This is a genomic window from Nocardia brasiliensis, from assembly GCF_011801125.1.
Lineage (GTDB): Bacteria > Actinomycetota > Actinomycetes > Mycobacteriales > Mycobacteriaceae > Nocardia > Nocardia brasiliensis_C.
Map to the genome: position 1 here is coordinate 1 of NZ_CP046171.1, position 56,038 is coordinate 56,038.

The 56,038-nt window shown below is 66.8% G+C and carries 58 protein-coding genes and 3 tRNA genes (1 of these 61 cut by a window edge); 44 read left to right on the forward strand and 17 right to left on the reverse strand.

What is annotated here, in order from left to right:
- From dnaA to F5X71_RS00035, 7 genes are all read left to right on the forward strand, one after another.
- Entirely contained in the window at nt 1–1,983 is a 1,983-nt protein-coding gene (gene dnaA, locus F5X71_RS00005; protein ID WP_167460081.1) for a chromosomal replication initiator protein DnaA, read from the forward strand.
- A gap of 999 nt (nt 1,984–2,982) precedes the next feature.
- Entirely contained in the window at nt 2,983–4,158 is a 1,176-nt protein-coding gene (dnaN, locus tag F5X71_RS00010) for a DNA polymerase III subunit beta (RefSeq protein WP_167460082.1), read from the forward strand.
- Nucleotides 4,159–4,446: 288 nt separating this feature from the next.
- Nucleotides 4,447–5,628 (forward strand): DNA replication/repair protein RecF, encoded by a 1,182-nt coding sequence (gene recF / locus F5X71_RS00015; RefSeq protein ID WP_167460083.1) that lies wholly within the window; start codon nt 4,447–4,449, stop codon nt 5,626–5,628.
- A gap of 204 nt (nt 5,629–5,832) precedes the next feature.
- Nucleotides 5,833–6,396: a DUF721 family protein gene (locus F5X71_RS00020; protein WP_167460084.1), complete on the forward strand. Its 564-nt coding sequence runs from the start codon at nt 5,833–5,835 to the stop codon at nt 6,394–6,396.
- 549 nt (nt 6,397–6,945) lie between these two features.
- Nucleotides 6,946–9,000 carry a DNA topoisomerase (ATP-hydrolyzing) subunit B gene (gyrB, locus tag F5X71_RS00025; protein ID WP_167460085.1) on the forward strand — a complete coding sequence of 685 codons (2,055 nt, stop codon included), beginning with the start codon at nt 6,946–6,948 and terminating at the stop codon, nt 8,998–9,000.
- A 70-nt stretch (nt 9,001–9,070) separates the two neighbouring features.
- A complete protein-coding gene (gyrA, locus tag F5X71_RS00030) occupies nt 9,071–11,593 on the forward strand; it encodes a DNA gyrase subunit A (protein WP_167460086.1) in 2,523 nt (840 codons plus the stop codon).
- 39 nt (nt 11,594–11,632) lie between these two features.
- Nucleotides 11,633–12,826 (forward strand): DUF3566 domain-containing protein, encoded by a 1,194-nt coding sequence (locus F5X71_RS00035; RefSeq protein ID WP_167460087.1) that lies wholly within the window; start codon nt 11,633–11,635, stop codon nt 12,824–12,826.
- 578 nt (nt 12,827–13,404) lie between these two features.
- Here F5X71_RS00035 and F5X71_RS00040 read toward each other — a convergent pair.
- The 3 genes from F5X71_RS00040 to F5X71_RS00050 all read right to left on the reverse strand — a co-directional run bounded on the left by F5X71_RS00040 (nt 13,405) and on the right by F5X71_RS00050 (nt 16,107).
- Entirely contained in the window at nt 13,405–13,569 is a 165-nt protein-coding gene (locus F5X71_RS00040; RefSeq protein WP_167460088.1) for a hypothetical protein, read from the reverse strand.
- Nucleotides 13,570–14,552: 983 nt separating this feature from the next.
- Nucleotides 14,553–15,311 carry a glycosyltransferase family 2 protein gene (locus tag F5X71_RS00045; RefSeq protein WP_167460089.1) on the reverse strand — a complete coding sequence of 253 codons (759 nt, stop codon included), beginning with the start codon at nt 15,309–15,311 and terminating at the stop codon, nt 14,553–14,555.
- 1 nt (nt 15,312) lies between these two features.
- Nucleotides 15,313–16,107, reverse strand: coding sequence for a GntR family transcriptional regulator (locus F5X71_RS00050; protein ID WP_167460090.1), 795 nt, complete (start codon nt 16,105–16,107; stop codon nt 15,313–15,315).
- A 113-nt stretch (nt 16,108–16,220) separates the two neighbouring features.
- Between F5X71_RS00050 and F5X71_RS00055 the strand changes: the two genes are divergently transcribed.
- The 15 genes from F5X71_RS00055 to F5X71_RS00120 all read left to right on the forward strand — a co-directional run bounded on the left by F5X71_RS00055 (nt 16,221) and on the right by F5X71_RS00120 (nt 24,631).
- Nucleotides 16,221–16,694, forward strand: coding sequence for a hypothetical protein (locus F5X71_RS00055; protein ID WP_167460091.1), 474 nt, complete (start codon nt 16,221–16,223; stop codon nt 16,692–16,694).
- On the forward strand, nt 16,694–17,521 hold the full coding sequence (locus F5X71_RS00060; protein WP_238815642.1) for a DUF2637 domain-containing protein: 828 nt from the start codon (nt 16,694–16,696) through the stop codon (nt 17,519–17,521). Before F5X71_RS00055 ends, F5X71_RS00060 begins: the two co-directional genes overlap by 1 nt.
- A 17-nt stretch (nt 17,522–17,538) precedes the next feature.
- Entirely contained in the window at nt 17,539–17,832 is a 294-nt protein-coding gene (locus tag F5X71_RS00065; RefSeq protein WP_167460092.1) for a hypothetical protein, read from the forward strand.
- Entirely contained in the window at nt 17,829–19,154 is a 1,326-nt protein-coding gene (locus F5X71_RS00070) for an FtsK/SpoIIIE domain-containing protein (RefSeq protein WP_167460093.1), read from the forward strand. Before F5X71_RS00065 ends, F5X71_RS00070 begins: the two co-directional genes overlap by 4 nt.
- An 11-nt stretch (nt 19,155–19,165) precedes the next feature.
- Nucleotides 19,166–19,477: a hypothetical protein gene (locus F5X71_RS00075; protein ID WP_167460094.1), complete on the forward strand. Its 312-nt coding sequence runs from the start codon at nt 19,166–19,168 to the stop codon at nt 19,475–19,477.
- Nucleotides 19,474–19,617 carry a hypothetical protein gene (locus tag F5X71_RS00080; protein ID WP_167460095.1) on the forward strand — a complete coding sequence of 48 codons (144 nt, stop codon included), beginning with the start codon at nt 19,474–19,476 and terminating at the stop codon, nt 19,615–19,617. The genes F5X71_RS00075 and F5X71_RS00080 overlap by 4 nt, the downstream gene beginning before the upstream one ends.
- Complete coding sequence (locus F5X71_RS00085) at nt 19,614–19,847, forward strand: hypothetical protein (RefSeq protein WP_167460096.1); 234 nt, start codon at nt 19,614–19,616, stop codon at nt 19,845–19,847. The genes F5X71_RS00080 and F5X71_RS00085 overlap by 4 nt, the downstream gene beginning before the upstream one ends.
- Complete coding sequence (locus F5X71_RS00090) at nt 19,844–20,473, forward strand: hypothetical protein (RefSeq protein ID WP_167460097.1); 630 nt, start codon at nt 19,844–19,846, stop codon at nt 20,471–20,473. Before F5X71_RS00085 ends, F5X71_RS00090 begins: the two co-directional genes overlap by 4 nt.
- Nucleotides 20,473–22,164, forward strand: coding sequence for a replication initiator (locus F5X71_RS00095; protein WP_174816990.1), 1,692 nt, complete (start codon nt 20,473–20,475; stop codon nt 22,162–22,164). Before F5X71_RS00090 ends, F5X71_RS00095 begins: the two co-directional genes overlap by 1 nt.
- Before the next feature lie 18 nt (nt 22,165–22,182).
- Nucleotides 22,183–22,380 carry a helix-turn-helix domain-containing protein gene (locus F5X71_RS00100; RefSeq protein ID WP_167460098.1) on the forward strand — a complete coding sequence of 66 codons (198 nt, stop codon included), beginning with the start codon at nt 22,183–22,185 and terminating at the stop codon, nt 22,378–22,380.
- Nucleotides 22,381–22,382: 2 nt separating this feature from the next.
- Nucleotides 22,383–23,624, forward strand: a complete 1,242-nt coding sequence (locus F5X71_RS00105; protein ID WP_167460099.1) for a tyrosine-type recombinase/integrase — start codon at nt 22,383–22,385, stop codon at nt 23,622–23,624.
- A gap of 197 nt (nt 23,625–23,821) precedes the next feature.
- Nucleotides 23,822–23,895: transfer RNA gene (locus tag F5X71_RS00110), tRNA-Ile, on the forward strand.
- A gap of 142 nt (nt 23,896–24,037) precedes the next feature.
- Nucleotides 24,038–24,110 (forward strand) — tRNA-Ala (locus F5X71_RS00115).
- A gap of 191 nt (nt 24,111–24,301) precedes the next feature.
- Nucleotides 24,302–24,409: a DLW-39 family protein gene (locus F5X71_RS36755; RefSeq protein WP_238815644.1), complete on the forward strand. Its 108-nt coding sequence runs from the start codon at nt 24,302–24,304 to the stop codon at nt 24,407–24,409.
- Nucleotides 24,410–24,460: 51 nt separating this feature from the next.
- Nucleotides 24,461–24,631: a DUF6374 family protein gene (locus F5X71_RS00120; RefSeq protein WP_167460100.1), complete on the forward strand. Its 171-nt coding sequence runs from the start codon at nt 24,461–24,463 to the stop codon at nt 24,629–24,631.
- Here the strand turns inward: F5X71_RS00120 and F5X71_RS00125 are convergent.
- Both F5X71_RS00125 and F5X71_RS00130 read right to left on the reverse strand, forming a co-directional pair.
- Nucleotides 24,628–25,824: a hypothetical protein gene (locus tag F5X71_RS00125; protein WP_167460101.1), complete on the reverse strand. Its 1,197-nt coding sequence runs from the start codon at nt 25,822–25,824 to the stop codon at nt 24,628–24,630. The genes F5X71_RS00120 and F5X71_RS00125 overlap by 4 nt on opposite strands.
- A gap of 52 nt (nt 25,825–25,876) precedes the next feature.
- On the reverse strand, nt 25,877–26,581 hold the full coding sequence (locus F5X71_RS00130) for a YoaK family protein (protein WP_167460102.1): 705 nt from the start codon (nt 26,579–26,581) through the stop codon (nt 25,877–25,879).
- Nucleotides 26,582–26,825: 244 nt separating this feature from the next.
- Here F5X71_RS00130 and F5X71_RS00135 point away from each other — a divergent pair, with 244 nt between their 5' ends.
- From F5X71_RS00135 to F5X71_RS00145, 3 genes are all read left to right on the forward strand, one after another.
- Nucleotides 26,826–27,755 (forward strand): acyl-CoA dehydrogenase family protein, encoded by a 930-nt coding sequence (locus tag F5X71_RS00135; protein ID WP_167460103.1) that lies wholly within the window; start codon nt 26,826–26,828, stop codon nt 27,753–27,755.
- 927 nt (nt 27,756–28,682) lie between these two features.
- The gene (locus F5X71_RS00140; protein ID WP_167460104.1) at nt 28,683–29,681 is read left to right on the forward strand and encodes an ATP-binding cassette domain-containing protein; all 999 of its coding nucleotides are present in this window, start codon (nt 28,683–28,685) and stop codon (nt 29,679–29,681) included.
- The gene (locus F5X71_RS00145; protein WP_167460105.1) at nt 29,678–30,526 is read left to right on the forward strand and encodes an ABC transporter permease; all 849 of its coding nucleotides are present in this window, start codon (nt 29,678–29,680) and stop codon (nt 30,524–30,526) included. The genes F5X71_RS00140 and F5X71_RS00145 overlap by 4 nt, the downstream gene beginning before the upstream one ends.
- Here F5X71_RS00145 and F5X71_RS00150 read toward each other — a convergent pair whose 3' ends face one another.
- A complete protein-coding gene (locus tag F5X71_RS00150) occupies nt 30,527–30,739 on the reverse strand; it encodes a hypothetical protein (protein WP_167460106.1) in 213 nt (70 codons plus the stop codon). It lies immediately after the preceding gene.
- A gap of 127 nt (nt 30,740–30,866) precedes the next feature.
- Between F5X71_RS00150 and F5X71_RS00155 the strand changes: the two genes are divergently transcribed.
- Both F5X71_RS00155 and F5X71_RS00160 read left to right on the forward strand, forming a co-directional pair.
- Nucleotides 30,867–31,394, forward strand: coding sequence for a peptidylprolyl isomerase (locus F5X71_RS00155; RefSeq protein ID WP_167460107.1), 528 nt, complete (start codon nt 30,867–30,869; stop codon nt 31,392–31,394).
- 4 nt (nt 31,395–31,398) lie between these two features.
- Complete coding sequence (locus tag F5X71_RS00160; RefSeq protein ID WP_167460108.1) at nt 31,399–32,265, forward strand: rhomboid family intramembrane serine protease; 867 nt, start codon at nt 31,399–31,401, stop codon at nt 32,263–32,265.
- A 77-nt stretch (nt 32,266–32,342) separates the two neighbouring features.
- Here the strand turns inward: F5X71_RS00160 and F5X71_RS00165 are convergent, their stop codons facing one another.
- Nucleotides 32,343–32,825, reverse strand: a complete 483-nt coding sequence (locus F5X71_RS00165) for a PH domain-containing protein (RefSeq protein ID WP_167460109.1) — start codon at nt 32,823–32,825, stop codon at nt 32,343–32,345.
- A 119-nt stretch (nt 32,826–32,944) separates the two neighbouring features.
- Nucleotides 32,945–33,208: a cell division protein CrgA gene (gene crgA / locus F5X71_RS00170; protein ID WP_167460110.1), complete on the reverse strand. Its 264-nt coding sequence runs from the start codon at nt 33,206–33,208 to the stop codon at nt 32,945–32,947.
- Between the two features lie 178 nt (nt 33,209–33,386).
- On the opposite strand from crgA, the gene F5X71_RS00175 reads away from it, so the two are divergent.
- A complete protein-coding gene (locus F5X71_RS00175) occupies nt 33,387–34,031 on the forward strand; it encodes an aminodeoxychorismate/anthranilate synthase component II (protein ID WP_167460111.1) in 645 nt (214 codons plus the stop codon).
- Nucleotides 34,028–35,158, forward strand: coding sequence for a dihydrofolate reductase family protein (locus F5X71_RS00180; RefSeq protein WP_167460112.1), 1,131 nt, complete (start codon nt 34,028–34,030; stop codon nt 35,156–35,158). The genes F5X71_RS00175 and F5X71_RS00180 overlap by 4 nt, the downstream gene beginning before the upstream one ends.
- On the opposite strand, the gene F5X71_RS00185 is transcribed toward F5X71_RS00180, so the two are convergent.
- The 8 genes from F5X71_RS00185 to F5X71_RS00220 form a co-directional block, all read right to left on the reverse strand.
- Nucleotides 35,155–35,574, reverse strand: coding sequence for a CBS domain-containing protein (locus F5X71_RS00185; protein WP_167460113.1), 420 nt, complete (start codon nt 35,572–35,574; stop codon nt 35,155–35,157). The two genes, F5X71_RS00180 and F5X71_RS00185, sit on opposite strands and share 4 nt — an antisense overlap.
- 174 nt (nt 35,575–35,748) lie before the next feature.
- A complete protein-coding gene (gene pknB, locus F5X71_RS00190) occupies nt 35,749–37,653 on the reverse strand; it encodes a Stk1 family PASTA domain-containing Ser/Thr kinase (protein WP_167460114.1) in 1,905 nt (634 codons plus the stop codon).
- A complete protein-coding gene (locus F5X71_RS00195) occupies nt 37,650–39,170 on the reverse strand; it encodes a serine/threonine-protein kinase (protein WP_167460115.1) in 1,521 nt (506 codons plus the stop codon). Before F5X71_RS00195 ends, pknB begins: the two co-directional genes overlap by 4 nt.
- A gap of 31 nt (nt 39,171–39,201) precedes the next feature.
- Entirely contained in the window at nt 39,202–40,668 is a 1,467-nt protein-coding gene (locus tag F5X71_RS00200) for a peptidoglycan D,D-transpeptidase FtsI family protein (protein ID WP_167460116.1), read from the reverse strand.
- Nucleotides 40,665–42,155, reverse strand: coding sequence for an FtsW/RodA/SpoVE family cell cycle protein (locus tag F5X71_RS00205; protein ID WP_167460117.1), 1,491 nt, complete (start codon nt 42,153–42,155; stop codon nt 40,665–40,667). The genes F5X71_RS00200 and F5X71_RS00205 overlap by 4 nt, the downstream gene beginning before the upstream one ends.
- Nucleotides 42,155–43,639 (reverse strand): PP2C family protein-serine/threonine phosphatase, encoded by a 1,485-nt coding sequence (locus F5X71_RS00210; protein ID WP_167460118.1) that lies wholly within the window; start codon nt 43,637–43,639, stop codon nt 42,155–42,157. The genes F5X71_RS00205 and F5X71_RS00210 overlap by 1 nt, the downstream gene beginning before the upstream one ends.
- Nucleotides 43,636–44,103, reverse strand: a complete 468-nt coding sequence (locus F5X71_RS00215) for an FHA domain-containing protein FhaB/FipA (protein WP_014980860.1) — start codon at nt 44,101–44,103, stop codon at nt 43,636–43,638. Before F5X71_RS00215 ends, F5X71_RS00210 begins: the two co-directional genes overlap by 4 nt.
- A gap of 205 nt (nt 44,104–44,308) precedes the next feature.
- Nucleotides 44,309–45,712 carry a DUF3662 and FHA domain-containing protein gene (locus F5X71_RS00220; protein ID WP_167460119.1) on the reverse strand — a complete coding sequence of 468 codons (1,404 nt, stop codon included), beginning with the start codon at nt 45,710–45,712 and terminating at the stop codon, nt 44,309–44,311.
- A gap of 227 nt (nt 45,713–45,939) precedes the next feature.
- Here F5X71_RS00220 and F5X71_RS00225 point away from each other — a divergent pair.
- The 5 genes from F5X71_RS00225 to F5X71_RS00245 all read left to right on the forward strand — a co-directional run bounded on the left by F5X71_RS00225 (nt 45,940) and on the right by F5X71_RS00245 (nt 50,130).
- Nucleotides 45,940–46,025: transfer RNA gene (locus F5X71_RS00225), tRNA-Leu, on the forward strand.
- 112 nt (nt 46,026–46,137) lie between these two features.
- Nucleotides 46,138–47,616 (forward strand): tyrosine-type recombinase/integrase, encoded by a 1,479-nt coding sequence (locus tag F5X71_RS00230; RefSeq protein ID WP_167460120.1) that lies wholly within the window; start codon nt 46,138–46,140, stop codon nt 47,614–47,616.
- A gap of 39 nt (nt 47,617–47,655) precedes the next feature.
- Nucleotides 47,656–48,489, forward strand: a complete 834-nt coding sequence (locus F5X71_RS00235) for a hypothetical protein (protein WP_167460121.1) — start codon at nt 47,656–47,658, stop codon at nt 48,487–48,489.
- Between the two features lie 54 nt (nt 48,490–48,543).
- Nucleotides 48,544–49,557, forward strand: a complete 1,014-nt coding sequence (locus F5X71_RS00240; protein WP_167460122.1) for a GAF domain-containing protein — start codon at nt 48,544–48,546, stop codon at nt 49,555–49,557.
- A 216-nt stretch (nt 49,558–49,773) separates the two neighbouring features.
- Nucleotides 49,774–50,130 (forward strand): hypothetical protein, encoded by a 357-nt coding sequence (locus F5X71_RS00245; RefSeq protein ID WP_167460123.1) that lies wholly within the window; start codon nt 49,774–49,776, stop codon nt 50,128–50,130.
- Here F5X71_RS00245 and F5X71_RS00250 read toward each other — a convergent pair.
- Entirely contained in the window at nt 50,125–50,514 is a 390-nt protein-coding gene (locus F5X71_RS00250; RefSeq protein ID WP_167460124.1) for a helix-turn-helix domain-containing protein, read from the reverse strand. The two genes, F5X71_RS00245 and F5X71_RS00250, sit on opposite strands and share 6 nt — an antisense overlap.
- Before the next feature lie 96 nt (nt 50,515–50,610).
- Here F5X71_RS00250 and F5X71_RS00255 point away from each other — a divergent pair, with 96 nt between their 5' ends.
- The 10 genes from F5X71_RS00255 to F5X71_RS00300 form a co-directional block, all read left to right on the forward strand.
- On the forward strand, nt 50,611–50,856 hold the full coding sequence (locus F5X71_RS00255) for a helix-turn-helix domain-containing protein (protein WP_238815645.1): 246 nt from the start codon (nt 50,611–50,613) through the stop codon (nt 50,854–50,856).
- Nucleotides 50,853–51,146, forward strand: a complete 294-nt coding sequence (locus F5X71_RS00260) for a hypothetical protein (protein WP_167460125.1) — start codon at nt 50,853–50,855, stop codon at nt 51,144–51,146. The genes F5X71_RS00255 and F5X71_RS00260 overlap by 4 nt, the downstream gene beginning before the upstream one ends.
- A gap of 129 nt (nt 51,147–51,275) precedes the next feature.
- Complete coding sequence (locus tag F5X71_RS00265; protein ID WP_167460126.1) at nt 51,276–51,581, forward strand: hypothetical protein; 306 nt, start codon at nt 51,276–51,278, stop codon at nt 51,579–51,581.
- Between the two features lie 76 nt (nt 51,582–51,657).
- Nucleotides 51,658–52,476: a hypothetical protein gene (locus F5X71_RS00270; RefSeq protein WP_167460127.1), complete on the forward strand. Its 819-nt coding sequence runs from the start codon at nt 51,658–51,660 to the stop codon at nt 52,474–52,476.
- Nucleotides 52,433–53,536 (forward strand): hypothetical protein, encoded by a 1,104-nt coding sequence (locus tag F5X71_RS00275; protein ID WP_167460128.1) that lies wholly within the window; start codon nt 52,433–52,435, stop codon nt 53,534–53,536. The genes F5X71_RS00270 and F5X71_RS00275 overlap by 44 nt, the downstream gene beginning before the upstream one ends.
- A gap of 572 nt (nt 53,537–54,108) precedes the next feature.
- Nucleotides 54,109–54,495 carry a hypothetical protein gene (locus F5X71_RS00280; protein WP_167460129.1) on the forward strand — a complete coding sequence of 129 codons (387 nt, stop codon included), beginning with the start codon at nt 54,109–54,111 and terminating at the stop codon, nt 54,493–54,495.
- On the forward strand, nt 54,476–54,997 hold the full coding sequence (locus F5X71_RS00285; RefSeq protein WP_167460130.1) for a hypothetical protein: 522 nt from the start codon (nt 54,476–54,478) through the stop codon (nt 54,995–54,997). The genes F5X71_RS00280 and F5X71_RS00285 overlap by 20 nt, the downstream gene beginning before the upstream one ends.
- 26 nt (nt 54,998–55,023) lie before the next feature.
- A complete protein-coding gene (locus F5X71_RS00290) occupies nt 55,024–55,233 on the forward strand; it encodes a hypothetical protein (protein WP_174816991.1) in 210 nt (69 codons plus the stop codon).
- 41 nt (nt 55,234–55,274) lie between these two features.
- The gene (locus F5X71_RS00295) at nt 55,275–55,829 is read left to right on the forward strand and encodes a hypothetical protein (protein WP_167460131.1); all 555 of its coding nucleotides are present in this window, start codon (nt 55,275–55,277) and stop codon (nt 55,827–55,829) included.
- A 55-nt stretch (nt 55,830–55,884) separates the two neighbouring features.
- On the forward strand, nt 55,885–56,038 hold the 5' portion of the coding sequence (locus F5X71_RS00300) for a DUF3422 domain-containing protein (protein WP_167460132.1). 44 nt of this gene lie beyond the right edge of the window; only the first 154 of its 198 coding nucleotides appear in the window; its start codon is at nt 55,885–55,887; its stop codon lies beyond the right edge, outside the window.

A 56,038-nucleotide genomic window follows, 5' to 3' on the forward strand; every position in this document is an offset into this window, starting at 1 on the left:
ATGGACGACGAGCAGAACGTGTTGGCCACGGTGTGGCCCGAGGTTGTTGCCGAGCTGACCACCGGCTCACCGGACGGCGCCATCCCGCCGGTGACCCGTGCCCAGCAGGCCTGGCTGAAACTGGTCAAGCCGCTGACCGTGGCGCAGGGCTTCGCGCTGCTCTCGGTGCCTTCCTCGCTGGCCCAGGAGGCCATCGAACGCGATCTGCGCGAACCGATCCTGCGCTCCCTCGCTCGCCGCCTCGGTCCCCAGGTAGAAGGCCTCGGCGTGCGCATCGCCGCGCCGACGACGCCGAGCACCGACCGTTCGAGCAACAACCCCCGCCACGCCAGGATGACGAGCAGGCCGGAACGGAGCAGGGACAACGGTTCGCTCGACAACGGCCACCGGGACAACGGCTCCCGCGAGAACGGGCATCCACAGCCGGGCTACCCCGGCACCGAGTACCAGGGCCGCGACGACTACCCGGCGCCCCGCTACGCCCAATCCAACGATTACGGCTCCGAATACCAGGGCAACGCCGAGTACACCGACACCGACTACGCGCCGGAGTATCCGTCCGCTGGCGAGTACGACCGGCCGGACTATCCCCGGGACGAGTACCAGGGCCAGGGCGACTACCCGGCACCGGCCGAATTGCCCCAGTCCCGGCGCGAACCCGCGCCCGCCCCGCGCCGGGAGCCGGGCCTGCCGCCGCGGCGCGAATCCATCCCGCCGGGCCAGGAATCGTTGTTCACCCCCGACCCCGGCCCCGCCACGATGCGCGGACCGGTCCGGGCGCCGGTGCGCGAGGCCGCGCCCGCCGAGGATCCCGGTCTGGCGGCCGCGCACGAGTCGGTGCGCGAGTCCGAGGCCACCCGCGCCGAGCCCGACGACGAGCCCGTGGTCAACGTGCGCAACTCCTGGCCGACCTACTTCACCAAGTCCCAGGAGACCTCCGCGCCCGCCACCTCCTCGGCCAGCCTCAACGCGAAATACACCTTCGAGACGTTCGTCATCGGCGCGTCGAATCGCTTCGCGCACGCCGCGGCGGTCGCCATCGCCGAGGCGCCCGCCCGCGCTTACAACCCGCTGTTCGTCTGGGGCGCTTCAGGTTTGGGCAAGACGCATCTACTACACGCGGCGGGCCACTATGCCCAGCGGCTCTTTCCCGGCATGCGGGTGAAGTACGTCTCGACCGAAGAGTTCACCAACGACTTCATCAACAGCCTGCGCGACGACCGCAAGGTGGCCTTCAAGCGCCGCTACCGCGAGACCGACATCCTGCTGGTCGACGACATCCAGTTCATCGAGGGCAAGGAAGGCATCCAGGAGGAGTTCTTCCACACCTTCAATACCCTGCACAACGCCAACAAGCAGATCGTCGTCTCCTCAGACCGGCCGCCCAAGCAGCTGGCCACGCTGGAGGAACGGCTGCGGACCCGGTTCGAGTGGGGCCTGATCACCGATGTGCAGCCGCCCGAGCTGGAGACGCGCATCGCCATCCTGCGCAAGAAGGCCAGGATGGACCGGCTCGACGTGCCGCACGATGTGCTGGAACTCATCGCCAGCCGGGTCGAACGCAACATCCGTGAGCTGGAGGGCGCGCTCATCCGCGTGACCGCTTTCGCCTCGCTCAACGGTCAGCCGCTGGACCTGCCGCTGGCCGAGGTGGTGCTACGCGACCTGATGCCGGACACCACGGCACTCGAGATCAGCGCGGCCACGATCATGGCGGTCACCGCGGAGTACTTCAACACCACGCTCGAGGAGCTGACCGGGCCGGGCAAGGCACGTCCGCTCGCGCAGGCCCGCCAGATCGCCATGTACCTGTGCCGTGAGTTGACCGACCTCTCGCTGCCGAAGATCGGCCAGGCGTTCGGCCGCGACCACACCACGGTGATGTACGCGGAGAAGAAGGTCCGCAAGGAGATGACCGAGCGCCGCCGCGTCTACGACCACGTGCAGGAGCTGACCGCGCGGATCAAACAACGCTCCCGCTGAACTATCCCCAGGCCGATCCAGCCAACCGGCCCGCTGCGTTCTACTAACACCTGTGCACCGTCCCTGACCAGGGGCGGTGCACTTTTTGCCCTGTGGATTCCTCGAGGAATCCTTGTGGAGTCCTCGAGGAATCCACCGGTTTGTGCACCGATCCACTAACAGGTGTGGGGATGGCGGTCGCGGCGTCCGCTAACAGGGTTCGGTCCACAGTTTCCCCAACCGATCTTGCACACAGGGGCTGACCAGCCAGGAGGCCCGTACGGGGTTGTGGATTCCTCGAGGAGTCCATGTGGAGTCCTCGAGGAATCCTCGAGTTGTCCACGCGTCGGTACACACGTGTGAACAACTCGGTGAATTCGGTGGAACAACTCGAGGAGCACTCGAGGATGAATGTGGGACAACTTCGGAACTCCACAGACGCCGCTCGTTCATCCTCGAGACACTCCCCGGTCATCCCCATGGCACCACGCCCACTGACCAGCGAATACGGCGTCAGTACACAGATTCCACAGTGCCTACTACTACTTCAGTTCTTCTTCTAGAAGAACTCTCTTGAAAACAGGCTGTGTGGAAAGTCGGTTGGGGAGCTGCGGTTCGCGAGCGCTCTCGTCCCCAGGCAAGGAGAAGCCGCGAACCGATTCGTGGACAGTCCTACCCGCACCCACCGACAGGTTCCGGAATCAACGGACCAGAGGACCGGTTTCGCGAGCGCACCGCGGCCGCACCGAAACAGCGGTCCGCGCATTACCGGTGAAACCGGCTTTCTCGCGGCGCTATTCAGGTCCTGGCGCAACACTCGGATACGGGACTAGCGGGTCGGACTAGGCCACAGGCGCGGTCGCGGGTACGGTTTGGTGTCGGTCGCCTGTGCCACACTTTTGATGGCGGCCGATCCAGCACCCTTCGCGAACGCACGCTGATCGAGCCGCCAGGCTTGGAGGGACCAATGTCCGGCCACTGCACAACAGCTCACGGAACTGGGAGAGGACTGATCGGGCGATGGAGCTTGCAAGCATGAAGTTTCGGGTCGCCCGTGAGGACTTCGCGGAATCCGTTGCCTGGGTGGCACGTAGCCTCCCGTCCCGGCCGCCGGTCCCGGTGCTCGGTGGTGTGTTGCTCGTCGCCGACGACAGTGGGCTCACCGTCTCCGGCTTCGACTACGAGGTCTCCGCACAGATGCGTGTCTCGGCCGAGGTCGCCGGTCCCGGTGAGGTCCTGGTCTCCGGCAGGCTGCTCGCCGACATCACCAAGGCCCTGTCGAACAAGCCGGTCGACGTCTCCGTCGACGGCACCCGCGTGCTGATCTCCTGTGGCAGTGCGAAGTTCTCGCTGCCGACCATGCCGGTCGAGGACTATCCCCAGCTGCCCGAGGTGCCGCAGCAGACCGGCGAGCTCCCGGTGGACGTCTTCGCCAGCGCGGTGGGCCAGGTGGCCGTCGCCGCGGGCCGGGACGACACCCTCCCCATGCTCACCGGCATCCGCGTCGAGATCGAGGGCGACAAGGTGGTGCTCGCGGCCACCGACCGCTTCCGCCTCGCCGTGCGCCACATCGAGTGGAAGCCGGCCAACGCCGATATCGAGACCGCGGTGCTCATCCCGGCCAGGACGCTGTCGGAGGCCGCCAAGACGCTCGGTGCGTCCGATGCCCCGGTCCAGCTGTCGCTGGGCACCGGTACCGGCTCGGACGGCCTGCTCGGCATCGTGAACGCGGGCAGGCGCACCACCACGCGGCTGCTCGACGCCGAATTCCCCAAGTTCCGTCAGCTGCTGCCGAAGGAACACACCTCGATCGCGACCCTGCAGGTGTCCGTGCTGACCGAGGCGATCAAGCGTGTCGCCCTGGTCGCCGAGCGCGGGGCACAGGTGCGCCTGGAGTTCTCCACAGAGGGTCTGCAACTGTCCGCCGGTGGTGACGACGCGGGCCGCGCCGAGGAATGGCTCGAGGCCGACTTCCGCGGCGAATCGCTGACCATCGCGTTCAACCCGGGCTACCTCATCGACGGTCTGTCCGCGCTGCACGCCGATCGCGTGACCTTTGGGTTCACCACCCCCAGCCGCCCCGCGGTGCTGCTGCCCGCCTCGGACGAGGAGCCGCAGGCCCTCGATTCGGGTGCGTTCGCGGCGCTGGACAGCCCCTACATCTACCTGTTGATGCCGGTCCGGCTGCCGGGCTGAGCACAGGTGCGTGTTCGCGAACCCGGTTCGGTCGTCACCCGCGGTACGCGCCCGTTCCGTCACGAGCCGCGGCTGTCGTTCGATAGCAGCCGTCGGCCGTCGTCCCCAGACGGGGTCGAACCGATAGCGCGGCCGCGGGATTCGGCGGTCCGAAGGTGTGCGATGACACATTTCATCCACAGGCGGGCGCACCGCTGTGGATGGCCAGCTAATCCCTCGGTACCTGCGCGGACGCGCCGCGCGCCGGTCGAATCCGCCGAACTCGTGCAGGCAGGAGCCAGATAGCGGATGTTCGTTCGAGCGCTGTCCCTGCGTGACTTCCGTTCCTGGCATCATGCTGAACTCGAATTATCCCCAGGCCGAACGGTTTTCTTGGGATCGAACGGCAACGGCAAGACGAACCTGATCGAGGCGATCGGTTACCTGGCCACCCTCGGGTCGCATCGGGTGTCCGCCGACGCGCCGATGATCCGGATCGGCACCGAGCGGGCCAGGATCGGCGCGTCGGTCGTCAACACCGGCCGGGAACTGCGGATCGACGTCGAGCTGAATCAGGGCAGCGCCAACCGCGCCCAGATCAACCGTTCGCCGGTCCGGCGCACCCGCGAGATCCTCGGCATCCTGCAGACCGTCCTGTTCGCGCCAGAGGATCTGGCCCTGGTTCGTGGCGACCCCGGCGAGCGGCGCCGGTTCATGGACGAGTTGTGCACAACCCGGCTGCCCAGGCTGGCCGCGGTCCGCAGCGATTACGACCGCGTGCTGCGGCAGCGCTCCGCCCTGTTGAAATCCGCTGGGCGCCAAGCCAGATCGAAGGCTGACCTGGGCACCCTCGACGTGTGGGACGGGCACCTGGCCACCCATGCCTCGGTGCTGCTGGCCCACCGGCTGCAGCTGGTGCACGAGCTGTATCCACATCTCGCGACGTCCTACGCCTCGATCGCACCCGAATCCCGGCCTGCCACAATCGGTTACCGCAGCGCCACGCTGCCGCCCGAATTCCTCGATCCCGCAAGGGAACCCCAGCCCGACGACACCGAGGCGCTGGAGGCCGTCATGCTGCGCGAACTCGCGGCAGCGCGGCCGAAGGAGCTGGAACGCGGTGTGTGCCTGGTCGGTCCGCATCGTGACGAGCTCGACCTGAACCTCGGCGCCGCGCCCGCCAAGGGCTTCGCCAGCCACGGCGAGTCCTGGTCTTTCGCGCTGGCGCTTCGGCTCGCCGCGTTCGAGCTGTTGCGCGCCAACGGATCCGAGCCGGTCCTGTTGCTCGACGACGTGTTCGCCGAGCTCGATCGGCGCAGGCGCACCGCACTGGCCGCGGTCGCGGCCGGCGCGGAGCAGGTGTTGATCACCGCCGCCGTGCCGGAGGACGTGCCTGCCGAGCTCGCCGCCGAGCCGCTGCGGGTGGAGACCAGCGGCGGACCGGACGGACGCACCTCGCAGATCGGCGCGCCCGTCACACCCCCGCAGTGACAAGCGCTTTCGCGTCCCGACGGACCCGCACAGGCAAACACATTCGAATTTCTGCACAGGTTTTCCTGTTATCAACAGGTTCCTGTGGAGAACGCGCCGAGTGGAACGTCCGTGCTGGTGCGGCGCACCTCGGCGCACGGTGGTCGTCGGTGCCCTGTCGTACAGTGACTCAGGCCGTGACCGACCAGAGCGTGAGGAGCCGTGGTGACCGATCAACCGCAGCCGGGCGCCGAGCCGGCGGGACCGCAGCCGGAGTTGCGCGGTATAGACCTGGCCAGGCGCGCGCTCGAGGAGGCCCGCGCGGCCGCGAAAGCGAGTGGCAAGTCCGTCGGACAGGGACGTTCCTCGCCGCAGCGTCGGCTCCGGTCCGGCCCACGGCGCCGATCCGGCTGGTCGGGGGCAGGCCCTGATTCGCGTGATCCACAGACCTTCGCGTCGCTGACCGGCGCGCTGGCCAAAAGCCGTGGCTGGTCGGCCAAGGTGGCCGAGGGCATGGTGTTCGGTCGCTGGGCGGGCGTGGTCGGTGAGGACATCGCCGCGCACGCCACCCCGATCACCCTCAAGGACAACGTGCTGAGCATCGCCGCGGAATCGACCGCATGGGCAACCCAGCTGCGCATGCTGCAGAGTCAGATCCTGGCGAAGATCAACGCCGCGGTCGGACCCGGCGTGGTGACCTCGCTGAAGATCACCGGCCCCGCGGCGCCCAGCTGGCGCAAGGGTGAGCGCCACATCAAGGGCCGCGGACCGCGCGATACCTACGGATAGGTCGTCGCGTTCCACGTGAAACGCTGTCGGATCGCTCGCGGGGACAACCGATTTCGTCAATGTGACGGAAGTTCGCCGAGTCTCGCGACCGCCGGGGCGGTCCGGCTAGGCTCGACCTGTCGTGCCCACTGACGCGCTTCGCGCGGGGATCTCGCCATGACGCGATCCGGCTCGGGCGGGGATGGGTAACCCGTCGGCTACCGTCCGCGACTCGGAATGCGGTCGCGCACCGTCGCTGTCTCGCGACCGGTTCGGCAGGCGCGGGACGGGCACCGTCCGATTGCTCTCAGAGTCGAGCGAAAGCAGCAAAAGGCGGAACTGACTCGCGACGGTCCGATTTCTCGCATTCACGGAGCTGTCAGGGGTGTCGTAGGTGCGTTGTAGGTTGGCTGTACCAGTAGGATGGAGACGTAACTAGCGGCGATCACCTTCGGCGCGTTCCGTACAGCTCGCGTGGCCCCGCCTTTCCCCAGTGGAATGTCCAGGGACCAGCGTGTGCTGTGCAGTGCCTCGCCAGGAGGATCAGCAAGTAAGGAGAGCTACCGACCAGTGGCTGCCAACGACTCCAACGCATCGGGCTCGACCAACGCTAACTCGGGCAAGGCGGACTACGGCGCCTCGTCCATCACGGTCCTCGAAGGACTCGAGGCGGTCCGCAAGCGTCCCGGCATGTACATCGGATCCACCGGTGAGCGTGGTCTGCACCACCTGATCTGGGAGGTCGTCGACAACTCGGTCGACGAGGCGATGGCCGGCTACGCGTCCAAGGTCGAGGTGACCCTGCTCGCCGATGGTGGCGTCGAGGTGGTCGACGACGGCCGCGGTATCCCGGTGGCGATGCACGCCCAGGGCGTGCCGACCATCGAGGTCGTCATGACCCAGCTGCACGCGGGCGGCAAGTTCGACTCCGACTCCTACGCGGTGTCCGGTGGTCTGCACGGCGTCGGTATCTCCGTGGTGAACGCGCTCTCCTCCCGGCTGGAGGCGGAGATCCACCGCGACGGCTACCACTGGAGCCAGTCGTACAAGGACTCGATCCCCGGCAAGCTGGTGCAGGGTGAGGCGTCCAAGCAGACCGGCACCACGATCCGGTTCTGGGCGGACCCGGAGATCTTCGAGACCACGACCTACAACTTCGAGACGGTCGCGCGCCGCCTGCAGGAGATGGCGTTCCTGAACAAGGGACTCACCATCACCCTCACCGACGAGCGGGTCAGTGAGTCCGAGATCACCGACGACGTGGTCAGCGAGACCGCGGAGGCGCCGAAGCACGTCGAGACCGACGCCGAGGTGGCCCCGGCCGAGCACAAGGTCAAGACGCGGACCTACCACTACCCGGGTGGTCTGGAGGACTTCGTCCGCCACATCAACCGCACCAAGCAGCCGATCCACAACTCGGTGGTCGGGTTCACCGGCAAGGGCACCGGCCACGAGCTGGAGGTCGCCATGCAGTGGAACTCCGGCTACTCGGAGTCGGTGCACACCTTCGCGAACACCATCAACACCCACGAGGGCGGCACCCACGAGGAAGGCTTCCGCGCGGCGCTGACCACGGTGGTCAACAAGTACGCCAAAGACAAGAAGCTGATCAAGGAGAAGGACGGCAACCTCACCGGTGACGACATCCGTGAGGGCCTGGCCGCGATCGTCAGCGTGAAGGTCTCCGAGCCGCAGTTCGAGGGCCAGACCAAGACCAAGCTGGGCAACACCGAGGTCAAGTCGTTCGTGCAGAAGGCGTGCAACGAGCACCTCACGCACTGGTTCGAGGCCAATCCGGCCGACGCGAAAACCATTGTGAACAAGGCGGTCTCGTCCGCACAGGCCCGCGTGGCCGCGCGCAAGGCGCGTGAGCTGGTGCGCCGCAAGTCCGCCACCGACCTCGGCGGCCTGCCGGGCAAGCTGGCCGACTGCCGCTCCAAGGATCCGAGCAAGTCCGAGATCTACATCGTCGAGGGTGACTCCGCAGGCGGCTCGGCCAAGTCCGGTCGCGACTCGATGTACCAGGCGATCCTGCCGTTGCGCGGCAAGATCATCAACGTCGAGAAGGCGCGCATCGACCGAGTCCTCAAGAACAACGAGGTCCAGTCGATCATCACCGCCTTCGGCACCGGTATCCACGACGAGTTCGACATCGCCAAGCTGCGGTATCACAAGATCGTGCTGATGGCCGACGCCGACGTCGACGGCCAGCACATCGCGACACTGCTGCTCACGCTGCTGTTCCGGTTCATGCGTCCGCTGGTCGAGCAGGGGCACGTGTACCTCGCGCAGCCGCCGCTGTACAAGCTCAAGTGGCAGCGCGCCGATCCCGAGTTCGCCTACTCCGACCGCGAGCGCGACGGTCTGCTCGAGGCGGGTCTCGCGGCGGGCAAGAAGATCAACAAGGACGACGGCGTGCAGCGCTACAAGGGTCTGGGCGAGATGAACGCCAAGGAGCTGTGGGAAACCACCATGGATCCGACGGTGCGCGTGCTCAAGCTGGTCACCCTGGACGACGCGGCCGCGGCCGACGAGCTGTTCAGCGTGCTGATGGGCGAGGACGTGGAGGCCCGCCGCAGCTTTATCACCCGTAATGCCAAGGACGTTCGCTTCCTCGACGTATAAGCCGGTGCGTTTGCCCGCCGGGTGCACACCCGCGCGGCCCCGCGACCGCACCGCCCGCTAAGGAGACTTGATGACCGACACGACGCTGCCTCCGTTCGGAGGCTCCGGCGGCGACCGGATCGACCCGGTCGACATTCAGCAGGAAATGCAGAACAGCTACATCGATTACGCGATGAGCGTGATCGTCGGCCGCGCGCTGCCCGAGGTGCGCGACGGCCTGAAGCCGGTGCACCGGCGGGTGCTGTACGCGATGTACGACAACGGGTACCGGCCCGACCGCGGCTATGTGAAGTCCGCGCGCCCGGTCGCCGAGACCATGGGTAACTACCACCCGCACGGTGACGCCTCTATCTACGACACCCTCGTGCGCATGGCGCAGCCGTGGTCGCTGCGCTACCCGCTGGTCGACGGCCAGGGCAACTTCGGTTCGCGCGGCAACGACGGCGCCGCCGCCATGCGCTACACCGAGTGCAGGCTGACGCCGCTGGCGATGGAGATGCTGCGCGAAATCGACCACGAGACAGTCGATTTCATCCCGAACTACGACGGTCGCTCGCAGGAGCCGACCGTGCTGCCGAGCCGGGTGCCCGCGCTGCTGATGAACGGCAGCAACGGCATCGCGGTGGGCATGGCGACCAACATCCCGCCGCACAACCTCACCGAGTTGGCCGAGGCGATCTACTGGGCGCTGGACAACCACGACGCTGACGAGGAAGCCACGCTCGCCGCCTGCATGGAGCGGGTCAAAGGCCCGGACTTCCCGACCCACGGCCTGATCGTGGGCAGCCAGGGCATCCACGACGCCTACACCACCGGGCGCGGTTCCATCCGCATGCGCGGCGTGGTCGAGATCGAGGAAGACAACAAGGGCCGCACCACCCTGGTCATCACCGAGCTGCCGTACCAGGTCAACACCGACAACTTCATCAACTCGATCGCCGAGCAGGTGCGCGACGGCAAGATCGCGGGCATCTCCGACATCCACGACGAGTCCTCCGACCGCGCCGGCATGCGGATCGTGGTCACGGTCAAGCGCGACGCGGTCGCCAAGGTCGTGCTGAACAACCTGTACAAGCACACCCAGCTGCAGACCAGCTTCGGCGCCAACATGCTCTCGATCGTCGACGGCGTGCCGCGCACCCTGCGGCTCGACCAGATGATCCGGCTCTACGTCAAGCACCAGTTGGACGTCATCGTCCGGCGCACCAAGTACCTGCTGCGTAAGGCCGAGGAGCGGGCCCACATCCTGCGCGGCCTGGTCAAGGCGCTCGACGCGCTCGACGAGGTGATCGCCCTGATCCGGCGCTCGGCCAACACCGACACCGCGCGCACCGGCCTGATGCAGTTGCTCGACATCGACGAGATCCAGGCCACCGCGATCCTCGACATGCAGCTGCGCCGCCTCTCGGCGTTGGAGCGGCAGAAGATCATCGACGAGTTGGCCAAGATCGAGCTCGAGATCGCCGACTTGAAAGACATTCTCGCCAAGGAAGAACGTCAGCGCGCGATCGTGCGCGACGAACTGGCCGAGATCGTCGAGAAGTACGGCGACGACCGGCGCACCAGGATCATCGCGGCCGACGGAGACGTCGCCGACGAGGACCTGATCGCCCGCGAGGACGTGGTCGTCACGATCACCGAGACCGGCTACGCCAAGCGCACCAAGACCGACCTGTACCGCAGCCAGAAGCGCGGCGGCAAGGGCGTGCAGGGCGCCGGGCTCAAGCAGGACGACCTGGTCAAGCACTTCTTCATCTCCTCGACCCACGACTGGCTGCTGTTCTTCACCAACAAGGGCCGGGTCTACCGCGCCAAGGCCTACGAGCTGCCCGAGGCCAACCGCACCGCGCGCGGTCAGCACGTGGCGAACCTGCTCGCGTTCCAGCCGGACGAGAAGATCGCCCAGATCATCCAGATCAAAAACTATGAAGTCGCTCCGTATCTGGTGCTCGCCACCAAGAATGGCCTCGTGAAGAAGTCGAAGCTGTCGGACTTCGATTCCAACCGCAGTGGCGGCATCGTCGCGGTGAACCTGCGCGACGAGGACGAGCTGGTCGGCGCCGTGCTCTGCTCGGCAGACGACGACCTGCTGCTGGTCTCGGCGCTCGGCCAGTCGATCCGGTTCTCCGCGACCGACGAGGCGCTGCGTCCGATGGGCCGGGCCACCTCCGGCGTGCAGGGCATGCGGTTCAACGCCTCGGATGAACTCTTGTCGCTGAACGTGGTGCGGCCGGACACATATCTGCTGGTCGCGACCGCGGGCGGTTACGCTAAGCGGACGGCGATCGAGGAATACACGCCGCAGGGTCGCGGCGGTAAAGGCGTATTGACCGTCCAATACGACCCCAAGCGTGGCACCCTGGTCGGTGCGCTCATCGTCGAGGACGACGACGAGTTGTACGCGATCACTTCCGGTGGTGGTGTCATCCGGACAGTGGCCAAGCAGGTTCGTAAGGCTGGACGACAGACCAAGGGCGTGCGATTGATGAACCTCGGCGAGGGCGATACGTTGCTTGCTATCGCGCGCAATGCCGACGAGCCCGATCCCGATCTCCTCGCCGGCGACACCAGCGACACCGGTTCTTCTGAGTAAACCAACAGCGGCGGCAACGAACGGATCTAAGGATTCCCATTGACCACTCCGAATCAGCCGAATGACGAGCGGCACCAGACGAACGGTGTGACCGAGCGGATCGCACCGTCCCCGATCCCGCCGCGGCCGATCCCGAGGCCGGTCTCCTCGGCGGAGAACGGGCAGCCGGGCGGCGGGCAGTCGAACGGCGGCCAACAGGGTGGTGCGCAGTCCGCGGGCAGCCAGCAGGGCGGGCAACCGCACGGTGGCCAGCCCGCCGGTGCGCGTCCGGGCGGGCCGCAAGCGGGTGCTCAGCCGGGTGGTGCGCCGCAGGGCGGACAGCCCCGTGAAATGCCGGACCAGCAAAGCGATTTCGCGAACAAGCAGGCCGGCGCCGAGCAGGTGCCCGGTCAAGGCGGCCAAGAAGGGTTCGACCAGACTGTCCGCATGAACAACTCAGAGTCCGGTGCGTCCCAGGCCGGGGATCAAGCCGGCGGCAACGGCGGTGGCCAATCGTCGTTCCAGGAAGGTTGGTCGCAACTCCCGCAGCGGGAGCCGCAGTCCAACCTGTACCGGCCCGGCCAGGCACCGGTGACCGGTCGTCCGAGCGGGTCCGGTTCCGGTGGGGGAGGGGGTCTCGGTGGCGGGGTCACCAACGCCCGCACCACCGCGGACCTCGCCGCCAAGGCGGCCCGCAAGGAAGCGGCGATGGTGAAGTCCGTCGGCATCGACGGACCCACCCGCAGCATCGCGCGCCCCGAACTGATCAAGGACATGCCCGACCTGTCCGAGATCCGGCACCCGCTGCCGCCGTCGGCGCCCGAGACCACCGGTCCGCAGACTCCGATCTCGCCCGCGGTGCCGGTCGCGGTCGCCGCGGCCGTCGCCACCGGTGAGCCGCTGCGCGCCACCGTGCAGATCCGGCGCATCGATCCGTGGTCGACGCTGAAGATCTCGCTCGTTATCAGCGTGGCCATGTTCTTTGTGTGGATGCTCGCGGTCGGTCTGCTCTACATCGTGCTCGAGGGCATGGGCGTGTGGGAGCGGCTGAACAACACCTTCACCGACATGGTGTCCCAAGACAGCGGGTCGGTCGGCCTCATCGACGCGGGCACCGTCTTCGGCTACGCCGGCGTCATCGGCCTGATCAACGTCGTGCTGTTCACCGCGCTCGGCACCGTGGGCACGTTCATCTACAACCAGTGCTGCGACCTCGTCGGCGGCATCCAGGTAACCCTGGCCGACCCCGACTAGAACCGGCTCTGCCAGACGGCCGGTGCCGCCCCTGACCCGGGCAGCACCGGCCGTTCTTGTTCGTCGCCACCTTGTCCCAGCACCACCGACAATCGTTCCGCAGCCGCTCTACCAGCCGTTTTGGATGCGGTGGTCGGTGTTGTGTACTCTCTACACGTTGTCGCGAACTACGCGCCACAACAACATAAGGGCCTATAGCTCAGGCGGTTAGAGCGCTTCGCTGATAACGCGGTTTCGCGACCAGCGGTAGTCCTAAACAGCCCCGCTGAGCTGCACAGACATCCAAACGAGTACTAACGCGTGACAGGCGTTCCCAAGCCTCTCGCTGCTTTTCTGCTGCCTCGATCCCGAAGCGGATAGATCGCCTATCCGCCGCTTTGGCATGTCTGGTGACTTCCCTTCCCCCTGCTTCCTCGTACTGGCCGTCTCCTACAGTCGGTCGGGCCTGTCAACCCCGGAGAGCGGAGCGTGGGTTGACTGGTTCGGGCGGCTGTTCAGGACAATTGGGCCATGAGGAGGCAGGACCTCCACCGCGGGTGCCTCGACGTGACGAGAAGGGGGCCGAAGCCCCCAGCCGGTCAGCTGTAGTCGTCGGCGGCGGATTCGCGTGCGGCCCAGTAGGCGGCGAGGCAGGGGCCGCAGACGTGGTCGTGCTCGTCGCCGGGGACGTAGATCGGGAGGGTGCCGATGGCGGGGTTCGGGCAGTTGGGGGTGGTGCAGGCGAGGGTGCTGGTGGCGGTCATGGTGGGGGTTCCTCTCCGGTCGGTGTCGGTGGATCTGGGCTCGCCCGGACCAGGCCGGTCCCACCCCGGCAAAGGCTCGACGGCGCACGGGAGGTCCCGCGGCTCATCAGGCTATGAACTCGCGCGATCGGGTTATGGATAGTCCGCCGCGGGGCCTCCCGTGCGTTGTCGACACGTCTTGGCCTTTGCCGGGGTGGGTCCGGTCTGGTACGCCATCGGCAGATTCATCGGCGCCGTCCGGAGAGGAACCCTGGTGACCACTGCTGGCCCTGGACCGGATCTCCCCCGGCTGCTCGAACACCGTTGGTGACCACAGCCAGTCACCCCGTGCGTCGACTGGCCGATTCGTGCTCGGCTGCGGAGGTAGGTCGGGTACGGCTCACGGCGTGCTCAGCACTTACCCGGTCATGCCCGAAGTGACCAAGAGTGTCGTGGAGTGGCAGTTGTGAACGTGAGCGCGGTGCCGACGTGCCGACGCGCCCGCCTGCCGTAGCTTGCGGAGGCCGGCGGTCGCGCGGCGCGGCGCGGCGGTAGCCGCGCGGGCGGCGCGCAGCGCCGCTCTTGATCCTCAATGGCGGAATTCGGCAGCAACCGATGTACGTGCGGTGCGTGCCGTGGTGACCGGAACATCCTGCCCGATCGGTTCCGGAGCAGACATCGTCGGTGTCTCGGGTCGGAAGTGGCTGCGTTCCAACGGTTCCGGTCGGCGGGCTGACGTAGGGTGGTGACACCTCGTTCCGAGGGGCGGTGGACATGGTCCACACACCGCGCCCAGGAAGGAGGTGGTGGGGATGGCGAAACATCGCCGGGCAAAGAGCAACGCCCCGGTCGACTACGGCATGCTGATTGCGGTTGCTGCCGTGGTCGCCGGGGCGCTCGTAGTGGTCCGCCGAGTGCGGGCTAGCTAACCCACCAGGTGGGGCCGTCTGGGAAAGAGGCGGTCCCACCGCTCGACATCACTTGCGTGACACTTGGATTGTACCTCAATGTGTGGAACCGGTGAAGCTTTGCATTAGAGCTGCCGCGCGTTCATTGATAAGGCTCATTCGTGCTTGCCATTCCTCGGCATGAGTATGGTGCTGCTGAGCTGTTTCCTGTCCCTCCCATTTGCGGTACAGAAGTCCGACTTCGCTATCAAAGAATCCTGTGGAAAGCAGGCTGGCTGCGATAAGCATTCCCGTGTCGTCGGAACCTGGCACGCCCATCCATCCGCCTATGGCAGTTACTAGCTGGCGTCTAATGCAAATTGTTGTTGGATGGACCGGAAGGCGGAAATTGTTTTCCCGCCAGTATTTGAGCACTGTGCCTGGGAGGAGGAGGCCGTGCGCTGGGTCGCCGTCGAATCCAACCTTCGACCCGTCTGGCAGGAGGTCAAGCAGCCGGGAAGTTGTCCAGGCTACCTCAGTACTGTCGGATGTGAGGTGTTCGATGTCTCGGAGGAGTACGCCCGGCGTCAGGATGTCGTCGGCATCGAGATTCTTGATGAGTTCCCCACGGGAATTTGCAAGGGCCATATTTCGAGTTAGGGCAACTCCTCCACGTCGACCTGTTCGGAATACGATTCGATCGTCAACGCCGCGAAGTATCTCTTGCGGCACTCCAGAGTTGCCGTCTTCTTGTAGTACCCATTCCCACCTCCAGCCTGGAGGAAGCTCCTGCGATATTACAGATTCACATGCGGCTTTAAGATGATCGGGATCGGGATTGTAAACCGGAGTAATGATTGAAATCAGGCGATCCATATTACTTGGCCCACCTTTCGAGTGGAGTTTCATACACAAGTTCGGTCCGATCGCCAGGCAAGGTCACATAGGCAACATCTACCACCCGACCGGTTGTGTCAAGAACGGTCTTATGGATGAGAAAGACGGGTACGCCCGGTCCGACGTCGAGTAGCTGCGCTTCCATCGGGGTAGGGGGCCTTGTGGTGACGGCTTCGATGACGCGGTCGACTTCGATTCCGACAGTGCTCAGCTGATGCATTGTGCCGCCGGGCCATGGTTCGTTGGACGCGTCCAGAAGTTGTGGATTCGCGGCTACCAAGTCATAGACCAGATACGAGCGGGCGAGGTTGAACGGGGCAGCCTCGGTCTTGGACCGAGTGCGGAACTCACGTTGCACCAACTTCGCACCGACAGGGATACCGAACTGGCTAGCGAGGTCCTCGGTGGCGTTGACAATGGCGTACTTGGCTTCGAAGTCTAGATCTGCCACGTCAAGTCCGGTGTCCCGTTCGGTCAGGCCTGTGGCGGCTCGTACCGCCTCCGGCTCATGTACTCGGGCTTTGTCGAAGTGGTTGTTGGCGTTGCTGCGACGGACTTTCTGGCGTGGAGGTCGGACGTAGACACCTAGACCCTGACGGGAGTCGATCAGCCCTTCGCTGCGCAGGACGTCAAGTGCTTGCCGAACCGTCGGCATGCTGACCTTGTATCGCTCGGCGAGAGTTGCGCTGGTTGGCAACTGCGAACCACCCGGCAGTTCCCCAGACTGGATGGCTTGCCGCAGGTCATCGGCAAGTCGCTCGTATTTCAGTGCCATGGCTTCAGCCTATTCCTCACGTTGTCTTGACAAGTAGGGACCCGCCGTCCATCCTAGTTGTACGGTTAACAAGACAACCGGTTAACAGGATCGATTATTCCGAAGGAGTAGCAATGGCGATCAAGAGGGGTCACAAGTTCGAGATTCCGTTCAGGACGGCGTTTCCGCAGGGTCTGGTGCTGTTGGGCGAGGTCTCGCAGGTGACGAAGTACAACCCGAATCCGAACGCGACGCCGGAGCCGATGTTCGATTACGACCCGAAGACGGGTGAGGGTTCGGGGTTGCCGTTGTGGAAGGCGACGGTGACTGACCCGCATGAGGACAAGGCGAAGCGGGCGTCGTTCGAGGTCATTTTCGTGGCTCAGGTGCAGCCGGTTCCGGCTACCGAGGAGATCGTGCCTGGTACCGGGATGCGGATGATCGAGCTGGAGGGCGTGACCGCTGAGCCGAAGGTGATGGGTCAGGGGGAGTTCAAGTACCAGGGCTACACCTTCCGGGCAACTGGCATCAAGGGTGATACCTCCGGTGCCAAGCAGGCCCCGAATGATCCGGGTGCTTCGCGTCCGTCCGGCGCTAAGGCGGCGTGATGAAGACGGCAGGCCAGCAGTCGGCGGGGATGCGGTGGGCGCGCTGGTCTGCCGTGGTCATCATCGTGGTTATCGGGGCGGCTGCGTTCGTGCTGAGCTTCGCTGCGTTGCGTGATCTGGCGATTCTGGCCAACACTCCGAAGCGGTGGGCGTGGCTGTTCCCGGTGATCGTGGACGGCACGATCATTCAGGCGACCGTGGGTGCGTTGGTGCTGGCGAAGTCACGGGAACGTGGGTGGTTTCTGTGGGTGCTGGGTATCGGTGCTGCGGTCTCGATCGCGGGTAACTCGCTTCATGCGGTCGCGGCCGGCCGAATCCTGCCGTGGTGGGCTGCGGCGTTGGTGGCGGCGATCGCTCCGATTTCGCTGCTGGTCGACACGCACGGGTTGGCGGTGTTGTTCCGTGCCGTGCAACAGGATTCGGCTGCTGAGCCGGTCTCTGCGCCGGTTCCGGCGTCTGATCCTGTGCCGGACAAGCCCGCGGCTACTGCTTCGGTTCCCGCGCCGGTTCCTGCTCGCCGGAAGAAGGCGTCGACGCGTCGCGATCCGGGCAAGGTCGCTGAGGCGGTGGCGTTGCACGCGGCGGGTAAGTCGTATGCCGAAATCGGTCGGACGCTGGGCGTTTCGGCTCCGACGGCGCGTAAGTACGCGACCTCGGCCCCGAAGCCTGCCCCTGTCGCTGCCCCGCAACCGGTGAGTGCTGCGGTCCCGGCTGCGACACCTGTTCCTGTTTCCGCGCCTGTGGTGGCCGGTGTGCGGCCGGTGCCGGTGCGTTCCATTCATCCCGTGCGGCCGGTGCAACAAGCGCTGCCGATCACGGTTTCCTAGGCAAGGAGTTGGTTTCGATGGCTGAGAACAACGGTGCGGTGGTGTCGCTGGCGTTGAGGCAGCGGTGGACGGCCGGGATCGTGTTGCTCGTTGGTGTGGTGGCGTTTCCGCTGGCGTTGTTGCTGACGGTGGGTCGTGAACCGGGCGGGACGGTGGCCACGGTCGCTCCTCGCGCGGATGGGTGCGTGATGTTCTGCGAAGACGTCCCGCAGGCATCGTTTCGCGAGAGCAATTGCGCTGAGGCACCTTCGGGAATCAGCTTCATGCCGGAGGACTGTGCGCCCCTGACGGGCAAGGGGTGGTCACGATGAGCGGGATTCTCGGAACTCTTGCCGTGGGTGGCTCGGTGGTGGCGCCTGCGGGGCTGATCTGGCTGGCTCGCCGGGACCTGCCCGGTACGAAGAAGCCGAAGCCGCAGACGGTCGCGCAGATCGTGGACGATGCCGCACCTGAGTTGCGTACCGCTGTCTCGATCCTGGCTGATCCGCTGCAAACCAACCTGATGTTGGCCGCGCTGGGTCTCGGTTCGGCCGAGGGTGGTTTTCCCAAGCTCGAACGCTACGACTACACCCGCTACGGGATTCAGGTTGACCTGGTGATGCTCGGCGGTCAGTCGCTGGCGGACTGGTCCAAGGACGAGAAGTTGCAGCAGTTCGCCACGTATTTGGCGGTGCCGAAGGTGACAGCGTCGTCGCCCGCTCCGTCGTGGGTTCGTCTCCAGGTGAGGGCGTTTGACACTCTCGTCTCCCCGGCAACGAGGCCGGAGGTGATCCCCAATGGTGTGGATCTGGAGGCGGTCCCGGTCGGTGTTACCGAGGACGGCGACATGTGGCGGTTGCGGGTGCTCTACGCACACATCCTGATCGCTGGTGCGATGGGTTCGGGCAAGGGCAGCGTGTTGTGGTCGCTGCTGGCCGGTGTGGGTCCGGCGATCAAGGCCGGGCTGGTGGATGTGCGTCTGGGTGATCCGAAGGGCGGGGCGGAGTTCGGGCGTGGTGAGGACCGGTTGTTCACCCGTTTCTGTGTCGACGGTGCCTCGATCCTGGGCATGCTCGATGAAGCGGTCAAGGAGATGGACGAGCGGGCGGTGCGGATGCGCCGGGCTGGTCTGCGCAAGCTCGTTCCCACTATCGATGAACCGTTGATCCTGATCATCATCGATGAAGCTGCGGCTTTGTCGTCGTATGCGACCCGTGAGGAGCAGGAGGAGTTCCGGCGCTTGACCGGGCTGCTGCTGTCGAAAGGCCGCGCGGTCGCGGTGTCGGTGGTGGCGGCGTTGCAGGACCCGTCGAAAGAGACGATGCCCAACCGGCAACTGTTCCCGGTCCGGATCGGGCTGCGCCTGGACGAGCCGACACAGAACGCGATGGTCCACGGTCAGGGTGCCCGGGATCGGGGTGCGCGCTGTGACGAGATCAGCGAACACACACCCGGTGTCGGTTACGTCGGCCAGGACGGCACACGCGGGTTCGTGCGAGTGCGGGCGTTCTGGGTCGACGACGACGCAGCCGATGCCATTGTCGAGGCGTTCTCTCCGGCTCCGGTGATCACCGGTCCCACTGAGGATTACAGCGGGTTCGACCCTGATGACCTCGGCGACGAGGACGGCGATGCTGCGGGGGTGGCGGCGTGAAACGAGGATTCGTGACCGAGACACACGTGGTCATCTACTGCGACAGCTGCGGTGACATCTATACCGAAAACACTGGTGAATCAATCTGTTTCGACTCCACTTCCCAGGCGGTGTCGTATCTGCAACACCGTGGCGCGGGTGTGGGCTGGGTTTATGACGGTGACCGGGTGTGGTGTGACGGCTGCACCGCGGCTGATCACTGCGACCGCAACGGCCACCAGTTCCCTGAGCACTGGCAGACCACGCGGCGGCTGCTCGGTGTTTCCACTCGTTCGCGCACCTGCATCGTGTGCGGCATCGCTGAAATCGAGGCTCTGTCATGACCATTCACTACTTCGATGAGACCGACGCATTCGATCGTGACGAGCGCGACGCGGTGATCTGCTTGCAGTCGGTGCGCCAGCTCGTCGACGACAACTCGGTGCTGGCCTGGGATGAGCACAGTGCGGGGTGGGCGGCATGAGGGGCCGCGAGTGGGGCCTGCTGGTCGGCGGGCAGGTACACGCGCTGGTCAAGGCCCGCAATATCACCGACGCCACCATGTACGCCTGCAACCAGACGGCCCGTCGGCGCGCGAAAGCCGTTGTCGTGTACCGGGATTCAGAATCCATCGGGTGGCGGCGCTGGATCGATGACAAACCCGTCGCCTCCCAGCTCTCGTTCGATCTCACCGGAAAGGAGGCCCGTCGATGACCACGAAAACGACAGTGACCGACAAGTCCCCGGCCGAAGACCTAATGGAGGCGTTCGGGCTGCTGGTCTGGCACATCGTCAAAGCCGTGGCCGTGATCGCGTGGTGGGCGCTGCTGTTCCCGATGATCTCGGTGCCCCTCGGTGGGGCTGTCGCGGCCGGTGTTTTGCTGGGCTGGCCTTACGGGTTCGCGCTGGTCGGGGTGTTCATCGCGGGGATGGTGGCGTGGCGACTACGGAGTCCACGAACCTTCGAGCGGTGGATCACCGGGCGGGCACGGACCCGGTTCCTGGCGTGGCGGCGCTACCGGCTGGGCTGGAGCGGGCGACTGACGGCTTGCAAGCTCACCGTGGCGCACGGGACCGGGCTGCTGGTTCCCCGGCGGGTCTCGGTCGCGGTCGGCGCTGCTGTCGATGTGGTGCGGGTGCGGATGCTGCAAGGCCAGTGCCCCGCTGATTGGGAATCACGCGCTGACAACCTCGCTCACACCTTCGGCGCCACCGACTGCCGAGTCCGCATCGCCGGTCCCGGCCTGGTCGAACTCCGGTTCCGACGCGCTGATGCCCTGGCCGATCCGTTCGAGCTGCCCCCCATCGACGGCGGGCGCTTCTGCAAGGAGACGATCTGATGAACACCCCCAACACCGAGAGTGCGAAGGCGGGAGGGACTGCGGCCCAGCGCCGTGCCCTACCCAACCTGTTCGAGGTCGCTCAAGCTGCGGCTGATCAGTACATGGTGTGCAAGCGTCCGATCGCCATGCGCGTGGAGGACCCCAAGACCGGGACCGTCACCTACGAGGGTTCCCCGTGTAAGTCCACCATCGAGTCGGTGTGCCCGGCCTGCGCGAAAGCCAACCGGCTGCTGCGGATCGCTCAGTGCCGCGAAGGATGGCACGCCAGTCACGAACTGGTGCCCGACAAGACCGATGCGACGGCGCGTCAGGTCGAGTTGCTGACCGAACGCGCCGATCTGGTCACCCAATACCGTGCTGCGGTGGCCGAGGCGGCCGAAGACCTCGCCGAGTCCCTGCGTGAGGTGATCCGGGCCTTGGATGAGGATCTGCGGGAAACCGGCCTGCGTGGTCGTCTCCCGGCCCTGGACGCCACCATCAAGGATCGGCGTAAGCGTTCCACCAGGCGGCGTCAGGACGTGCCGGACCTGCCTCGTAAGAAGGTGTCGAAATCGACTGTGGGACAGGTCTTCGCGGGCAAGCATCAGCCCTCGATGTTCGTCACGCTCACCATGCCGAGCCGGGGCCGCATCCGTCGTGACGGTGCCCTCGACGCCACGGGGCTGCCGTGTTCGGATGGGTCGCCGCTCGACATGGACAGCTACGACTACACCGGTGCCGCACGCGACATCGTGTTCTTCTCCAAGCTGGTCGACCGCTGGATTCAGAACCTGCGCCGTGCGGTCGGGCGGGACGTGCAGTACTTCGCCACGGTGGAACCGCAGAAACGCGGGGCACCGCACCTGCACATCCTGATCCGTGGCGCGATCTCTCGCGAGCTGCTGAAGCTTGTCACCGCGGCTACCTACCACCAGGTGTGGTGGCCTCACTTCGGGCCGGAGAACCGCGTCTACGGCGGCCCGCATCAGCCGGTCTGGGATCACAAGCGCGCCACCTTCATCGACCCCGGCACCGGTCAGCCGTTGACCTACTGGGACGACGCCCTGGACACCCTCGATCAGGTCGATGACCTCGAACCCGCGTACGTGGTGCGGTTCGGTTCCCAGATGGACCGCAAGCAGATCAAGGGCGTGGTGCCGGAAAAGGCCGGCCGGACCATCGGCTACGTCACCAAGTACCTGACCAAATCCATCTCGGAGATCGTGGAAGCCCAGACCGACCGCGCAGCCGAACACTACGACCGGCTTCACGCCGAACTCCAGAACACGCCCTGCTCGCCTCGGTGTGCGGTGTGGCTCGAATACGGCATCGTCCCCCAAGGGGTCAGCGACAAGACCGTCCCTGGCCGTTGCCGTGGCAAAGCGCACCGTCGAGACACCCTCGGCTTGCCCGGTCGTCGTGTGCTGGTCTCACGCCGCTGGTCGGGCAAGACCCTCATCGACCACAAGCAAGACCGCGTGGATTTTGTTCGGCAACTGCTCGCCGACGCCGGTATCCACAAGCCCGACACCAGCCATTACAAGGTGACCCCGGTCGAGCCCGGCGACAAATCCCGGCCGTTGCGTGAGCACCTGATCATGGGCTCGATCTCCCGACGGAATACCTGGCGCGCGGAGCTGGTCAAAGCCCAGTTCGCGGCAGGCCCACCACAGACCCCAGAAACTTCGGCAACTCGGCAAGCGGCGTGAATACGGAAGGAGAAGGGGATGCGACTAGGTCAGGCTCAGCGAGCGACGTACACGGTGCAAGAGGTGGCAGACCTGTTGGGGATGTCGCGCAACAACGCCTATCGGGCGATCAACGATGGTGAGGTCCCGGCCAAACGGGTGGGTCGTCGGTGGGTCGTTCCGCGCAAGACCTTCGATACCTGGCTTGAAGACTGCACATTGCCGGAGGTGGCATAACCATGGGATTTATCGACAAGACCGAAGCGGGGAAGTGGAAAGCGTTCTGGCGCGAGCCTTCCGGCGTGCAACGGTCCAAGACCTTCGGCACCGAGCGCGAAGCCAAGTCGTTTCTCGCTCAGGTCGAGGTCGCCAAGTCCACCGGTACCTACGTCTCACCGCATGCCGGGCGTACCCGCTTCGGTGAGCACGCCCAGGCATGGATGAAGACTTGGAACCATGAACGCACGACGACCGGGCGTGATGAGTCGATCATGCGTACCCATGTGCTGGCCCAGTGGTCGGACTGGCAGCTGGGCAAGGTCGATCATCTTTCGGTGCAGCAGTGGATCACCGAATTGTCGTCGCGGCGTTCCCCGGCCACGGTTGCCGAGTGCAAGCGGCTGATGTCGGGGGTGATGCGTTCCGCGGTTCGTAATCGGTTGATCGGGGTCGATCCCACCGAGGGCGTGAAGGTGCCGCGTCGCCGCAAGACCGACAAGGACGAAGCGCGGATTCTGACCCGTGATGAAGTTCGGCAACAGCTGCTGCCCGCTATCGTCCCGCAACGGCACCGGGCCATGGTCGCGCTGACCGCATTCGCCGGACTGCGCTGGGGTGAGGTCGCCGGACTGTGCGAAGACGCGGTAGATCTCGATCGGGGATTGGTGCGTGTGATCCGCACCGTGACCGAGGTCGGCGGGCATACCGAGTTCAAGCCATTCCCCAAGTCTGCGGCGGGTCGGCGCACCATTCCGCTCCCGGCCTGGGTCGTGACCGAGCTGCGCGGATTCATGGCCGAACACCCTCGTGGCGACCGAGGCTTGATCTTCGCCAACGAGGCAGGCGCACCCCTGCGGCGAGGACTGTTCCGGGCTCGGATCTGGCGTCCGGCATTGGTGCGCGCGGGTCTTCTCGGTGAGGTCTGCGAGGTCGGCGACGGCTACGAGGCGGTCTGGATGGATGAGGATGGCTCGGTGGCCTCGGAAGTGTTCGGCAAGTACGAACAGGCGGTCAAACACGTGGCCGCGAACGAAGCTGGCGGGCTGCGGTTCCATGATCTGCGCGACTGCTACGGGACCTGGCTTGCCGACGAAGGGGTCGAACCCCACAAGATCGCCAAAGTGATGGGGCACGAGAAGATGACCACCACCATGGCCTTCTACATTCGCCGCCAGGACGACTACGACGCGGTGAGAGGTGCCCTCGGTGACGACGAGGACGGCGACGACGGAACCGCATCCATCGGAGCCGTAGTCGGCTGATGCTGCCTTTTCGCTGCCTACGAGCAACTGACGGAGCGTCCGGACCGGTGATCAGAACCCATCGATCACCTCGGGCGCTCCGTTTCTCGTACGTGCACCCTGACGCGTGCGGTGCTTCTACCAGCCGTTTTGGTGCACCGCAGCGGGATCTGTACGATACTTCAAGGCAGTCACGACAAGGGCTGTTCAAACGACAAGGGCCTATAGCTCAGGCGGTTAGAGCGCTTCGCTGATAACGAAGAGGTCGGAGGTTCAAGTCCTCCTAGGCCCACCCTTTCATTTCAGGCCCGTGCTCTCGACGAGCATGGGCCTTGTTCGTTTCGTGGGCTGGTGAGGGTCTGTTTTGACCGTGCCGACGGCGGGAAGGTACCGTTGCGGGGTCGATCGGCGTGGTGTGCGGCGAGCGATGATTTGGGGCCTTAGCTCAATTGGCAGAGCACTGCCTTTGCAAGGCAGGGGTTAGGGGTTCGATTCCCCTAGGCTCCACAGCGAAATATGCGGATGCGGGGCAAGGTTGGTGAACCTTGCCCCGATTGCTTTCTCCTGCTGACTAGGCGTCGTCCGTCGGCAAGCCCGGTGACCGGATGTAGCGGTGATCTGTTGTGGCCGAAGCGAAGTCGGGGTCGCGGTGGCTGGGATCTGGTCGCGTGCCCGCGGCGCACAGTAGGGTGGGGAGCATGAAGATTCTGGTTGTCGCGGGTGCTGTGATCGCTGTTCTGGTCGGGATTTCGAAGCTGCGCAAGCGCGGCGACGCGGACATGTGGCACGAGGTCACCACCCGCTGACCTCCGCTCGACCTCTCGAACATCAGTTCGACTCGAGGTAGGGTCTGGGCCGTGCCACACCTTTCGCGCCGGGATCGGGCCAGGATCAACCTCGAACAGGTTCGTGAACAGCTGCTCGATGCGGCAGCCTTCGGGAAGAAGCTGCCGCCCGAGCAGCTCGAGCACGCGGCGGGAAAGATCGCCGAGGGCCTGCGCGTCTACCTCGAGCTGACGCGGGACTAGGGTTCGACCGCGGCAGCCGCCAGCCGGGCACGGACCTCGGCGTCGGGCCAGTGCCGGATCTCGTAGCGAGGCGGCGTCAGGTCCGGTATGGGGGTGAGCCCGACGATATCGACAACCGCCGCGAATGGGACGGTGAACAGGACGGACTTCTCGCCCTGCTCGTCGACGCAGAACATCACGTAATCGGCTTCCGGCAGGAAGTACTCGACGCCTTCGCCCCAGATGGTGACGGTGTAGGGACCGCTGTCGGCGCCGATGTACATGACCGACCCCACGAACGCGCCGTCGATTTCGCCATCGCGGGTCTGCAGCGCGAGGTGCGTGTCGAGCTGCTCGGTCAGGGCGCTGCCCTGCGCCTCGTATTCGGTCAGCGCCAAACCGCAGCGGGCGCGCTGCACGAAGGGAAGGTGCTGGTGCCTGGGGGACTGGTCGAGCGGGATCACGGCGCCCGCGTCGTCGACCGTGTAGCCCTGCGGTGAGATCTGCCGGGCCGCCTCACGGTATTGCTGCTCGACGTATTCGAAGAGGGGGCCGAGATCGTCGCCGTCCGGGGCGATGATCAATCGGTCCACCTCGGGTACGAAGGCGATCGGGCGCTGGGTGCCGTCGCCGCAACCGGCGAGCCAGCCCGGGATCAGCGGCCATGAGGTGCAGTAGCCGTCACCGTCGTCGTCGAAGAACAGCACGCCGGGTTCCTTGAATCCACCGGAACCGACCAGCGCCGTGAGGTTTTCGCGCGCGGCGGCGAACACCTCTGCGGCGTCGACGCCCCATTGCTCGATGGTCCGCTCGTTGACGATGGAGCGCGAGCTCGGCAGGTCGACCGCGACGAGTTCGTTCAGGAACGGCAGGGCGGGGCGGGTGATCGGGCGCGGGTCGTCGGCGTCGGTGCTCCCGATGCCGAAGGTTTCCGAGCGCAGGATGGGCCGCAATGACGAACGCACCTGCGGCCAGCCGGGAAGGGCCGGTGCTTCGCTTCTGCTGCTGAGGAAGCGGGTGATCCGGGCGGTGCGTTCGTCCGCGGGCAGGTCGTTGGCTTCCCGGAAGATGTTGCCGAGGAACAGCTTCCACCCGCTGGTCAGGCGAATGACGAATTCCTGCGGGTCGTATTCGGCCCCTACTTCGCCCTCGGCGGTCAGCTGCTGCAAGACGAGCGCCGCGAACTGGTCGGCATCGCTCCCGATATTCTCCACGCGGCCACCATAACCGCGGCGCGCGAGCGGTCGCAGGGGAAAACCACGGGGGTCAATCGTGGGAGAGCGGGCCGTGCCGATCGAGGTGCAGGTAGGTGTAGCCGGTCACGATCAGGCACACGGCGGTCGCCGTGATCAACATCGCCCAGCCCGCGACGAGCATGCTGAGCAGGCCACCGAGCAGCGCGCCGAGCGAAAAGCTCAGATAGAGCAGGAAGTAGCCGAGCCAGTCCGCGTAGTCACCGCCGCTGATGTGGCGCTCGATGCCCTGGGCCAGCTTCACCAGCGTTCCGGTGACGTAGCTCAGCGGCACCGATACCTCGCCGTCCTTCACGAACGAGGTGTTGAGCGCGCCGACACCGAAGGCGACGAACAGGATCGGCACGAAGTCGATGTCGGGCGCGTTCTGGATGCGGGCCAGGTCGATGATCGAGGCGACGGCCAAGCTGAGGGTGGTCAGCAGCGTCGGACCGTGCGGATGCCCGGACCAATAGTGCCGCCGGCACCAGGAGGCGACCACCACGCCGCCGACGAACGAACCCAGCAGCCCGAGGGCCGCCATCGCCGTGTCCTTCTGGTCGTGGAAGTGCCCGAGGATGGCGCGCTCGGTATTGCCGGTCATGAACGTGACGAAGTAGCCCGCGGTGTGCATGAACGCCGCGGCGCCGATCAAACCGGCCAGTGCGGCCAGCACCCAGGACAATCTCGCCTCGTTGTCGAACAGTGCCCGCTTACGCGCTTCGTCAGGTCCAGGCACAGCTCAGACTCCTTTTGGCGGCGGATGTTTCTCCTCAGTGATACCTGCTGCGCCTCGGCGCGGACACCTGCGGCGCGGTGAGTTGCCCGACGATTACCCGCCGGTGTGACAGGCGGCACGCGAGATCGGAGGGCAGGAGTCTCGCAACGACTAGCCCGTGGCCGCGGGTGGGCACCAGAGCCGGTCGAGCGGGCCGCCAGTCGAACCGAGGCAAGAAGTCCACCCCTGCCGTTACCGTGCACAGGTGGATTCCGTGCTCGATTTCCTGCTGACCGAACCCCTGCCCACCGCCCCGCTCGACGATGTCGGTGCGGCCTGGACCCGGCATCGGGTGGCGGCGAATCGTTTCGCCAAGCCGGTCGATATCGCGCTGGCCGGCGGGTTCGGCGCCGACCGGCTCGGCTACGCGTTCCTGTCCGGCTATCAGGAGGCGGTGCGCACGCTGATTCCCGACCTGGCCTCCGACGAGCTGGTCGCGCTGTGCGCGACGGAGTCCGGTGGCGGGCATCCGGCGGCGATCGAGACGACGGTGACCGAAGTGGACGGCGAAACCCGGCTCAATGGCACGAAAACCTTTGCGACGCTGGGCATGTTGGCCCATCGGTTGGTGGTGATCGCCAGTGTCGGCGCCGACCTGGATGGCCGGAATCGTTTGCGCGCCACCGTGGTCGAGCTGCCGCAGCCGGGTGTGCGGGTGACGAGCCTGCCCGCGACCCCGTTCGCGCCGGAGATCCCGCACGCGACGGTGAACCTGACCGATGCCGTGGCCACGGTGCTACCGGGTGACGGCTACCTCGACTACCTCAAGCCGTTTCGCACCATCGAGGACATCCACGTGCTCGCGGCTGCGCTCGGCTGGCTGGTGCGGGTGGCGCGGGCCGCCGGGTGGCCGCGGCCGGTACTCGAACGACTGCTGGCCGGCGTCGCGGCGGTGCGCGGGCTGGACATCGATGCGCCCGGATCGCCCGGTGTGCATATCGCCCTCGGGGCCGTGTTCGAGTACCTGCGGTGCTTGGTGGACGAACTCGATTCCCGGTGGGAGTCGGCGGATTCGCTGACTCGGGAGCGCTGGGCGCGGGATCGTCCGCTGCTCGCGGTCGCCGGACGGGTGCGCGAGCAGCGGCTGGCAACGGCCTGGCGATCGGTGCTGTCGGCGGTCGAGCGGCCGAGCTGACCTGCTCCAGAAATGGGGAGCGGGCCTCGGCGAAGGGGGGGAGTTAGCCGAGGCCCGCGTAAGGTCGGCCCGGGGGGGAGGGGCCGACGTGAATGATCCTACGCGATGATTCGCGATTGTGTGTGCGTGGGGAGCGCCACTTTCTGAAGTTTTTCCTGGCGCGTGATCTTTCCCGGAGTCGGGGCTCGTTTCCGCGACGGAATCCACTCGGGCATACCTGACGCGGAGGTGGCCTGGTGTTTGCCAAATCCGCTGTTCCCCAGGTCGATACCCTTGTTCCCGGTAAAGCGGTCCGGCAATAGCCGTCCCGGCCAGAACATGCCGACCGGTCTCTGTGTGTCGCGCATCGCTGTCGAATTGGGTGGGTTCGCCGTGTTCGAGCAACGCCGGTGTCGCGTGTCGGTGCCGGACGGCGTGTTCGTCGGCCGTGGGCCGGTGCGACCGCGGTGTCGCCTCGTCGGGCATGGGCCGGTGGATGTTCTACTCGCCCGGTCGGTTTGGTGTCGCCGCACGTCGGGTCGAGTAGCGCCCGGTGGTGATTCGGGTAGTGCGCTACGCACGACTGCGCGGGGGCTCCGGCGTGACCATATAACCGGTCGCACTTCGATCCGGCACCCCCGAGCACCGCCTGGATCGAGGTGCGGCCTTCGTTTGTCTCGGCGATGCGCACGAAGGGGGCTGTGCGCCCGGCCAAGAACTCCGTACTCTGTAGAGAGAAGGATGGTTTCCGGTTTCGGGTAATCGCGCGCGACGGCAGGCGGCTTTTCTCGCGACTCGGGCACCGAACAAATCGGATGAACTTGTCGGTGGGTCGCGCAATACTGACACGAGAATCGGCCAGCGACCCGATCACGCGAATTGGCCGACGTCGGATCTACCGGCGTCGCGCAAATACATCCTATGAAATCCACTGATCCCAGGAGAGTCATGCCCGACGCAATAGTCGCCGAGGGGCTGGTCAAACGATACGGCCGGCTGGTCGCGCTCGACGGCCTCGACCTCACCGTCCCCGAGGGGACCGTCACCGCGCTGCTCGGACCGAACGGCGCAGGTAAGACCACCACCGTCCGGGTGCTCAGCACGCTGCTGATACCGGACGCGGGCCGGGCCACCGTCGCGGGTATCGACGTACTCGCGCAACCACGTGCCCTGCGCTCGAAGATCGGCGCGTCGGGGCAATACGCGGCCGTCGACGAATATCTGACCGGCTTCGAGAATTTGGAAATGGTCGGGCGGCTCTATCACATGGGTGTGCAGCGCAGTAAGGAACGCGCGCGCGAACTACTCGACCGTTTTCGGCTCAGCGACGCCGCGGACCGCCCGGTGAAAGGCTATTCCGGCGGCATGCGCAGGCGCCTCGATCTGGCGGGCGCGCTGGTGGCCAACCCACCGGTGCTGTTCCTCGACGAGCCGACCACCGGCCTCGATCCCCGGGCCCGGCTCGACCTGTGGGATGTCATCGAGGAGCTGGTGGCGGGCGGCACCACGCTGCTGCTCACCACGCAGTACATGGACGAGGCGGACCGGCTTGCCGATGCCATCGCGGTGATCGACCACGGAAAAGTCATCGCGCGCGGTACCGCCGACGAGCTCAAAACCATGGTCGGCGGCGACCGGATCGAGCTGACGGTCGATCACGTGGACAACCTCGAGGTCGCCTCGCAGGTGCTGAAAGGCTTGGCGGACGGGGAGATTCACGTCGAGCCGGGGCTGCGGCGGATCACCGTGCCGGTGTCCGACGGTTCCCAGGCGTTGGTCGCCGCGATCAACCGGCTGGCCGAGAACGACGTGAAGTTGCACGACGTCGGCCTGCGTCGTCCCTCGCTCGACGACGTGTTCCTCGCCCTCACCGGGCACGAAGCCGAAGAACTCGTCAACGGCGACCGCACGGGCGAGCTGGAAACCACGGAAGGAAAGTCCCGATGACCGCGGCGATTCCGGTCCTCGACCGGTCCTCGATCAGCGCGAAGCTGGCCATTGTCACCAGCGATAGCCTGACCATTGCCAAGCGCGGCGTTATCAAGATCAAACGAGTGCCCGACGTTTTGATCTTCTCGACGCTGTCGCCGATCATGTTCGTGCTGTTGTTCGCCTATATTTTCGGCGCGGCGATCGACGTGCCCGGCATGTCGGGCGGCTACCGGGAATTCCTGATCGCGGGCATTTTCGCGCAGACGGTGGTCTTCGGCGCGTCCTTCACCGGCGCCGCACTGGCCGAGGACATGCAGAAGGGCATCATCGATCGGTTCCGATCCCTGCCCATGGCTCCCTCGGCCGTACTGATCGGGCGCACCCTCAGCGACGTGGTGATCAACGTGGTCAGCCTGACCGTGATGTCACTGACCGGACTGGTGGTCGGCTGGCGGATTCGCGGTTCGTTCCTGGACGCGGTCCTGGCCTACGCGCTGTTGCTGCTGTTCGCCTACGCGGTGTCCTGGATCATGGCGGTGGTCGGGCTGTTGGTGCGCACGCCCGAGGTGTTCAACAACGCCAGCTTCATGGTGGTCTTCCCGCTGACCTTCATCGGCAACACCTTCGTGCCGAGCGAGAAGCTGCCGTCGGTGCTGCGCGTGGTCGCCGAGTGGAATCCGGTGTCCGCGTTGACCCAGGCGACGCGCGATCTGTTCGGCAACACCAGCCCACTGGCGCCCACCCCGGCGGCGTGGTCGCTGCGGCATCCGGTCGCGACCACGCTGGTATGGGTGGTGGTGATCATGGTGGTGTTCGTGCCGTTGGCGATCCGGCAGTACAAGAAGACCGTCAGCCGCTGATCAACGCCCGTTCTCCGCGCCGGCGCCCGCGACGGGGGTCGGCGCGGAGCCGTTGCGGGAGTAGCCGATCCGCGGCGGCTCCGGTGCGGGCGCCGGCGGTTGCGGCCGCCTGCCGCGGATCAGCAAGGCCACGGCGCCCGCCAGTGCGACGACCGCCGCGCCGAGCAGCCGGTACCGAGTACGTGCGGATACATGCAGGCGCCCCAAGGTCATTCGCCCATGCTGGCACAACCGCGTGGTTCATGCAGTATCTCCAGCTCAGCGGTTTGTCGCGGGTCGAAACGAGCGACTCCGGCCGCCGCGTCGCGGGATCGGCGCGGCGGGACCGTAGCATTGCGGCGTGACCTCACCGAATCAGACTGCTGTGGCGACGCTGCACACGAACCGCGGCGATATCAAGATCTCGCTCTTCGGTAACCACGCGCCCAAGACGGTCCGCAACTTCATCGGCCTTGCCGACGGCTCGGCCGACTACTCCGCCGCGAACGCGAGCGGTGGCAGCAGCGGGCCGTTCTACGACGGCTCCGTCTTCCACCGGGTGATAGCCGGGTTCATGATTCAGGGCGGCGACCCGACCGGCACCGGCCGCGGCGGGCCGGGCTACGAGTTCGGCGACGAATTCCACCCGGAGCTGCGTTTCGATCGCGGCTACCTGCTGGCGATGGCCAACGCCGGACCGGCGACCAACGGTTCGCAGTTCTTCATCACCGTCGGCCCGCAGTCGCACCTCAACCGCAAGCACACGATCTTCGGTGAGGTCCTCGATCCGGACTCGCGCAAGGTGATCGACGCGATCGCAACGACGCCGACCGATCGCAACGACCGTCCACTGGAACCCGTGGAAATCACCAAGATCACGATCGAATGAGATTATGACCGTTCAGCCGCCCGCACCCACGTGCGTCCGTCACCCGAATCGTCCGACCGGTCTGGCGTGCACACGCTGCGGACGGCCGTCCTGCCCGGAATGCCTGCGTCCGGCGTCGGTCGGCCAGCACTGCGTCGACTGCTTGCGCCAGGGCCAGCGTGATGTGGCCCCGGTGCGCACCGTCGCGGGCGCGCCGGCGCCGCGCGCCTCGCTACCGTTCGTCACCTACGCGCTGATCGCGATCAACGTCGCGGTCTTCGCGGTGACGGCGGCCCAGTCCCAGAGCCTGGTGGACAACCAGGTCTCGCGACTGTTCGTGCGCTGGGTGCTGTATCCGCCCGCGGTCGCCGACGGTCAGTGGTGGCGGGTGCTGGGGTCGGGCTTCCTGCACTACGGCCCGATTCATCTGCTGCTCAACATGTTCGCGCTGTATGTGATCGGCCGGGATGCCGAGCTGGTGCTCGGCAGGCTGCGCTATCTCTCGGTCTATCTGGTGTCGCTGCTCGGCGGTGGTGCCGCGGTCATGGTGTTCGCCCAGGACAGCGCCACCGCGGGGGCATCGGGCGCGGTGTACGGCCTGTTCGGCGCGATCACCGTCATCCTGATCCGGCTGCGGCAGAACCCGAACCAGATGCTGATCCTGATCGCCATCAACGTGTTCATCAGCTTCTCGCTGCCCGGTATCTCGCTGTGGGGTCACCTGGGCGGGCTGGCGGCGGGCACGCTGGCGACGCTCGGCATTCTGTTCCTGCCGGGTTGGCTGCGGGCGAAGTCTCCGCAGGCGGCGCGCCTGATCGGCTGGGCGGCGGTGGCCGTGGTCGCGCTGGTCTCGGTCGCGGTCACCGGTGCGACGGCGATGTCGCTGACCTGACCGGGGTTACGGCTTCACGTGAAACACGGCCGGGTCGCTCGGCGCCGGTGCGCGAGCGACCCGGCCGGGCACGCGCGTCAGCGTGTCGTATTGCCCCGCAAGCCGAGTGCGCGGACCAGGGCGGCGTGCACCTCGTCGGGGCGGGTGCCCAGATCCCAGCGCCCGAAGATGAGCAGGCGCTCGGTGTCGTCGTGGTTGACGTCGATCTCCAGCATCGGCATCTTGCGGCCGAGGCGGCGGTAGTCGACGACGCGCGCCCGGATGATCTGCTCACGGGTGTAGCCGGTGGGACCGAACAGCGTGCGGACCACCATTCGCGGCTGCGGGCCCGGCGCCACGCTGAGTCGTGGGCGCTGCCGGAAGCCGAGCCCGGCCAGGCCGAGCAGACCGGCCGCGGCGAGGCCGATGAGCAATCGGGCAGGCGCGTCGCCGGCGAAGATCGTGGCCACGGCCAGCAGCACGCCGCCGCCCGTTACCGCGACGAGCGCGGAGGTCGGCGTGGTCCAGGCCAGCTGCGGTGAGTTGTCACCAGGCCGTTGAGCAGGAGATTCAGACGTCACGGGCCACTTTCCCCAGTGCTGCTCGAGTTGTCCACAGGTTCATCCACAGGTGTGTATGAATGACACGTCTGTAATCCAGATGTGGTGTCCGCGTCACCTTCGAACACCCAGATGTGGTGTCAACGCCACCGCATGGTCATGATCAGACCGACGACCATGAGGCCGAATCCGATCAGGAAGTTCCACGCGTTCAGGTCGGCCATCCAGCCGATGTGATCGGCGGCGATGTAGTAGACGAGCAGCCAGACCAGCCCGGCGAGCATGAAACCGAGCATGATGGTCACGTACCAGACCGGTGAGGGTCCGGCCTTGACCTTCACCGGAGTCCGGCTGGCGGGGTTGATCGTGTAGTCGGTCTTCTTGCGGACCTTCGACTTCGGCATGACGTCCTCGTGTTCGGCGTTCAGGTCGGTACCGGCGGGCTAACGCGGTGTGCCGAGTGGTTTGCCGAGCTCGCTCGCCGCTGTGGACAAGGCTCTGGCTGCCCTCCGGTGTGCCTCTAGGCTATCCCAACTGGTATTGGATGCGACGTGGTGTCATGCGGGGACGTAATCTCAGAGCATGCGTGTTCTGGTCGTCGACAATTACGACAGCTTCGTGTTCAACCTGGTCCAATACCTCGGACAGTTGGGTGCCGAGGCCATCGTGTGGCGCAACGACGACCCGAAGCTGGCCGATGCCGACGCGGTGGTCGCCCAGTTCGACGGGATCCTGATCAGTCCGGGACCCGGTACCCCCGATCGTGCGGGCGCCAGCATCGAGCTGGTGCGCGCCTGCGCCCGGCACGCGGTCCCGCTGCTCGGCGTGTGCCTCGGGCATCAGGCGATCGGGGAGGCGTTCGGCGCGACCGTGACCCGCGCCCCGGAACTGCTGCACGGCAAGACCAGTTCGGTGTTCCATGTGGGCGCGGGCGTGCTGGCCGGGCTGCCCGATCCGTTCACCGCGACCCGCTACCACTCGCTCACCGTGCTGGAGGAGACCCTGCCCGCGGCGATCGAGGTGCTCGGCCGCACCGAGAGCGGCATCGTGATGGCGATGCGGCACCGCACCCTGCCGATTCAGGGCGTGCAGTTCCATCCCGAATCGGTGCTGACCCAGGGCGGGCACCGGATGCTGGCCAACTGGCTCGGCGTTTGTGGTGAACGTCCCGCCGAGGGGCTGGTCGAAATGCTCGAGGCGGAGGTCGCCGCGCTGGTGCTGCAGTGACTCGTCCCCATGTGCTGTTGTCCGTCGCGGTGAGCGTCGACGGCTACATCGATGACGCGAGCCCAGACCGCCTGCGCCTGTCCGGGCCCGCCGATTTCGACCGAGTCGATCAGGTGCGCGCGGAGTCCGACGCGATTCTGATCGGCGCGCACACGCTGCGCCGGGACAACCCGCGGCTGCTGGTGGACAGCGCCGCGCGCCGAGCCGCCCGGGTCGCGGCGGGCAAGCCCGAGTATCCGGTGAAGATCACGGTCACCGCGAGCGGCGACCTCGATCCCGGGCTGCGGTTCTGGCGGCACGGCGGTGACAAGCTCGTCTACACCACCGATGCGGGCGCGGCGCGGATCGGGGAACGCCTGTCCGGGTTGGCCGAGGTCCGCTCGCTCGGCGCCGAACTCGACTTCGGCGCACTGCTCGACGACCTCGGCCACCGCGGCATCGCCCGCCTCATGGTCGAGGGCGGCACCCGCATCCACACCGCGTTCCTGGCCGCCGATCTGGCCGACGAACTGCACCTCGCGATCGCTCCCCTCCTGGTAGGCGATCCCGAGGCGCCCCGATTCCTCGATCCGGCAGCGTTTCCCGGCGCGCCGCACCGCAGGATGCGCCTGGTCGAGGTCGACCAGGTCGGCGATGTGGCGGTGCTGCGTTATCGCCCGAAGTCGAGCCCGCTCCCGGCGGAGCAGGACGACCGCTTTCTGCGGCGGGCGATCGAGCTGGCGCGGCAGTGCCCGCCGAGCACCACCGCCTTCTCCGTCGGAGCGGTGATCGTCGCCGACGGTGTGGAGATCGCGACCGGCTACTCGCGCGAAACCGACGACAAGGTGCACGCCGAGGAGTCGGCGCTGAACAAGCTCGATCCGGACGATCCCCGGCTGGCCGCCGCCACGATCTACACCACGCTGGAACCGTGTTCGCAGCGCGGCACCGCGACCCGGCTGCCGTGCACCGATCGGATCCTGCGGGCGGGCATTCCCCGGGTGGTGCTGGCCTGGCGCGAACCGCCGACGTTCGTGACCAACTGTGTCGGCGTGGAAAAGCTCCGCACGCACGGGGTCGAGGTGGTCGAGCTGAGCGAGCTTGCGCAGGAGGCGATGTCGATGAACCGCCACCTGGACCTGAACTAAGGCCGCCCGTAGACCGCGGTGACGAACTCGCCGAGCTGATTGTCGTCGAGGTGACGGGCTAGATCGGCCTCGCTGATCATGCCGACCAGCCGTTTGTTCTCGATCACCGGCATCCGTTTGATCCGGTGGCTTTCCATCTCGTCGAGCACCACTTCGATGTCGGCGTCGGCGGCCACCCAACGTGGCGTCGCGGCGCAGAGCTCGGCCGCGCGAGTGGTGGCGGGCGAGCGACCCTGCGCGATGCACTTCACGACGATGTCGCGGTCGGTGATGATCCCGCACATCCGGTCGCTGTCGTCGGCGATGACCAGCGACCCGACGCCGAGTTCGGCCATAACGCGGGCGGCCTTTCCGACGGTTTCGTCCTTGGCGATCCACTGCGCGCCGGGCTTCATGATGTCCCTTGCGGTCGTCATCGGTTCCTCCTCGCTGCTCAGCACTGCTGATTCGGACGGAGCACATGATTCGGACAGAGCACAGCCAATTCTGCCGCCGAACACACCGACTGGTCGGTGCTTTGCGCCAACTGCCGAAAACAGAACGAGCGGGCCCGAAGGCCCGCTCGTCGACGTGGACTGGATATCAGGCGACTACGGCGGCCCGAGCACGCCGACGCCGACCTGCACCGCACCGCTCTTCGGGATCGAACTGCCCGCGGCAGGCGCCTGGGTGATGATGCGGCCGACGCTACCCGCGTCGAACGTGCCCTGCGGCGACTGGCTGATCTGGCTCTGCGTGCCGGTCCAGCCCTCCGCGCGCAGTTTGTCGACCGCCTGGCCGACGGTGAGTCCGGTCAGCGACGGCATCTTGATCTGATCGCTGGACACCTGGACGACGATCGTCGAGCCCTTCTCGACCGTCGAACCGCCGGACGGGCTGGTCGCGAGCACCTCGCCGACCGGGCGGGTGGAGGGCACCTTCTCGATCGTGATCTTGAAACCGGCACTGTCCACCAGGTTGGGCCGAGCGACCTCGATGTCCTGACCGACAACGTTCGGCACCCGGGTGGTTTCCGGGCCGGACCCGAGCGTCACGACGATCGCCTGGTCGATGTCCACCCGCGAGCCCGCCGACGGTTCCTGCGCGATGACCTTGTCCTTCTCCTGCGTGCTCGACGGCTTGCGCGGCACGTTCGGATCCAGTTGCAGGTCGCTCTTGCGCAGTTCGGCCTCGGCCTCGGCCTGGGTCAGGCCGTCGAGCTTGGGCACCTGCACCTGGGCGGGACCGGTGGACACCTGCACGGTGATGGTGCTGCCCTTGTCGGCCCGCGAACCGCCGAGCGGCTGGGTCGCGATGACATTGCCGGTCGCCACCTTGCTGTCGGGCTTGGGGAAGCTCGCGACGGCGAAGCCGGCCTTCTGCAACGCGTCGATCGCCTGCTGCGAGGACTTGCCGGCGACATCGGGCACCGTCACCTGATCCGGCTTGCTGCCGGGGCCGATCAGGACCCAGAACAGGGTGAACGCGACGGCCACCGCGGCAGCGGCGGCGATCGTGAGATAGACCGTGCGGCGCGGGCCGCCCGGATCCACCGACGCCTGCTCGGAGGTGTCGTCGTTGCGCTCGACGGTGCGGTAGCTGCGCGGCGCGGGCTCGTTGTTGCCGAAAACGGTGGTGCGGTCTTCGTCGGTCATCACCATCGGTGCGCTGGGCTTCTGCCCGCCGAGCACCCGGATCAGGTCCGCGCGCATCTCGGCCGCGCTCTGATAGCGGTTGGCCGGGTTCTTGCTCATCGCCTTGAGGATCACCGAGTCGAGCTCGCGCGGCACCCCGGGATGCACGTGCGAGGGCAGCCGCGGGTCCTCCCGGACATGCTGGTAGGCCACCGCGACGGGCGAGTCACCGGTGAAAGGCGGCTCACCGGTGAGGATTTCGAACAGCACGCAGCCGACGGAGTACACGTCCGAGCGCGCGTCGACGGTCTCGCCGCGCGCCTGCTCGGGGGAAAGATATTGCGCGGTACCGATCACCGCGGCGGTCTGGGTCATCGGGTTGGAGCTGTCGGCGATCGCCCTGGCGATGCCGAAGTCCATCACCTTCACCGCGCCCGCCCGGTTGATCATGATGTTGGCCGGCTTCATGTCGCGGTGCACGATGCCGGCCTTGTGGCTGAAATCCAGTGCGGCACAGACGTCGGCGATGACCTCCATGGCCCGGCGTGGCGGCAGCGGACCCTTGCCGCGCACGATGTCACGCAGCGTCTCGCCGTCGACGTACTCCATCACGATGTACGGCAGCGGGCCGTCGTCGACCTTGGCCTCGCCGGTGTCGTACACCGCGACGATGGCCGGATGGTTCAGCGCGGCGGCGTTCTGGGCCTCCCGCTTGAACCGCAGGTAGAAGGTGGGGTCGCGAGCCAGGTCGGCGCGCAGCACCTTGATCGCGACATCACGGCTGAGCCGTAGATCGCGTGCCTTGTGTACTTCGGACATACCGCCGAACCCGATGATCTCGCCCAGCTCGTAGCGGGAGGAGAGATTCTTCGGGGTCGTCATGGTTGTCCTTGCGAAGAAGTAGCGGGCGCGCTGAAGGAGCCAGAGGGGCCTCGGGCTCCGGGAATCTCCGGAAACGGTATGTCGATCGTCGGCACCCGCGGCCGGGTCGTGCTCGGCGCGGTTGTCGTCGGTTTACTGCTGGTGGACGGCGTCGTCGTGGTCGGTGTCGGGGTGGTGGTGGTCGGCTCGGGCGTGGTGGTCGGCGGTTCCGTGGTGGTGGTCCGTTCGACCGTGGTCGGCGGCGGCGGAAGCGGCTTCGGCGTCGTCGTGCTGGTCACCGGCGGCGGTGGCGGCGGCTTCGGCGCGGGGACCGAGGTCGTGGTCGGCGCCGGATTCTTGGTCGGGTTGGTGTCACCGCCGAACATCAGGTAGCCGACGGTGGCGACGAGCAGCACACCGGCGGCGACACCGGCCGCGGTCCACTTCTGCGTCGAGGTGAAGCCCTTGTTCCGGTCCGGCGGCACCTGGTTGCCGCCGGTGCCGGGGTTGAGCATGGTCGCGGGCGCCGCGCCGGTGGCGTGGCCCGATTGGCCAAGCGCGCCGCCGGCGGGCGTTGAGTAGCGCACCGTCGCGCCATCGAAATCCGCAGGGGCGGAAGGCAATACGACGGTCGGGCCGGGCGGCAGCACCCGGGTGGCACCGGTCAGCGGCGTCCCCGCCGCACCGGCACGCGGCGGGGGTGGCCTGCGACCCGCGCGCACGGCGGCCACGGCGTCGGCGAACTCGCCGCCGCTGGCGTAGCGCAGGTTCGGGTCCTTGCCCATGGTGATCTCGATCAGCTCGCGCACGTTGCCGGGCAGATCGCCCGGCATCGGCGGCGGCGCCTCACGCACGTGCTTCATCGCGACGGTGATCGCGCCGTCGCCGCTGAACGGCCGGGTGCCCGCGAGCGCCTCGTAGCCGACGACGCCGAGGGAGTACACGTCGCTGGCGGCGGTCGCGTCCTCGCCGACCGCCTGCTCCGGCGCGATGTACTGGGCGGTGCCCATCACCATGCCGGTCTTGGTCACCGGCGAGGCGTCGACGGCCTTGGCGATGCCGAAGTCGGTGATCTTCACCTGACCGGTCGGCGTCACCAGGATGTTGCCCGGCTTCACGTCGCGGTGCACCACCCCGGCCCGGTGCGCCACGTCCAGCGCGCGCCCGGTCTGCTCGAGCATGTCCAGGCCCTGGCCGACCGAGAGCCTGCCGAGCCGGTTCAGCACCGTGTTCAGCGGTTCGCCCTGCACCAATTCCATGACCAGGTAGGCGGTTTCACTGCCCTGCGGGTCGGTGGTCTCGCCGTAGTCGTAGATCCCCGCGATCCCGGGGTGGTTCAGCTGGGCGGTGGTCTTGGCCTCGGTGCGGAACCGATGCCGGAACGTCGGGTCGGCGGAGAACTCCGACTTGAGCACCTTGACCGCCACCCGGCGATCGAGCCGGGTGTCCAGCGCCTCCCAGACCTGGCCCATGCCGCCGGTCGCGATCAGCCGTTGCAGCCGATAGCGGTTGGCGATCATCGCACCGTTGTTCAGCATCCCCGTACCTTCACTCGCACATCCATCTCGTTCAGCCCCCTCGCAGACCGGCGTCCAGCACCGCACGCGCGACCGGCGCGGCCACCGAGCCGCCCGTCGCGGCCAGCGCCCGGTCGCCGCCGTTCTCCACGACCACCGCGATGGCGATCTTCGGATTCTGGGCGGGCGCGAAGGCGATGTACCAGGCGTGCGGTGGGGTTTTGCGTGGATCGCTGCCGTGCTCGGCGGTGCCGGTCTTGGAAGCGATCTGATAGCGGGACTTGTTACCTCCGGCGGTGTTGCTTTCCGAGGCGATCATCAGATTCGTCAGCGAAGACGCTACCTGTGCGCTGACCGCTTGGCCGACCGAGACCGGCTTGGTTTTCGACAACTCACTGAGGTCAGGTCCCTGCAGTTGGTCGACCAGGTACGGCTGCATCCGAACTCCGCCGTTGGCCACGGTCGCGGCGATCACCGCGTTGTCCAACGGGGTCAGTGCCACGTCGCGCTGCCCGATGCTGCTCTGCGCCAGCGCGGCGTTGTCCGAGATGGGGCCGACGGTGCCCTCGGCGACCGGGATCGGGATGTCGCGGTGCGTGCCGATGCCGAAGGCGGCGGCCTCGTCCTTGAGATTCGCGGCGCCCACCTTGACGCCCAGTTCGGCGAAGGCGGTGTTGCAGGAGAGCCGGAACGCGTCATACAGCGAGGCGGTCGGGCCGGGGCCGCAGTTGGTCCCGTTGTAGTTCTCCAGCGTGGTGCTGGTGCCGGGCAACGTGATGTTCGGCGCCGCGGTGAACTGGTCCTCCGGGGTCGCGATGTTGTTCGCCAGCGCCGCGGCGGTGACCACGACCTTGAACGTGGAGCCGGGCGGATAGGTCTGCGAGACAGCGCGATTCAACATCGGCTGGCGCTCGTCGGCGCTGAGTTCCTCCCATGCCTTCGTCCCGCTCGCGCCGTCGTGCCCGGACAGCAGGTTCGGGTCGTAGCTCGGCGTGGACACCATGGTGAGGATCTTGCCGGTGCTCGGCTCGATGGCGACCACCGAGCCGGTGTAGCCCTTGCTGGTCAGCTGGTCGTAGGCGACCTGCTGCATGGCCGGGTCGAGGGTGGTGATCACGTTGCCGCCGCGCGGGTCGCGCCCGGACACCATGTCGACCAGCCGCTGCCCGAACAAGTGACTGTCCGAACCGTTGAGCACCGAGTCCTCGGCCCGCTCCAGTCCGGTGGTCTTGTACTGGATCGAGTAGAAGCCGGTGACCGGGGCGTAGGCCTCCGGCGAGGTCGGGTACGTGCGCAGGTACTTGTAGCGGTCGTCGGTGGCCACCGAGTTGGCCAGCACCGTGCCGCCCGCGGAGATCTGCCCGCGCTGGCGCGAGTACTCGTCGAGCAGCACCCGGTTGTTGCGCGGGTCGGTGCGCAGATCGTCGGCCTTGATCACCTGGACGTAGGTGGCGTTCAACAGCAGCGCCACGATCATCACCATCACGGCGATCGCGACTCGGCGTAGGGGAGTGTTCATGTCGCAGGCCCCGCTTCCGGTCGGCCGCCGTCCGGCTTGCGCAGCAACTCGGTCGTCGCGTCCGCGATCGGCGCGGCGGGCACGCTCTTACGGGCGGGCGCGGGTGCGCGCGCCGCGTCGGAAACCTTGATCAGCAACGCGAGCAGCGCGTAGTTGGCCAGCAGCGAGGAACCGCCGTAGGACATGAACGGCGTGGTGAGACCGGTCAGCGGAATCAGCTTGGTGACGCCGCCGACGACCACGAACAGCTGGATCGCGATGGTGAACGCCAGCCCGGCCGCGAGCAGCTTGCCGAAACTGTCCCGCACGGCGAGCGCGGTGCGCAGGCCGCGCACGATGAACACCAGGAAGAGCACCAGCACCGCGGTGAGCCCGATCAGGCCGAGTTCCTCGCCGATGGTGGTGATGATGAAGTCGGTCTTGGCGAAGGGCACCTGGTTGGGCCTGCCGCTCCCGAGGCCGGTGCCCGCCAGGCCGCCGGTGGCCAGGCCGAACAGCGACTGCGAGATCTGGTAGCCGGTGTTGTTGTAGTCGTCGAACGGGTGCAACCAGGTCTGCGTGCGCACCTGGACGTGCCCGAAGGTCTGATAGGCGAACACGAAACCGAGCCCGAGCAGCGCGCCGCCGATGATCAGCCAGCCCACCCGCTCGGTGGCGATGTAGAGCATCACCAGCACGGTGCCGAAGATCAGCAGCGAGGTGCCGAGGTCCTTCTCGAAGACGAGCACGCCGACGCAGACGATCCAGACCACCACGATCGGGCCGAGGTCGCGCCCGCGCGGGAACTCCATGCCGAGCAGATGCCGCCCGGCCGCGGTGAACAGGTCGCGCTTGGCCACCAGTACCGAGGCGAAGAAGATGATCAGCAGGATCTTCGCGAACTCGGCGGGCTGAATGTTGAAGCCCGGCACCTTGATCCAGTTCTTGGAGCCGTTGATCTCGGAGAACCGGCTCGGCAGCAGCGCGGGCATGGCCAGCGCGATGAGCCCGACCAGGCCGAGGGTGTAGCTGTAGCGCGCCAGCGTGCGGTAGTCCCGCAACGCGATCAGCAGCACAACGAATACCACCATGCCCAGCCCGGTCCACAGGATCTGCTTGTTCGCGTCGGGGGAGGGCAGCGACCACGAGTTGTAGATCGCGGTCTGTTGATCGGCCAGGTCGAGCCGGTGGATCAGCACCAGGCCGAGCCCGTTGAGCAGCGCGACGATCGGCAGCAACAGCGGGTCGGCGAACGGGGCGAAGCGCCGCACCGCGAGGTGGGCCACGCCGAACAAACCGAGATAGGCGGCACCGTATTTGGCGATATCCCAGGTGAGCGACTGCTCCTGACTCGCCTCGACCAGGAACAACGCGGCCGTGGTGATCACTGCCGCGCCCGCGAGCAGCAGCAATTCGACATTGCGTCGAGTGCTCGGCGGGGGCGCGGGAGCGAAGCCGCCGGGAGGACTGGGAAAAGCCCCAGCGGACGGCGGTGCCGGTGCGGACATCAGTCCGTCACCCGGCAGTTCTCCCCCGCGATCTGGGGGTTCGACGGCGGAACCGGGGCCTCCGACTTGGTCGGGGTGGGGGTGGTGGAGCCCTTGGGATCGCCGGGGCCCGGCGCGGGCTCGGCGGTGGTGGTGGGGGCGCTGCTGGTGGCGGGCGGCAACGGCGGCTGCGGCTCGGCCGGCTGCGGCAGCACACCCGGCTGCGGCACCGACTCCTTCACCGGGCAGGGCGGCAGCAACTCGCCCTGCGCGATGGAGCGCATCTGCTCCTTGGCCCGGTCCAGTGACCCGGGCGGCAGCCCGCGGTCGACCTGTTCCCGTCCGGTCTGCTTGAGATCGGTGACCTTCAGCTGCTTGCACGCCGATGGTAGATCGGCGCCCGGATTCACCAGCGACAGCTCACCGGTCTTGGTGACGCAGCCGACCAGGTTCACGTCGTGGATGGAGTAACCGAGTACCGAACCGGGTAACCCGCGCAGAATGACCACCGAGCCGTTGTCGGCCCCGACGTAGTAGTTGCTGCGAATCATCTTGTAGCCGACCAGCAAGCCGACGCTGACCGCGACGACCAGCGCCACCGCGAGCATGATCCAGCGCAGCCGGTGCGACTTGCCCTTGGTCTCCGGCTCGGGAGCGGCCGCCGCCCGGCGCGGGGCGGCGCGCGGCGGCCGCATCGCCGCCGCCCGGCCCGCCGCGGTATTCGGCGGCGGTGTGTCCTCGTCCACCCCGGACGCCGCACCGGCGACGATCGGATGGCTCTGGCCGTAGTCGAGATCGATCACATCGGCGACGACCACCGTGACGTTGTCCGGGCCGCCGCTGCGCAACGCGAGCTCGATGAGGCGGTCGGCGCATTCGTCGGTGGAACCCTCCCGCATGGTGTTCGCGATGGTCTCATCGCTCACCACATCGGAGAGCCCGTCGGAGCACAGCAGGTAGCGATCGCCCGCGCGCGCCTCCCGCATGATCAGCGTCGGCTCGATCTCGTTGCCGGTGAGCGCGCGCATGATCAACGAGCGCTGTGGATGGGTGTGTGCCTGTTCGGGGGTGATCCGGCCCTCGTCGACCAGCGACTGCACGAACGTGTCGTCCCTGGTGATCTGGGCGAGTTCGCCGCCGCGCAGCAGATAGGCGCGGGAGTCACCGATATGGACCAGGCCCAACTTCTTGCCCGCGAACAGGATCGCGGTGAGCGTGGTGCCCATCCCGTCGAGTTCGGGCTCCTCCTCGACCTGATCGGCGATCGCGGCATTGCCCTCCCGCGTCGCCGCGTCGAGCTTGCCGAGCAGGTCGTCGCCGGGCTCGTCGTCGTCCAGATGCGCCAGCGCGGCGATCATCAGCTGCGAGGCCACCTCGCCCGCGGCGTGGCCGCCCATGCCGTCGGCGAGCGCGAGCAGCCGTGCGCCCGCGTAGACGGAGTCTTCGTTGTTGCCTCGGACGAGACCGCGGTCGCTGCGCGCTGCGTAGCGGAGAACGAGTGTCACGATCGCAGCTCGATCACTGTTTTGCCGACACGGACGGGGGTGCCGAGCGGAACCCGCACGGCAGTGGTGACTTTCGCGCGATCGAGATAGGTGCCGTTCGTCGAACCGAGATCTTCGACGTACCAATCGTCGCCGCGGGGAGACAGTCGCGCATGTCTGGTCGAAGCGTAGTCATCGGTGAGCACCAGCGTGGAATCGTCCGCACGCCCGATCAGCACCGGTTGGGTGCCTAGCGAGATGCGGGTGCCGGCGAGTGAACCTTGAGTCACCACAAGAAATTTGGCGCCCTTCTGGCCCCGGCTGAAGGAGGGCAGCACCGCGGAACCGCGTGCGGCCCTGGGCTGGATCCGAATGCCGGATGCCGCGTAGATGTCGCTGCGCAAGGTGCGCAGCACCGCCCACACGAACAACCACAACAGCAGTAGGAACCCCGCACGGGTCAGTTGCAGGATCAGTCCCTGCACGGCGCTCCACCTCCTGTTCGACCGTGTATGTCGGTGCCGTAGGTGCGGTTCGACCACCCCCACCAGCATGCTGGTCTTGCCGACCCCGGTATCCGGTGCCGTGCGTGTGTTGGCAGCATCATAGGGCCGAAGGTCGATTTCGATCACGATACGACCGACGAATCCCTGATGGCCAAGTCGTGACCGGCATCGCGAGCTTACGGGATCAGACGATACGGATCAGGATCTCGGAGTGCCCGGCGCGGATGACATCACCGTCGGCGAGCTGCCAGTCCTGCACGGGGGAACCGTTGACGAGGGTGCCGTTGGTGGATCCCAGATCCGAGAGCATCGCGGTCGCGCCGTCCCAGCGAACCTCGATGTGCCTGCGCGAGACACCAGTGTCGGGCAGCCGGAAGTGTGCGTCCTGGCCGCGGCCGATGATGTTGCTGCCCTCCCGTAGCTGGTACGTGCGGCCGCTGCCGTCGTCGAGCTGCAGGGTCGCGGAGTAGCCCGAACCGGCCTGCGGCGCGGCGCCGTACGCCGGCGCGGCCGCGTAGCCCGGCTGCTGGCCGTAGCCCGGCTGCTGCGAGTACGCCTGGCCGTAACCGCCCTGGTCATCCTGACCGTAGGCGGCCGGCTCCGCGTAAGCCTGATCGCCGTAACCCGGCTCGGCGTAGCCCTGCTGGCCGTAACCCGGCTGGGCGTAGCCCTGACCTTGCTGGCCGTAGGCCGGATCGGCGTAGGCCTGATCGCCATAGCCTTGCTGGCCGTAACCCGGCTGACCGTAACCGGGTTCCTGGTAGCCCTGTTGGCCGTAGCCGGGCTCCTGGTAACCCGGCTGGCCGTAACCCGGCTCCTGGTAACCCGGCTGGCCGTAGGCGCGATCGGCATAGCCCTGCTGCTGGCCGTAGCCCGGCTCCTGATAGCCCGGCTGACCGTAGGCCTGACCGCCCTGCTGGTAGTCGTAGCCGTTCTGGTAGTCGCCATACCCCTGCTGCGCGTCCGGCGCCTGATAGTCGGCCGAACCATAGGGTGCCCCGCCACGACCGTAATCCTCGCGGTACGCGCCGTTCTGCGGACCGCCGCGACCGGCAGGCGGTGGGGCGTACCCGCGGTTGCGTGGATCGGACTCCGCGGGCTCACGGCTCGGGTCGTAGCCTGAGTTCTGCGTCATGGGGCCAGCTCCTGGTTGCGGGTTTTCAGGTCGTTGTGGCGGGGGTTCGGGGCTGTGAGCTGGTGTAGCTCGGCGACCGATGTCCGGGTCGACCCGGCCGCTTGCCCTGAACTGTCCGGTGTGCAGCGTAGGTGATGCCTCGAAAGCCACGTGTACTTCGCCGTAGGTCTGCCACCCTTGCTCGCGGATGTAATCCTGCAGATGCTTGGCGAACGCGCGGGTCGTGAGGTCGTGATCGGCATCCAGTTGCTGATGATCTGAGGAATTGATGGTGATCACATAGCTGTTGGGCGCCAACAGATGTCCGCCGCCGAGCTCCTGGACATGATCGGCCGCCTCCTGTTGCAGGGCCGCCTCCACCTCCTGTGGCACGACATTGCCGCCGAACACCCGAGCGAACACATCACCGACGGCACCCTGCAGGCGACGCTCGAACCGTGAAACGATGCCCATCTCGGCCTCCCTTCGGTGAGCGTCAGTTCTTCGGATCCGTAACAACGACACGCGGATATGGCGTGTCGTGTATCGAGCACGTTCATTGCATGATATCCACGATCGTCCACACCTGTAACTCTTGGCGCGGCCAGCGGGTTCCCTGGCTTGTCGAGCCCCCGCGTCACGGGCCCACAGACGCGATTTCGTGTCTGCGCGCACCGCGTGATACTGTCTCGGAGTCGCTCGGGCGAGTGGCGGAATGGCAGACGCGCTGGCTTCAGGTGCCAGTGTCCTTCGGGACGTGGGGGTTCAAGTCCCCCTTCGCCCACCACATAAGCGCAGGTCAGGGCTGAGATCGATGATCTTGGCCCTGTCTGCGTACACACTCCGGTACACAACGGATCTGAGGGGATTCGGCGTCGCGACCGCGAAGGAACGCGACCATGGCTGCACGCCGCACCCGAATCGCCCCTACTCCACAGGGGCCGACCCCCACCCCGCACACCAGCGCCGCGGGTATCACCACTTGGAAAGTGCGCTACCGCATTCCGCGCGGCGGCCGGACCGTCGCGACCTCCCGGACGTTCGAGAACCTCACTCGCGCCGCGTGGTTCGCCCGCCTGCTGGTCAATCCCGGCCCGGCCGAGGCCGAGGCGATCCTCGAGGCGATGCTCGCCGCCGAGGCCGCGGGCATCCACTTCGTGCTACTGCGGGACCATCTGCACAGCTACGTCGACGGCCTGACCGGTATCGAGGCAGAGACCCGCCGCAAGTACCGGCGATTCATCGATCGCGACATCGTGCCGTTCTTCGGTCACGCCCTGCCCGTCGACGCGCTCACCCCGGCCATGGACGCCGCGTGGGTCGTCCACCTCGAACAAGAAATCGGCAACAGCGCCAAGACCATTCACAACAAGCACGGGTTCCTGTGCGCGGCGATGGGTGCCGCCGCGCGCCAGCGCCCGACATCGCTGATCGCCTACAACCCGTGCAGCGACACGACCTTGCCGCCGGTCTACCCGGCCGCGCTGGACGCGTTCAACGACGAGGAGTATGAGTTCCTCGAACATCTGCTCGCCCCGTTCTGGCGGCCGATGTTCGAGTTCGCCACCATGTCGATGGCCCGGCCCGGTGAGTACGGCGCGCTGCGCGTCGGCGACATCGACCCCGACACCGGCGCGGTCACCATCGAACGCGCATGGAAGTGGGCCAACGGCAAATTGAAGATCGGCAAACCGAAATCCGTGCGGGGCACCCGGACCACCTATGTGCCCCTCGAGACCGTCGGCCGCCTCGATCTGGATCGCCCGTTGACCGAGCCTCTGTTCCTCACGCCCAATGGCAAGGAAGTCACCGCGGTCCGGTTCTACCAGCAGGGCTGGGCACCAGCCATCGCGCGGTTGCTCGCGCTCCGCAACGGCGACCGGAGCCTGTTCACCGGCCGCGCCGGGTGGGAGGGCGAGTCGTTCGATGTGCTGCTCGCCCGCTACGGCCATCTCATCGAGCGCATGATGCTCAAGCGGCTCACGCCCTACTGCACCCGCCACACCGGCATCTCGTGGCGACTCCAAGACGGCGAGCCCATCTGGGTGGTGTCCCGCGACGCCGGGCACGAATCCATCGTGACCACCGATAAGCGCTATGGGCACATCTCCGCGGCGGCAAGCGCTGCCGCCGCACAGACCGTCGCAGGCCGGTTGCCCCGGCTACGCGCTGAGCTCGTCGACCTCGAGCAGGCGCGCCGCCGCCGCATGGTCCGTCTCGGCGAACTCGGCGAGGTCTGCGCCGTCGCAGGAGGGTTCGAGGCAATCTGGATGAACGCCGAGGGGGAGGTGCAATCGGCTGTCTTCGCCGACTATGCCGCTGCCGTCGACCACGTCGCCCAGAACGAGGCAGGCGACCGGCTCGCCGTGGCCGCCTGAATTGAATTTCCTTACACCGGTGAAACGAAACGAAACCCGATGACTGCCAACAAGGTATGCCCGTTCCCCCTCACCGCCGATCGTGCGTGCGGCCGGACCGTCGTCCAACGGTCCGGCCCCGGCCGCCCCCGCATCTACTGCGATGACCCGAAACACAATGCCGTCGCCCGTCTGCGCGCGGACGAACGGTTCCGTGCTCGCGCGCAGCACGGCGACGCCGAAACGGCACGACCGGTCACCGAGCGAGTCTCGGCGCTCGGTGCCGCCCTCGACCGCCTCGGCAACCTCAAGGCTGAGCTGCGAGCCGAGCTGACTGACGCCGAAGAACTCGCCGCTGATCTCACCGATCTCGACCTCGTCGCCACGGAGTTGCGCGCCGTCGAGGCCGCTGCGGAGGCACGTGTCGCGCAGGCTCGTGCGGCCCAGGCCGCCGCTGAGCACGACGCAGCGCTCGCGCGCCGAGAACGCGACGCGGCCCACGAGCTGACCGAGATCGCACTAGATGCGGCCGAGGAGGCGATTGCGACGCGCGACGCCTCGGCCGAGACCGTGATCAGGATTCGGCAAGACTGTGATCAGCAGATCGCCCGCGTGACCGCGGTCGACGACGCAGCCCTCATCCGAGCGAACGCCGAACGCGAGCGACTGCGCGTCGTCGCCGATACCGCGTTAAATGAGCTGCGTGAGGAACTTTCGGCACAGCACGACGTCGTCGCTGTGCTGCGTGCCGAGCACGCCGCCGAACTCGCCACACTGCGGACAGAGCATCATCGGATTGTCGCGACCCTGACCACACACGCCGGGCTACCGGCACACGGCTGGCACCGGCGACGGCCGGGCTACAGGCGAACAGGCCGCCTAGCCCGACGCTAGGTGATTTCCTCCGAAACGTTGACGCTTCGGACGCACGGCTGTCAGGCTCGACCCATGGGGACGGAGTGGTTGTTAATCGAGTGCATCAGGGAAACGCCCACGGTAATGGCGGTGGGGCGCAAACCGTTGCCACTCAAGGATATTGACGCGGTACTGCGGGGTCCGCGGCGTAGTGCGGCCCGCCGCGCGGTCGCGCAGGTACGTGAGACGGGAGAGCGGTTCGAGGAGCGCTCCGAGACCAAGGGCGAGCACATCGTCGCCGAGCCGATCAAGAACGTCTTCGGCATGGTGCACGGCGTGCGGTTGTGGATCGGTGATCTCACCGAAGAGATCCCGGCGCCCAGCCGTAGCGGTGCCTGGGATTGGGACGAGGAGAAAATCACTACGTTGGCGACTGAGGAGATGCACGACATCTACGCGGTTCCCCGTGCGCAACGGCTCCCCGAGGTCGCGCGGATAAGCGGGTTGCGCCATGTCACCACCGCTGACGACAAATCCGCGGCGTTGGCGGCCTCGCTGTCCGCGGAGCTGCTCAACGATATGACTAAGACCTTCCAGACGACATGGCAGATCAAGCGCGACGACAACGTCCTGCGCGACATCAATTTCGTGGCACGTGGGGCGTACGTGGGCGGCGTGCCGTTCCTACACGGCATTACGCACGACATCACCCCCGGCGGCGTCGACGACAACGCGGTCGTGCCGCCGCTGACCTACGCCGAGGCGCTGATCGAGGGCGAGCTGCGCGGCAACGAGGAATGGCCGATTCTGGTAGACCTGCGCTCGCTCACCGGGTTCGAGTGGTTGCGTGAGCCAATGCCCGAGGTCGCCTGGGAGCGCACCGGCATTTCGAGCCGCGACCCTGCGCTGCACCCCGACGACATACCGGCCGCCCGCGACATCGCTCGCCGGTGCCGGCGTGACGGGCATTCCGGCGGCACGGTGCGGGTCCGCCGGATCGATGGCAGTTGGATGAGTGTCGATCTGACCGCGAAACTTGTGCTCCTGACCAGAGAATCGGAGACGAGTGCGGCACTGGTGAAGTTGCGGCGACCGCCCGCAGTGTGAGAACCCACGAGAATTCCCGAACTTTCTTCCGTTCAAACCTGATTCGTACTAGGTTTCGATGTGAAGCGTTGTCCTGTCATCTCGGCCTCGACTTCCCGCGGTATCTGCTGTTGCCGATTCATGCCCTTACGGGGGGCGCAGAGGCGGGGAGTGGCCTTGGGGAATGTTCGACTATCGCGTCGCCGGTCCGGCGGCGTCCTCGGTGGGTGATACCGAGTGACGGGATCGGCTGCGGCACCGGCAGAAGGCCATTACGGCCGGGACGTGCCGCTGGAACTGGGAATGGCCGCGCTGCGGCACTACGAAGCGCTGCGCGAGATGGGGATCGTCTTCGCTGACCCCTTCGGTGAGATCGAGATAGACCACGCGCGCGCTCGCGTGGAAATAGGGTCGCTGCTGGTGCGGGACGATGGTGTGCTCGAGGTTGTGCCGTGTCGGGGACTCACGGTCATGCAGCGCATTGAGCTGGCCTATCAGGCGCAACGGGCGCGCTATCTCGGCCCGCAGGAATGCGACGGATGGCAATACGTCGACGAAATAGGTTGGCTGGTGGCGGTTTTCGAGCCGCTATGACGACTGGCGCGGCGTAGCGGCGCGCTGTTTGAGTTCGCGGACCCGCGCGGCCGAGGACCGGCCGGTGCGGGTGCCGCGGCTGGTGACGAGGGGGCCGACCGGTTCGGCGTCCGCAGGCTCATCGATGGCTTTGGCAGCGGCCTCGACACCCCGCTGTATCAGCGCAGCGAACGAAAGCCCCAGTGCGGCGGCCACTGCTTCGATGTCGTTGAGATTCAAGGGGCTTTCGCCACGGATGCGGCTGCCTAGATAGGTCGGCTTGAGTCCGGAGGCTGCGGCGAGGTCCTTGAGCGTCAACCCATTCTGGCGTCCCATTTCGGCGCGGATCTCGCCCGCCAGCGCCCGCGAGTGGGGGCCAGCGGGGCCTATGGCGGCTCTACCCATGCTTGCAATCTACCAAATAGGCCCCATGGTCGCTAATAGAACCTCTAGGTCTTATTTACGTTGCACAAATCGTAAATACGGTTTAATGTCCCAAGTGTGACCCGCTGCAACAGGCCCTCGCTGCTCCTCATCGGTGAGATCCGGGCCGAGATGGCCCGCCAGCGCAAGACCACCACCGCCCTGGCAGAGGTGATAGGCCGCTCGCAATCGACTGCCAGCAACCGACTTTCGGGTATCCAGCCGTTCACTGTCGACGAGCTGATCCAGGTCTGCGAATGGCTCGGAGTATCGGTGCTCGACCTCGACGCCGAAGCCGAACGCCACAGCAGGAGGGTGTCGTGAACACGCCACCGGAGACCGAGACATTCGGCCTCGACTACGTCGTCGAACGCACCGGCGTTCCTTCTGAGCGCTGGATTCGCATCCGGCTCAACGACAAACGTCTGCGCGGCCGTCGTGCGGGCCGTCAATGGCGCATGACCGAGGGCGATATCGCCTACCTCGTCCAGTTCATGGCCAACGAGACCCAGCCGCCGCCACAGCCCATGCCGTCACAGCCTGTGGCCGCGCCGACCAATTCGACCGGATTGACCGCCGGATCTCGCAGACGGCGCGAGCGCCGTACCCACTGAACCCCTCGGCGCGGTGCACCAGACGCCGACACCGCGCCGGGAATGCGGAACCCGAAGGCACGACCGGCAGATGAACCCCTCACATCTGGCCTCGGGTTTCGCGTCCGCTCTGAATTGGAGGACCACACGATGACCGGGAATACATCACTCGAACGCATCCCGTGCAGCTACGCCGACGGCTCGCCAGTGCCCGAGATCGAGGCCGACATGATCATGCGAGCGTTCGGGTTCTCGAGTGCAAGGGAAGCCGAGCGCATCATCAGCAGTGGCACCCGCCGTCGCCGCGAGCGTCAAGAACAGGCCGCAACCCCGCGCTTCGAGCCCGATTTGCAATGGGACCAGGCACACGTGATCCTCTCCGAACTCGGAAAGCTCACCGGCCACCCAACGGCTGACGCCCGTCGGATCACCCGCTACCTGGCAACGCGCAGGTGAACACCCCGCCGCATATCAGCACGTTCGTGCTCTCGTCGGTCGCCGGACCGCGCTACGTCATCGAGGCGGTAACCCCGTGACGACCTTCAAACCCTCGGTCCGTCGCAAGACCGCCGGACGCAATCACTATTACGTCGACGGCAACGGCACCCGAATGCCCGGTGTGACAACGATTCTCGGCAACGGCTTGCCGAAGAAGGCGCTCATCAACTGGGCAGCGAACGCTACCGCCGACGCTGCGGTAAACGGGTGGGACGAGCTGGCCGAGCTCCCGGTCGCGACCCGGCTCGACCGCCTAAAGAGGGCTCGATACAACGACCGTGACGCCGCGGCTAAGCGCGGCACTGACGTACATGGGCTCGCCGAGCAGCTCGTCAAGGGCGAGCGAGTGACCGTGCCCGAGGAACTGCGCGGCCACGTGGAGGCGTACGTGCGGTTCCTCGATGACTGGGACGTCGAGCTGGTCCTCGTCGAGTTCGTCGTCGCGAGCTATCGGTACGGCTACGCCGGTACCTGTGACCTCATCGCCGATCTGACGATGCCCGACGGCCGGGTCGTGCGCTGGCTGCTCGATATCAAGACGACCCGGTCGGGCGTGTACGGCGAGACCGCGCTACAGCTCGCCGCCTACCGGTACGCCGACGTTTATCTCACCGCCGACGGCACCGAAGAACCGTTGCCAGTGGTCGAGCGAACGGGCGTTGTGCACGTCCGGGCCGACGGTTACTCCCTCGTCCCGGTCACCGCAGGCGAGCAGCAGCTCACCGTTTTTCGATACGTGCAGCAGGTCGCCCGGTTCGACGAAGAATCGCGCGGCTTGATCGGCGACGAGCTCACTCCGCCACACCCCGATGGCGAAATCGCCCGCGTCATCTACGAGCGGAGCGGCCAGTGACCGCTGTGCGTTTCGGGCGACGGGCTCGCTTCGACCGCGATTCCGAGGTCCGCAGCATCTCAACGAAAGGCCACTACCTGTGAACGCGATTCAGCCGTACCAATTCGGCGAGGCAACCGCCGTACAGCTCACCGAGACCACGACACAGACCCGCGGCGATCGATCGCGGGAATGGCTCGCGCTGTTCTTCGAGACGGCCAAGGCCGCCGAGATTCTCGCCTCCACAGATTTCGTGCCAACGAGCATGAAGGGCAAGCCCGCGCAGGTCGCCGCAGCGATGATGAAGGGGTACGAGTTGGATATCGACCCGCTCGACGCGCTCGGCAACATCTTCAGTGCTCACGGCCGGGTCGGCTTCTACGCCGAGTTCATGCGCCGCCGCATCTTCCAAGCCGGGCACGAAATTCGGTTCGTCGAGACCAACGACACTCGGGCCCTGGTCGAGGGGCGTCGCCGCGGTGAGGAGGAGTGGACGCGGGTCGTGTTCACCGCGCAGCAAGCCAAGAACGCCAAAATCGATCTTGGCGGGTACCCCGAGGACAAGCTCGTCGCCCGTGCGACATCCCGCTTGTGCAAGCGGATGTTCCCCGAGGTGCTCTCAGGCGCGGCTATCGCCGAAGACCTGATGGATGAGCCCGCGCAGGTGACATCGGTGCGCGTGGTATCCGACGTCGCCGAGGACCTGCCCAAGCCCGGCACCATGCAGCGTAAGCGCCGTACCCGCCGGACCACCGCCGAAGGTCCCGCGGCGCCCGCGGCTGAGACCGTGACCGCCGACGCCCCGCCGCTGCCCGGAGATGAGCCCGCTACGGAACCGAGGAGCACGACGGCGCAGCAGCAGAAGCTCGCGATCCTGCTCGACCAGACCGGGGTGACGGACCGCGACGGCAAGCTCGCATACCTCGGCGAGCAGTTCGGGCGCCCGTTCGCAAGCTCGAAAGAACTCACTCGGCGGGAGGCGTCCGAACTTATCGACTACCTCGAGTCGCCGATAGAGCCGGACAGCGTAGCCGAGGCCACCGACGACTGCGCTTTGCCGCCCGTGGCCGGCGAGCAGTGAAACAGCTGCGGCCCAGCGGGCGACCGCCGGGCCGCCACACAACCGCAACCGCGACCGTTGAAGGGAGGCCGAGATGCGAATCCGGTCCATTCGTCCCGAGTTCTGGCGCTCAGATGACATCGACGCGCTCACCTGGGACGAGCGGCTGGTGTTCATCGGCCTGTGGTCGTACGTCGACGACAACGGCGTCGGCGTCGACAAGCTCTCGGCCATCTGCGGAGATCTGTTCGCCGCAGACCTCGAAACGGACCCTCGCGAGACGTTCGCGAGGGTTGAAACGGCACTCTCGACGCTGTTCGCAACAGGCCTGATTCAGCGGTACATCGTCGACGGCCGGGCCTACCTGTTCATCACCACCTGGGAGACGCACCAACGGGTCGACCGGCCCGGCAAAGCCCGCTATCCGCTGCCGACCTGCGATAACGCCGTAATTCGTGAGCCCGTCGCGACACCCTCGCGAGAGTTCCGCGACGCCCCGTCGACTGGAGAAGGGGAGAAGGGGAGAAGGGGATACACGTCCCCCCGTTCTCGACGTAACTCACGACCGCGCGAGCGCGCGCGAGCCGGGGGGAGTGGTCGCGCTGCGACCGTCGCACAGCGCACAGGTCGCCGCCCGGCTCAACGCGACCGCACGCAGCGCACCGGCGCACGCGATCGCGGTCGCATTCAGCGAGGCGCTGTCGGTGCCGCTCGAGGGCGGCGTGCTCGCCAAGGTCGGCGTCGAAATCGACTCGTGCCTCGCTGCCGGTATCCCGCCGCCCGCCATCGCCGAGGGCCTCAAGGCGTGGACCGAGTCGGACTCGTGGAGTCCCACGCAGATACCGAATTTCGTCCACAAGGCCGCCAACGCCCGCGGCAAACGCGGCCGATCCAAACCCACCGAGCGCGCCGTCGACGCGATGGCCGCAGCCGAGGAACTGCTACGGGAGGTGAGAACCCTTGGAGATCGCAGCGAGTGACCGCAGCATTCGCGCCGCCGCCGCGGCGTGGTCGCGGGCACGCATCTACGACGACAAGCTCGGCGACCCCGACAAGGCCCGGCTCGCAGCGTGGGCCGAGAGCATCGAACGGTGGAAGCTCGACGCGCCCGACCTGCTCGAGGGCGTCATTCGCTACTACGAGGCCGAGACCGAGGGACGCACGATCGGTGTCGGCGACCTGCTGCATCACGGCCGTGAGGCCCGTCGTCAGCGCGCAGAGCGCGAGACCGCCGCCGAGGTGCACGCCGCCGTCACCGCGGCGCTACCCGCATCCAGCTCGGGTCTGCCACTCCGGGCTGCTGGCGATCCGGTATGGGCTGCATACGACGTCAACGACGCCATACAGCGCCTGTGTCCGCGCTGCCGCGCCGACCCGAACTGTGCGTGCGTCACCGAGCGTGGTGCCCCGCAGAAAATGCCATGCCTCGCACGCCTGAACAACGGTGCAGCACCCGCCAGGTTCGGCACCGCCCCGCACTAGATCACTCGCAGAGAGACAGAGGAACGATGATCCGGACATTCGAGTTTCACCGCGACCAGGACGTGACCGGCTACAACGGCACTGGCGTTGTCGCCGACGGCGTCACGTTCGCCGACGGCGTGACGGTCGTGCACTGGCGCGGCCAGCGTCGGTCTACGGTCGTATGGCCATCGGTCGAGGACGCCATCGCCGTGCACGGCCACGACGGCGCGACCCGTCTCGTCTGGGGCGCATGATGGATGTGACGCCCTGCCGACTCGGCCCGACCCGCGCTGGTGTGCTCTTCGGCCGGTCCCGTGTCCGCGCCGACTGCGCCTGCGGAATAACGATCAGCGCATGGGGCGCCGCGCAGTTGCGCGAGCTGTACGCCCGGCACCTCACGATCCCTAGGCCGCCCGCCGAGGTGCTCGCCAAGGACTCCCCGACTGTCGCCGACGTGCGCCTGTGGCCCGATTTCTTCATCAGCGGTCCCGGCCGCGCCGTTGCCTCATGCACGCATTGCCCGCACGACTACTACCTGACCGACTCGTGCCCAGGATGCGACGCCGACGCCGAGGCCGACCGCGCACCGGCCGACTTCGTGACCGTGCCGTTCGAGACAGTGCTTGCCGTCTTTCTCGACGGATTCGGCACCGGCGCCGCGTCCGCGCTCGGCAAAATCAAGCCCGACGCAGCGGGCGCGCTCATCGACCAGGCCGCCGGGGCGCTCGTCGACCGGGTGAAGGTTGACCCGCTGGCCGTGGAGCAGCTGCGCGAGCACGTCCGCAAGCGGCTGCACGGAGAGGTCGACAACCGCACGACCGAGGTTCGCGTGTGGGGTGATGCGACATGATCCCCTCGCGCGCCAGCGCTCAGGCCGCTGGCGGCCGACCTGAGGAGGTTTAGCAATGGCATGGTTCGAGACCTACGAGCGTGACGTACTCGGCGCCCCCGGCGTTCCATGGCCGACTAAGCCGCGCACCGCCCCAAGCCCCGAGCCGCCCGCGCCACTCGAGGCGACCGCTGCCCCTGAGATGCGCGGGGAAGGCCTGCCCGGGCTGC

Bases quoted from the DNA above. Each gene is read 5' to 3' on its own strand.
- dnaA (WP_167460081.1), top strand. From the start codon at position 1: ATGGACGACGAGCAGAACGTGTTGGCCACGGTGTGGCCCGAGGTTGTT.
- dnaN (WP_167460082.1), top strand. From the start codon at position 2,983: ATGGAGCTTGCAAGCATGAAGTTTCGGGTCGCCCGTGAGGACTTCGCG.
- recF (WP_167460083.1), top strand. From the start codon at position 4,447: ATGTTCGTTCGAGCGCTGTCCCTGCGTGACTTCCGTTCCTGGCATCAT.
- gyrA (WP_167460086.1), top strand. From the start codon at position 9,071: ATGACCGACACGACGCTGCCTCCGTTCGGAGGCTCCGGCGGCGACCGG.
- F5X71_RS00040 (WP_167460088.1), bottom strand. From the start codon at position 13,569: ATGACCGCCACCAGCACCCTCGCCTGCACCACCCCCAACTGCCCGAAC.
- F5X71_RS00045 (WP_167460089.1), bottom strand. From the start codon at position 15,311: ATGGATCGCCTGATTTCAATCATTACTCCGGTTTACAATCCCGATCCC.
- F5X71_RS00050 (WP_167460090.1), bottom strand. From the start codon at position 16,107: ATGGCACTGAAATACGAGCGACTTGCCGATGACCTGCGGCAAGCCATC.
- F5X71_RS00055 (WP_167460091.1), top strand. From the start codon at position 16,221: ATGGCGATCAAGAGGGGTCACAAGTTCGAGATTCCGTTCAGGACGGCG.
- F5X71_RS00060 (WP_238815642.1), top strand. From the start codon at position 16,694: ATGAAGACGGCAGGCCAGCAGTCGGCGGGGATGCGGTGGGCGCGCTGG.
- F5X71_RS00065 (WP_167460092.1), top strand. From the start codon at position 17,539: ATGGCTGAGAACAACGGTGCGGTGGTGTCGCTGGCGTTGAGGCAGCGG.
- F5X71_RS00070 (WP_167460093.1), top strand. From the start codon at position 17,829: ATGAGCGGGATTCTCGGAACTCTTGCCGTGGGTGGCTCGGTGGTGGCG.
- F5X71_RS00080 (WP_167460095.1), top strand. From the start codon at position 19,474: ATGACCATTCACTACTTCGATGAGACCGACGCATTCGATCGTGACGAG.
- F5X71_RS00085 (WP_167460096.1), top strand. From the start codon at position 19,614: ATGAGGGGCCGCGAGTGGGGCCTGCTGGTCGGCGGGCAGGTACACGCG.
- F5X71_RS00090 (WP_167460097.1), top strand. From the start codon at position 19,844: ATGACCACGAAAACGACAGTGACCGACAAGTCCCCGGCCGAAGACCTA.
- F5X71_RS00095 (WP_174816990.1), top strand. From the start codon at position 20,473: ATGAACACCCCCAACACCGAGAGTGCGAAGGCGGGAGGGACTGCGGCC.
- F5X71_RS00100 (WP_167460098.1), top strand. From the start codon at position 22,183: ATGCGACTAGGTCAGGCTCAGCGAGCGACGTACACGGTGCAAGAGGTG.
- F5X71_RS00105 (WP_167460099.1), top strand. From the start codon at position 22,383: ATGGGATTTATCGACAAGACCGAAGCGGGGAAGTGGAAAGCGTTCTGG.
- F5X71_RS36755 (WP_238815644.1), top strand. From the start codon at position 24,302: ATGAAGATTCTGGTTGTCGCGGGTGCTGTGATCGCTGTTCTGGTCGGG.
- F5X71_RS00140 (WP_167460104.1), top strand. From the start codon at position 28,683: ATGCCCGACGCAATAGTCGCCGAGGGGCTGGTCAAACGATACGGCCGG.
- F5X71_RS00145 (WP_167460105.1), top strand. From the start codon at position 29,678: ATGACCGCGGCGATTCCGGTCCTCGACCGGTCCTCGATCAGCGCGAAG.
- F5X71_RS00150 (WP_167460106.1), bottom strand. From the start codon at position 30,739: ATGACCTTGGGGCGCCTGCATGTATCCGCACGTACTCGGTACCGGCTG.
- F5X71_RS00160 (WP_167460108.1), top strand. From the start codon at position 31,399: ATGACCGTTCAGCCGCCCGCACCCACGTGCGTCCGTCACCCGAATCGT.
- crgA (WP_167460110.1), bottom strand. From the start codon at position 33,208: ATGCCGAAGTCGAAGGTCCGCAAGAAGACCGACTACACGATCAACCCC.
- F5X71_RS00175 (WP_167460111.1), top strand. From the start codon at position 33,387: ATGCGTGTTCTGGTCGTCGACAATTACGACAGCTTCGTGTTCAACCTG.
- F5X71_RS00185 (WP_167460113.1), bottom strand. From the start codon at position 35,574: ATGACGACCGCAAGGGACATCATGAAGCCCGGCGCGCAGTGGATCGCC.
- pknB (WP_167460114.1), bottom strand. From the start codon at position 37,653: ATGACGACCCCGAAGAATCTCTCCTCCCGCTACGAGCTGGGCGAGATC.
- F5X71_RS00195 (WP_167460115.1), bottom strand. From the start codon at position 39,170: ATGCTGAACAACGGTGCGATGATCGCCAACCGCTATCGGCTGCAACGG.
- F5X71_RS00200 (WP_167460116.1), bottom strand. From the start codon at position 40,668: ATGAACACTCCCCTACGCCGAGTCGCGATCGCCGTGATGGTGATGATC.
- F5X71_RS00205 (WP_167460117.1), bottom strand. From the start codon at position 42,155: ATGTCCGCACCGGCACCGCCGTCCGCTGGGGCTTTTCCCAGTCCTCCC.
- F5X71_RS00220 (WP_167460119.1), bottom strand. From the start codon at position 45,712: ATGGGCATCGTTTCACGGTTCGAGCGTCGCCTGCAGGGTGCCGTCGGT.
- F5X71_RS00230 (WP_167460120.1), top strand. From the start codon at position 46,138: ATGGCTGCACGCCGCACCCGAATCGCCCCTACTCCACAGGGGCCGACC.
- F5X71_RS00235 (WP_167460121.1), top strand. From the start codon at position 47,656: ATGACTGCCAACAAGGTATGCCCGTTCCCCCTCACCGCCGATCGTGCG.
- F5X71_RS00240 (WP_167460122.1), top strand. From the start codon at position 48,544: ATGGGGACGGAGTGGTTGTTAATCGAGTGCATCAGGGAAACGCCCACG.
- F5X71_RS00250 (WP_167460124.1), bottom strand. From the start codon at position 50,514: ATGGGTAGAGCCGCCATAGGCCCCGCTGGCCCCCACTCGCGGGCGCTG.
- F5X71_RS00265 (WP_167460126.1), top strand. From the start codon at position 51,276: ATGACCGGGAATACATCACTCGAACGCATCCCGTGCAGCTACGCCGAC.
- F5X71_RS00275 (WP_167460128.1), top strand. From the start codon at position 52,433: ATGGCGAAATCGCCCGCGTCATCTACGAGCGGAGCGGCCAGTGACCGC.
- F5X71_RS00290 (WP_174816991.1), top strand. From the start codon at position 55,024: ATGATCCGGACATTCGAGTTTCACCGCGACCAGGACGTGACCGGCTAC.